Origin of the sequence: Aestuariimicrobium sp. Y1814 (assembly GCF_050113895.1) — a bacterium.
Classification (GTDB): Bacteria; Actinomycetota; Actinomycetes; order Propionibacteriales; family Propionibacteriaceae; genus Aestuariimicrobium.
On sequence record NZ_JBNJRW010000015.1, the window covers coordinates 1 to 53,717 of the forward strand.

Below are 53,717 nucleotides of genomic sequence, written 5' to 3' on the forward strand. Positions count from 1 at the left end.
ACCTAGGTATCGATGCCCGCCGCCCGCTCACCGCGACCCAGATCGCCACGACCGCGGCGTGGCGCACCCGCGACGAAGAGCTCGCCACGGCCACCGCCCGTGGTGAAGCGATCCGGCTCGCCAAACGCGTCGCCGTCCTCGACGGCGAGCTCAAGGAGATCACCACGCGGATCACGGACCTGGTCCGGCAGAGCCCCGCCGGTGGCCTGCTCAACCAGCCCGGCATCGGCCCAGTCACCGCCGCCGTCGCGCTGACCGCGTGGTCACACCTGGGCCGCATTCGATCCGAGTCCGCGTTCGCCAGCCTCGCTGGAACCAGCCCCATCCCCGCGTCATCGGGCAACACCGTCCGGCACCGGATCAACCGGGGTGGCGACCGGCGCCTCAACCGAGCACTCCACATGGCCGTCGTCACCCGCATGCGAATGGACCCGCGAACCCGCGCCTACGTCGAGCGCCGTACCGCCGAAGGGCGCACCCTCCGGGAGATCCGTCGCTGCCTCAAGCGCTACCTCGCCCGCGACATCTACCGCCGCCTCAACACCGCCGCTCAGAATGAGCTCACCGGGGCTTGACAGACATAGGAGATTCAACGGATTGATGGAACACCTCCGCGGCACCGCCAGAGGCTTCCGCAACCTCACCAACTACATCGCCCGCTGCCTACTCGACGCCGGCGGCTTCAGACCCCTCATCCACTCTCTTCTGTGAAGAGCCACTTAAGGGTGGTCGCCCGGCGCCTGGTCCTTCCCTCACGGGTGCACGACTGGGCAATTGCTCGGGAATAACCCTGAAACAACCATGGTTGAGTCAGGTGTACTCAACTTTGACTTGAGCCTGATCCGCGCAGGCACTACGGTTGAGTCCGTCAGACGCAAGCAGGCCGGGTGGGAGATCCTGGTCGCGCATCCCAAACCATCTGGAGGAACACCATGGCACGTGCAGTCGGCATTGACCTCGGCACCACCAACTCTGTTGTCGCCGTCCTCGAGGGCGGCGAACCCACTGTCATCCCCAACGCCGAGGGCGCCCGCACCACGCCGTCGGTCGTCGCTTTTGCCAAGGGTGGCGAAGTCCTGGTCGGCGAGGTCGCCAAGCGCCAGGCCGTCACCAACGTTGACCGCACCGTCCGCTCGGTCAAGCGCCACATGGGCACCGACTGGTCGATCTCGATCGACGAGAAGGACTACAAGCCCCAGCAGATCAGCGCCTTCGTCCTGCAGAAGCTGAAGCGCGACGCCGAGGCATACCTGGGTGAGTCGGTCACCAACGCCGTGATCACCGTCCCGGCCTACTTCTCCGACGCCGAGCGCCAGGCCACCAAGGAGGCCGGTGAGATCGCCGGCCTGACCGTCGACCGCATCATCAACGAGCCGACCGCTGCTGCCCTGGCCTACGGCCTCGACAAGGAGACCGAGCAGACCATCCTCGTCTTCGACCTCGGTGGTGGCACCTTCGACGTGTCGCTGCTCGAGATCAGCGACGGCGTCTTCGAGGTGAAGGCCACCAAGGGTGACAACCGCCTCGGTGGTGACGACTGGGACGCCAAGGTCGTCGACTGGCTGGTGACCCAGTTCAAGAACAAGAACGGTGTCGACCTGTCCAAGGACAAGATGGCCAGCCAGCGTCTGCGCGACGCTGCCGAGGCCGCCAAGATCGAGCTGTCCAGCGCCCAGAAGACCACGATCAACATCCCCTACATCACCGCTTCGGCCGAGGGCCCGCTGCACCTCAACGAGGACCTGACCCGCGCCGACTTCCAGCGCATGACCCAGGACCTGCTCGACCGCTGCCGCGCCCCGTTCAACTCGGTGCTCGACGACGCCAAGACCTCGGTCGACAAGGTCGACCAGGTGATCATGGTCGGTGGTTCGACCCGTATGCCCGCCGTCACCGACCTGGTGAAGGAGCTGTCGGGCAAGGAGCCCCACAAGGGCGTCAACCCGGACGAGGTCGTCGCGCTGGGCGCCTCGCTGCAGGCCGGCGTGCTGAAGGGTGAGGTCAAGGACGTCCTGCTGCTGGACGTGACCCCGCTGAGCCTCGGCATCGAGACCAAGGGTGGCGTGATGACCAAGATCATCGAGCGCAACACCACCATCCCGACCAAGCGTTCCGAGGTGTTCACCACCGCTGAGGACAACCAGCCCGCGGTGATGATCCAGGTCTACCAGGGTGAGCGTGACTTCGCCCGCGACAACAAGTCGCTCGGCAACTTCGAGCTCACCGGTCTGATGCCGGCCCCCCGCGGCCTGCCCCAGATCGAGGTCACCTTCGACATCGACGCCAACGGCATCGTCCACGTCTCGGCGAAGGACATGGCCACCGGCAAGGAGCAGTCGATGACCGTCACCGGTGGTTCGGCCCTGAACAAGGACGACATCGAGCGCATGGTCAAGGAGGCCGAGTCGCACGCCGAGGAGGACCGCAAGCGTCGCGAGGCCGTCGAGATGCGCAACGATGCCGACGCCCTGGCGTTCCGCACCGAGAAGCTGCTCACCGAGAACGCCGATTCGATCCCGGCCGACGTCAAGACCCCGGTCGACGAGGCCCTCGCCGCGCTGAAGGAGGCCCTGAAGGGCACCGACAACGACGACGAGGTCAAGGCCGCCATGGACGACCTGAACACCAAGGCCTCGGCCATGGGCCAGGCCATCTACGCCGCCCAGGCTGCCCAGCAGCAGACCTCCGGCTCGGACGACTCCGAGGCCGGCGCTGCCGAGGGGGAGGCCACCTCGACCGAGTCGTCCGACGATGACGTGGTTGACGCCGAGATCGTCGACGAGGACAAGCAGGACTGATCGAACCCGGGCCGATGGCCCGCGGCACCAGTTCAATGGGGGCCAGCCATCCAGCGGAGGCTGGCCCCCCCGTCCACGCCCCATCTGATCGAAGGAGCCCCATGAGCAACCAGACTTTCCCCGAGGGCCAGGCCCCCGACAACCCGACCGACAACCCGGCCCCCGAGAACCTCACCCCCGACGCCGACGTGTCGACCGAGGAACCGGCAGCCGGTCCCGTCATCGACGCGGAAGCCCCCGAGGCCCCGGCCGAGTCGTCCCCCGAGGACCGCATCGCCGAACTCGAGTCGCAACTCGCCGAACGCACCACCGACCTGCAGCGCCTCGGCGCTGAGTACGTGAACTACAAGAAGCGTGTCGACCGTGACCGTGACCAGGCCCGCCAGGCCGGCGTCGAGTCAGTCGTCCAGGACCTGCTGCCGGTGCTCGACAGCATCGCCCTGGCCCGCCAGCACGACGACATCACCCAGGGCTTCCAGATGGTCGCCGACGAACTGTCCCGGGTCACCAGCAAGCACGGGCTGGTCTCGTTCGGTGAGGTCGGCGAGGCGTTCGACCCCAACTTCCACGAGGCCCTGATGCAGGCCCCCCTGGCTGATGGCAGCGAGGTCGACGAAACCACGATTTCGCAGGTCATCCAGACCGGCTACCGTCTCAACGACCGGGTGGTTCGTCCCGCCCGGGTGGCCGTCGCCAACCCGGCCTGAGACATCACCACCACCACTCGTCCGACTGAAGGAGGCGAACCATGAGCACCAAGGATTGGCTTGAGAAGGACTACTACAAGGTGCTGGGCGTCTCCAAGGACGCCAAGCCCGAAGAGATCAAGAAGGCCTTCCGCAAGCTCGCCCGCGAGAACCACCCGGACCAGAACCCCGGGGACAAGGCGGCCGAGAAGCGCTTCAAGGAGATCTCGGAGGCGAACACGATTCTGAGCGACCCGGCCAAGCGCAAGGAGTACGACCAGCAGCGCACCCTGTTCGGGGGCGGCGGCGGATTCCGCTTCCCCGGGGCCGGTGGCACCGGGGCGTCCGGGTCGACCAGCGTGAACGACCTGTTCCGTCACGCTGCCTCGTCCGGCGAGGGCAACTTCGGCGACATCTTCGGCAACCTGTTCAACACCGGGCCCGCCCCTCGACGCAGCGGTCGCAGCCCCCGCCGCGGCTCCGACGTCGAGGGTGAGGTCACGATCGATTTCACCGAGGCGATCGAGGGTGTCACCGTCGGTGTGCAGATGGTTTCTGACGAGGCCTGTGCCGCCTGCCGGGGTACCGGCGCCAAGGCCGGGACGATGCCGAAGGTCTGCACCACCTGCCAGGGTTCCGGCATGCAGGCCTCCCAGGCCGGTGGGGTGTTCTCGGTCACCGAGCCCTGCAAGGACTGCAAGGGTCGCGGCATGATCGTCGAGGACCCCTGCGAGGTTTGCCACGGCTCCGGCCGGGGGCGCTCGTCGAAGACCATGCAGGTGCGCATCCCCGCCGGGGTGACCGATGGGCAGCGCATCCGCGTCAAGGGCAAGGGCGGGCCCGGTGAGAACGGTGGGGCTGCCGGCGACCTCTACGTGCTGGTGAACGTTCGTCCGCACAAGATCTTCGGCCGCAAGGACAACAACCTCACCCTCGAGGTGCCGGTCACCTTCGCCGAGGCATCCCTGGGTGCCACCATCGAGGTGCCCACGCTCAACGGACCGGCCGTGAAGCTGAAGCTGCCCCCCGGCACGCCCAACGGACGAACGCTGCGTGTGCGCGGCAAGGGGGCTCCCAAAGCCAACGGTGCCCGCGGTGACCTGCTGGTCACCGTCCAGGTCGCCGTCCCGGAGAACCTGAGCGACGAGGCCAAGAAGGCGCTGGACGACTACGCCCGCGCGGTCGGTGAGAGCAACCCGCGCGCCGACCTGTTCCGGAGCTGATCATGAGTTCCCAGGTGTCGATCATCGACCAGGACGCCGCCATCTTCACCATTTCGGTGGCGGCGAACCTGGCCGGCATGCACCCCCAGACGCTGCGCACCTACGACCGGCTCGGGCTGGTTGAACCGCGTCGCGCGAAGGGTCGTGGACGACGCTATTCCCGACGTGACGTGGCCAAGCTGCGGCTCATCCAGCGGCTGAGTCAGGACGAGGGCATCAACCTCAACGGCATCCAGCGGATCCTGGACATGGACGCCGAGAACGAACGTCTGCGCCGACAACTGGCGCGGGTCACCGAACAGCGTGACGAGGCGCTGGCGCGGGCCAGCCAGGCGCGGGTGTTCACCGCCGAGACCTCGGGTGCCGTGCACCTGGGCCGGGTGCGCCGCCGCCAACTGGCCCTGCCCGGCCGCAGCTGAGCGGATCCCCCCTGACGGGTGGGAAACCGCCGTGGAACTTCCCCCGCGGCCTGCCCAACGCTGAGATCGCCGGTGAGCTGATCGTCAGCACCGAGACTGTGGGCAGTCCCGGGTCAGTCGGACAAGGCCGTGATGAGGTGCGCCGCTTCGGACATGAGCGATAACAGCGAGCCGTAGTTGGCATTGCCCAGATCTGCCTGTGCTCGATCGATGCTGGCCAGTGCGCGGCGCGCGTCGGCGTCGTCGATCCCAGTCAGGCTGGTCCGGGCCTGCATGAGCCGGTCCTCGTTCACAGTGAGGTTGTCCCGCATGCGCTGCGCCTGCTGCATGATCGCACGGGTGTGCGCCAGCACGGTGGGCACATCAGCACCGCCGCTCACTGCAGTGGCTCCGGGTCGGGCACTTCGACGGTGATGTCCACGCTGTGGGCCTGGGCGAGCGCCTGGGCCATGAATGACTCCGCACGGTTCAGGGCCGCGAGGCACCCCTCCAACTGTCTGGCCAACCGTTGCCCGGCATCGATTCCTCCCGCCACAGCATGCACCTGGTCAAGGAGCTCCTTGCTCTTCTGCGCCAGTGCGTTGCAGTCGGCCATGGCGAATGAGACCCACCCGACAAACTAATTCACCTTGCCCTTGCGGACCTGGCCGTTCATGGTGTTCTGCTTCAGCCTGGCCACGCTGGTCGTGGTCCTGGTGTACCCGATCGAACTCGCCGGGTGGGAGCAGGGACGCCAGTTCATCTGGTCGTTCCTGTTCTGGGTGCCCATGGCCGGGGTGATCCTCAGCTTCTTCCACTGGCCACTGGTGCTGACGCCTGGCTGGTACAAGAACTGGGCCCGCCATCCCGAGCAGCCCCCGTGGTCCAACGAGGAGGTCATCCAGGTGCTGCGTGACAGGGCGCCCGGCAAGAAGCGCGATCGCATCATCAAGGACATGGGGTGGGCCGGCAGTCCCGCTGAGCCGGGCCGACGTTCCAGCGGTGGCAAACCGTTCGAGTACCAACGGTTTGCCGCCGCTGTGTGGTGCTGCAGCGATCAGGCGGGGCGGTGGTACCCGTAGAGGTCGGTCTGCCGCTCGTTGACCCAGATCGGCTCCCCGCCGTCGGGGTCGGCGACCAGCACTGTTCGCCCGTAGGACTCATCGACCAGCGAGGCATCCAGCCTCGCGTCACGCAGGCGGGCATGCAGGTCTTCGGCATCACCGTCGTACTGGAAGCCGAGCACCACCCCGGAGGTCGTCCCGCCGTGGGCGGCGAGCAGGCCGCCGTTCTTCGCGGTGAACTGGTGCCAGCCGCCCTGGTCGGCGGAAATGTCGGGGCGGGCCCCGATGTGGCGCAGGGTGGCGGCCACCTCGTCGGTCTGCGGCGAGTACCACAGCCCGAGCACGTGCAGCAGGGGGTCAGCGCCCTCGGTCAGGGGCGGACGAGTGGCTGCGGTCGCGGTGAGCGTGACCCCGTCCGGTCCGGTGATCGTGGCGGTCGGCCCGTGGCCCTCCTGGGTGATGACCGTTTCGGTGCCGGCCTCGCGGGTGCGGCGGGCGAACTCGTCGAGGTCACCCACTTCGACGCAGAGCCGGGTCGTCCCCGCGGGGCGTTCGTGGTCAGGGGAGTGCAGGCGGAGGCCGCCGGAATGGGAGTCGAACTCCCACCAGCCGTCCTCGGTGACCGCCTTGGTCATGCCGAGGTGCGAGAGCAGTCGCTCCCAGGCCTCGAAGTTGTCGGTGAATCGGATCGGGGTGGTGCGCAGCATCATCGCTCCTGGGAGTTGAGGTAGTCGGTCAGGATCGTGGCGACGAAGGCCGACAGCGAGGTGTCGGCATCGACGGCGGCGTGCTTGACCTCGCGGACGAGGCTGGCCGGCAGGTAGACGTTGAACTGGACCTTGCGGTCCGGGTCGGGGGCGGAGGTCTCGGGTTCCCGGTCTGCTGTCATGCACGCATGCTAGCAGGCTAGGACAAGGGTTTGTGTGCAACAGGAACAACGCAGACAAACGGGTGCGGGGTGCCCATCATGGGGCGGTGGGTGCCCCCCATGGGGGAGCCTGGCACCCCGCTGGGGGCGCCGCCCGGGGAACTCAGCGAGTGACGTCGGCGCCGGCGGACTGCTCCCGGGCCAGCAGTTCGGCGCGGAAGGGCAGGCCCTCCCAGTCGCCGGAATGGCGCACGGCCGCGCCGCCCATCAGGTTGCCGCGTCGCAGCCGGTCGGCCGGCTCAAGGCCGTCGAGCAGCCCCGACACGTAGCCAGCGGTGAAGGCGTCCCCGGCGCCGACGGGGTCGACCACCGCCAGGGGTTCGGTCAGTCCGTCCACGACCCGCCCGGGCAGGTGGGTGCGGGCACCGTGGGCGCCGAGCTTCACCACGACCTCGCCGACCCCGCGGGCGAGCAGGCCGTCGATGCTGAGGCCGAGCAGGTCGACCTCGTCCGGTGAACCCACCAGCACGTCGACGTGGTCGAGCACCTCGGTCAGGCACTGCCGGGCCTGTTCGGCCGACCACAACTTCGACCGGTGGTTCACGTCCAGCACAACCAGGGCGCCCAGTTCACGGGCTCGGCGGGCGCAGGCCAGGGTGGCGGCTGCGGGCCGGGGGCCCAGGGCGGGGGTGATGCCCGAGAGCACCGCCACCTCGGGAGTGGTGGCCTCCAGCGCGGCGACCATCGACTCGTCCATCACCGAGGCTGCCGAACCGGCCCGGTGGTAGTCCACTGCGGCTCCGAAGGCGCCGGGGGCCAGCAACATGAACCCGGTCGGGTGGTCGGGGTCGACCGCCACCCCTGACACGTCGACTCCCTCGCCGCGCACCTGCCGCACGACCAGTCGTCCGTAGTCATCGTCACCGACCCGGCTGGCCCACGCCACGCTGTGGCCCAGGCGCGCCAACCCGATGGCGACATTGGACTCGGCGCCGGCGACATGGGTGGTCCAGGTGGTCGTCGGGCCGAGGGCCGATGATGCCCTCAGGCTCATCATCGGCTCGCCCATCGTCCAGACCTGGGCGCCGGTTGCAGTGCTCATGCCCGACAGGCCTCCACGAACTGACGGGCCCGCACGGCCAACTCGTCGAGCGAGCCGCCGCGGGCGGCGTCGCCGACCAGCGGCCCGCCGATGCCGAAGCCGACGGCCCCGACCTCACGGAAGGCGGGGATCTCGGCCAGGCCGACCCCGCCGACCGCCGTCAGGGGCACATGCGGCAGGGGGTCACGCAGGGCCTTGAAGTGGCTCACCCCGCCCGAGCTGGCCGGGAAGATCTTCACGGCGGTGGCGCCGTCGGCGACCGCGGCGATGACCTCCGAGGCGGTCCAGGCGCCGGCCAGGGTGGGGAGGCCGGCCGCGCTCGCCTCGGCGACCGCGGGGCAGACGCCGGGGGTGACCGCGAACCTGGCCCCGGCCCCCCGGGCCCGCTCCACGTCGTCAGCGGTGATGACGGTGCCCGCCCCGACCCAGATGCCCTCGGGGGCCTCGGCTGACAGGGTGGTGATGGCCTCCAGGGCGTCCGGGGTAGTCAGGGTGACCTCCAGCAGTCGCACCCCGTTGGCGACCAGGGTGCGCCCGATCGGCAGCGCGAGGCCGGCGTCCTTGCAGCGGATGATCGCCACCAGCCCGGTCTCGAACAGGGTGTCGCGGAACTGGTCAGGGGTGTGGTCGTTCATGATCACCATTCTGCGAAGGAGCCGTCGGGGTGCGACCAGATGGGCCCCCGCCACTCGTGCGGGGTCTCGGCTGCCTTGCGGATCGCGGCTTCGTCCAGCTCGATGCCGAGCCCCGGTGCGTCCCACTTGGCGATGTGGCCCTCGGACGAGGTCAACGGTGCCTGGTCGAGCAGCAGGTCGAGCAGGTCGCCGGTCTGGTTGTAGTGGATGCCCAGGCTCTGCTCCTGGATGACGTGGTTGCTGGTGGCGAAGGCCACCTGCAGGCAGGCGGCCAGCGCGATCGGCCCGAGCGGGCAGTGCGGGGCCAGCAGCGCACCGTGGGCCTCGGCCAGGGAGGCGATCTTGCGGGTCTCGGTGATGCCGCCGGCGTGGGACAGGTCGGGCTGCACCACGGCGACGCCGGATGCGAGCACCGGCAGGAACTCCTGGCGGCTGTAGAGCCGCTCACCGGTGGCGATCGGCAGGTGGGTGTGGGCGACCAGGTCGGCGTACAGGTGGCTGTTCTCCGGGACGACCGGCTCCTCGATGAACATCGGGTTGACGTCCTCGAGGCGCTTGATCAACTGCCGGGCGGCCGGCAGCGAGACGCGGCCGTGGAAGTCCAGCGCGACGCCCCCGTCCGGACCCATCACCTCACGGGCCGCCTCGGCGCGGGCCACGGCGGCGTCCAGTTCAGCGACACTGGCGAGCTTGCCCAGCGCGGGGGTGGCGTTCATCTTGACCGCGGTCAGCCCCGACTCCGTGGCCGCGGTGGCGGCCTCGGTGACACCGCCGGGTTCGTCCCCGCCGATCCAGCCGTAGACCCGCACCCGGTCGCGCACCGCCCCGCCGAGCAGCTGGTGCACTGGGGCGCCGAGGCGCTTGCCGAGGATGTCCCACAGGGCCTGGTCGATGCCCGAGACCGCGCTGGCCAGGATCGGCCCGCCCCGGTAGAACGAGGCGTTGGTCATCAGCTGCCACAGGTGTTCGATGCGGCCCGGGTCCTGCCCGCTCGCGATCTCGGCCAGCTGGCCGACCGCGGTCTGCACGGTCTCCGATCGTCCCTCGCAGGTCGCCTCGCCCCAGCCGACCAGCCCGTCGCTGGTTTCGACGCGGACGAACAGCCAGCGCGGCGCGACGAGGAAGGTTTCCACGCGCGAAATGGTGTCGGTCACGGGATCAACCCTTCGTGGCGCCGGCGGTCAGGCCGCTGACGATGTACTTCTGGACGAACAGCGAGCCGATCATGATCGGCAGGGTGACCACGGTGGTGGCCGCCATCAGGCCGCCCCAGTCGATGCTGGCGTACCCGATGAAGTCGAAGATGGCCACCGGCAGGGTCTTGGTGTTGGTGTCGGACAGCACCAGCGCGAACATGAAGTTGTTCCAGCTGAAGATGAACGCCAGGATCGCGGCCGTGGCCATGCCGGGGCTGGACAGCGGCAGGGTGAGGTGCCAGAAGGCGCCGATCGGGGTCAGCCCGTCGACCTCACCGGACTCCTCGATCTCGGTCGGCAGGCCGTCGAAGAAGCCCATCATGATGTAGACGATCAGCGGCAGCGAGACGAACATGTGCGACAGGATCAGCACCGAGTAGCCGCCGACCAGGCCGATCAGGCTGAACACGTAGTACCAGGGCACCAGCAGCGAGACGCCGGGGATGATGCGGGCCATCAGCACCACGATCGACGACTTGTTCATGGTGAACCGGCTCATCGAGTAGGCGGCGGGCACACCGATCAGCAGCGACAGCGCCGTCGAGGCGAAGGCGATGATGAAGCTGTTCCAGATGAAGTCGCCGTAGTTCGCCTGCTCGAAGACGTTGCGGTAATTGTCGAGGGTGGGGGAGAACGCGAAGATGTTCTCGGTGTCGAAGATCTGGACGGTGGTCTTGAACGAGGCGATCACCATCCAGACCAGTGGGGCCAGCAGGAAGAAGATGATGGCGATCAGCGCGATGACGCGGAAGACTTTGTAGCCGGTCGACGTCATGTCAGGCCCCCTTCTTGTTGCCGCGGGTCAGCGCGAACATCAGGATCACGATCAGCAGGAAGAAGAAGATCAACACCGCCGAGGCCAGGCCGTACTCGTTGTAGTCGAAGCTCAGGCCGTAGGCGTAGACGTTCAGGGTCTCGACCTCGTTGAACGAACCACCGCCGCGTCCCTTGGTGGCGTACAGGATGTCGAAGGTCTTCAGGGCGTCGATGCCGCGCAGCAGGATGGCGACGATCACCGTCGAGCGCATCAGCGGCAGCGTGATGAACCAGAAGCGCTTCCAGGTGCTCGCACCGTCGATCTGGGCGGCTTCGTCGGGTTCGTCCGACAGGGACGACAGGCCGGCCAGCAGGATCAGGGCGACCATCGGGGTCCACTGCCAGATGTCGATGAACATGGTGGTCCACAGCGCGGTGGACTCACCGGCCAGCCAGGGCTGGGGTGGGATGCCGACCCAGCCGAGCATGGTATTGACCACGCCGATGTTGGGGTCGAAGATCAGTCGCCACATCATGCCGACGGCGACGGGGGTGGCGACCAGGGGCAGCAGCACCGCGACACGCACCCAGCGTTCTCCGCGGAAGGGTCGGCGCAGCAGCAGCGCGATGATCATGCCGAGGATGACCTCGACGACCAGCACCACGGTGGTGAACAGGACGGTGCGCCCGACGGCCGGCCAGAACCGGTCGGTGTCGGTGAGCATGTCGGTGTAGTTCTCGATGCCGATGAAGTTGCGGTCGGCCTGCACCGAGCCCTTGGCGTCGGTGAAGCTCAGGTAGCCGGTCCACACCAGCGGGAAGATGATCATCATGGCCACGAACAGCATCGCGGGGGCCGCGAAGACCCACTTGCGGTGGTCGTTGACCCATTGCGCCCACTTGGAGGTGGTGCGCACCGAGTAGGTGTGTTCGCGTGTGGCGAGGTCATTCGACATTGGGTGCCTCGGTATTCGGGTGGGATCCGTGGGGCGGGGCGGGGGATACCCAGCAATCTAGCGATGGGGGGACAGGGCCGGGCCACGGAGCAGAAGTTGCCCCGTGGCCACGCCCTGTATGCAGGGGGTTATCCCCCGCAGACAACTCAGTTCTCGTCGTCGAGGAAGGCCTGCAGGTCGGTCTGGGCCTTCTCGATCGAGGCAGCCTGGTCCTTGCCGGTGATGCCGTCGACGATGGGCTGGCCGACGATCTCGCGGGCCTTGGCGACCTGGATGACCAGCGGGCGGTCGTGGCCGACACCCTCCTTGGCGTTCTCGTTGATCGAGGCAGCCAGGTCCTCCGGGAAGCCCGAGGTGCCCTCGGCGTCCTCCCAGGCAGAGTTGCGGGCCGACATCAGGCCGCCCTTCTGCATCTCGAGGGTCTTGGCCTTCGAGGTGGCCCAGGCGATGAACTTCCAGGCGTTGTCCTGGTTGCCCGACTTGGCATTGATGGCCAGGCCCCACGACGGGATGTTGAAGGGGCGCCGGCCCGCCGGGCCCGACGGGAAGGGTGCGAAGCCGACGGTGTCGGCGACCTTCGACTTCGAGGCGTCGGTGGCGTTGGTGTAGAGCACGTCGGCCTCGGTGTAGAAGGCGGCGTTGCCCTGCGTGAAGATGGCCATCGCCTCGGGCCAGCTCATGTCGGTCGACACGTTCGAGGGGCCGGTCTCGCGGATCAGCTTGGCGTACATGTCGTAGGCCTGCTTGGCCTCGGGGGTGTTCACCGTGGCGGTGGTGCCCTCCTCGTTGTGGAAGTCGCCACCGTAGCTGTACAGGTAGCTCGAGAACTGGGTCACCGCGGCGCTGCGGCCGGTGCGGGCGACGAAGCCGGCCTGGCCGGTGGCCTGCTTGGCCTTCTGGGCCATCTCGAACAGCTCGTCGATGGTGTCCGGCGGGGCCGAGGCGCCGATCTGCTCAAGGATGTCCTTGCGGTAGTAGAGGCACTCGCGCTCGGTGGTCAGCGGCACGCCGACGACCTTGTCCTCGTAGGAGGAGGCGCTGACCGGGCCCGGCTGGTAGTCATCCCAGCCGTACTCGGAGTCCTCGCTGACCTTGCTGGTCAGGTCCATCAGCCAGCCGTTGCGGGCGAACAGCTTGCCCTCCTGCAGGGGGCGGTACATCAGGACGTCGAGGTCGCTGCTGCCGGAGTTGAGCTTCACGTTGTACTGGTCGGAGAGCTGGTCCTCGCCGAGCTGGGTGAGCTTGACGGTCAGGCCGGACTCGGACTCGAACTCGGGGATCAGTGCCTTGATGGCTTCGGTCCAGGGGTGGTTGGCGAGGGTGACCTGGAGTTCGGTGGAGCTGGCGCCCGAGTCGGACCCGCAGGCAGCGAGCCCGGCGACTGCAGCAGCGCCGGCGGGGATGGTCAGGACAGTTCTACGCTTCACAGAAAAATTCCTCCGTGTGGCCCTGCGCTGCAGGGGTTGGGCATCGTTGCCTCAGGGATAGACTCTCGATTAAGTCAGACTTATTCAAGACCTTTCAGGGGGTGAGATGCAGAATCGTGACCTTCCCGCCGGTGGCACCGCGGCCCCGGAGGTGGTCCGGATGCCGCACGACCACCCGTTGCGCCGGTTCATCCCGGAGCCCGAGGCCACCAGCACGTTCAAGAACGACGTGGTCGACGTGCTGGGCCAGGGCATCTGCAGCGGCGAGATGCCGCCCGGCCACGTCCTCAACATGGACGAACTCGCCACGCGGTTCGGGGTCTCGCGCCCCGTCGTCCGGGAAGCCTGTGGGGTGCTCAGCAGCCTCGGCCTGGTCGTCTCACGGCGCCGCGCAGGCACCGTCGTCCAGCCCCAGGACCAGTGGGAGCTGTTCAACAGCGAGGTGATCCGCTGGCGGCTCAACTCCCCGGGCCGGGCGAGCCAGATCCGGGAACTGTCGGAACTGCGCTCGTCCGTGGAACCGGACGCGGCCGTCCTGGCCGCCGAGCGCGCCACGCTCGGGGAGCGCGCCGAGATCACCACCCTGATAAACGAACTGCTCGCCGCCGGTGCCGCCCGCGACATCCCCGCCTTCCACAGCGCCGACAAGCGCTTCCATGCCGCGGTGATGACCTCGGGGCACAACGCCATGTTCGCCCACCTGCACCACTTCGTCGAAGGCACCCTCGAGAGCCGTTACCGGCAGGGGCTGATGCCGGACGAGATCGACCCGCTGGCGCTGGTCTGGCACCGTGAGCTCGGCGAGGCGGTCGTCGCCGGTGACGCGCAGGCTGCCCGGGCGGCGGCGCTCAACATCGTCACCCGCTCGGCCGAGGAGATGATTGAGCTGTCCCAGCTGCCCGTCACCCGGCCCATCCCTCGGCGCACCCGTGGAGCGGTCCCGGCACAGGGCTAGGGTGGGCCCGGTGAGTGCCCCCCAGCGATCGGTGGGCCGCGAGATCCTGGCCCTGGCGATTCCGGCGTTCGCGACGCTGGTCAGCGAGCCGTTGATGCTGCTGGCCGACTCGGCCATCATCGGCCACCTGGCCACCACGAGCCTGGCTGGGCTCGGCATCGCCGGCAACATCATTGGCGTCACCATCGGCCTGTGCGTCTTCCTCGCCTACGGGACGACCTCGTCGGTGGCCCGTCGGTTGGGCGCCGGCCAACGACGTGAGGCGCTCACCGAGGGTTTCGACGGCATGGTGCTCGGGTTCGGCCTGGGCGTGGTGCTGGCCATCGCCATGCAGTTCGTCGGCCCCTGGCTGATCGGTCTCTACCAGCCCAGCCCCGAGGTCGCCGCCGAGGCGACCAGCTACCTGCGGGTCACCGCGCTCGGCTTCCCGGCGCTGCTGCTGATGCTCTCCTCGACCGGGGTGCTGCGCGGGCTGCAGGACACCCGGACCCCGCTCTACGTGGCAATCGGGGTGAACCTGTCCAACATCGGGTTGAACTTCCTGCTGGTCTACGGCTTCGGCTGGGGCATCACGGGTGCAGCCATCGGCACGGTGGTCAGCCAGTGCGCGGCGGCCGGCATCCTCGCCGGGGTGGTGCTGCGCGGCGCCCGGCGTGAGCAGGCGCCGCTCGCGTTTCGTCCGGCTGGGGTGTTGAAGGCTGCCCGCAGCGGGGTGTGGCTGGTGCTGCGGACGCTGAGCCTGCAGTCGTCGATCACCGCCACCACCATCGTCGCGACCCATCTCGGGGCGGTGGGCCTGGCCGCCCACCAGATCGCGAACTCCTGGTGGAGCTTCCTGGCCTTCGCCCTGGATGCGCTGGCGATTGCCTGCCAGGCCATCATCGGACGACACCTCGGTGCCGGTGACGTGGCCCGCACCCGGGCGGTGATGCGCACGGCCCTGGGCTGGGGTGTGCTCGGCGGGGCGGTGCTGGGGGCGGTCATCATTGCCGCGCGCGGGCTGCTGATGCCGATCTTCACCCCCGACCCGGCGGTGCAGGCCCAGCTGGCCGCAGCGCTGCTGGTGATCGGGCTGCTGCAGCCCCTGGCCGGGGTCGTGTTCGTGCTCGACGGGGTGCTGATCGGCGCCGGGGACGCCCGCTACCTGGCGATCGGCGGGCTGCTGGTCGCGCTGGTGCACGTGCCGCTGGTGGTCGCGCTCGACTTCACCGGGCCGGTGCTGTGGCAGTTGTGGGTCGTCTACGGGGTGTTCATGCTGGGCCGCGCGGTGGTGCTGGGGCTGCGGGTGCGCACCGACACCTGGATGCGCGTCGGGGGCTGAGGCGGCGGGTGGTCCGCCATGCCCGCTGTGGGTGGCCTCGATCACCGACGTGTCGGTGGTGCTCGATAGACTCAGTGGCATGAACACAATGCTGTGTCTGGGTGAAGCCCTCATCGACGTTGTCCACTCACCCGACGGTTCGGTGGTCGAACATGTCGGCGGCAGCCCCTTGAACGTGGCTGGTGGACTGACCCGCCTCGACCACCCCACCACCCTGGCCTGCTGGATCGCCGAGGACGACCACGGCGACCTGATCCGGCAGTGGCTGGCCGACCATGTGGTGGCGCTGGCGCCCGGCTCGGAGGCCGCGCCGCGCACCTCGGTCGCGCAGGCCACCGTGGACGAGCAGGGCCAGGCCACCTACGAGTTCGACCTGGTCTGGGACCTGCCGCCGGTCGACGTCGCCGGCGCCACCCACGTGCACACGGGCAGCATCGCGGCCGTCCTGGCGCCGGGCGCCGACAAGGTCTTCGAGGTGCTGCAGCGGGCCGCCGCGCTGGGGGCCACCATCAGCTACGACCCCAACATGCGACCTGCCCTCATGGGATCACCTGCGCTGGTGCGTGACCGGGTCGAAGCGATCATTGCGATCAGTGACCTGGTCAAGGCCTCCGACCAGGACGTGGCGTGGCTCTACCCGGACGAACCCCTCGGCCAGGTGCTGCTGCGCTGGAAGGCGCTGGGGGCCGGCCTGGTGGTGATGACCCAGGGCGTGAAGGGGGCGGTCTTCGTGCACGGTGACGACATCGTCCCGGTGCCGCCGCTGCGGGTCGAGGTGGCCGACACCGTCGGCGCCGGGGACTCGTTCATGGCGGGCCTGGTCTCGGGGCTGCTCGATGTCGGGCTGCTGGGTGCCGGACGCGGGCGGCTGGCCGTCGACGGGCAGCACCAGGGCATTCCCGAGGCGCTGGTGCGGGCGGTGGCGACAGCCTCGATCACGGTGGCGCGCCCGGGGGCCTACGCCCCGACCCGCGACGAGATCGGTGCCGATCCCCGCTGAGGGTCGCCGTCCGGTCGGCCGTGGCCGCCGTCAGGCGAAGGGGTCGAACTCCTCGCCGACGACCGCGGTGCGGGTGGACCCGTCGGGCATGACGACGCTGATGCGCATGCCGTCGGCGAGTTGGCGGCCGCGGCGGGTCTCAACCTCGCCGTCGACGCTGACCAGCCCGCCCTGGATCCACTCGCGGGCCTCACCGCCGGTGTCGGCCAGGCCGGTGTACTTCAGGAACTGGCCGAGCCGGATGGGGTCGTCGCTCATGGTTTCTCCCTCTGGTGGGCGGGTGGGCTGGTGGCTGCGGGGCACGGGGTCAGTGGCTCAGTGAGAACTTCTGGGCCACCCAGCGCAGTCCGGGCGGTGACCACCAGTTCCACTTGCCGAGCAGGCGCATGGTGGCAGGTACCAGCAGGGCGCGCACCACGGTGGCGTCCAGCACGATGGCGACCAGCATGCCGACCCCGATCATCTTCATGAAGAACAGCGGGCTGACCGCGAAGCCCATGACCACCACGCACAACAGCAGGGCGGCGCTGGTGATCAGGCGACCGGTGTTCTCCATGCCGACGGCGACGGCCTTCGTGTTGTCGCCGTGCTTGTCGTACTCCTCCTTGACCCGGCTCAGCAGGAAGACCTCGTAGTCCATCGACAAGCCGAACAACACCGCGAACATCAGCAGCGGTTCGGTCGGGTCGAGGTAGCCCGGGGAGGTGAACCCCAGCAGGCCCTCGAGGTGCCCGTCGGCGAAGATCCAGGTGGTCACACCGAAGGCGGCGCCCAGGCTGAGGACGTTCATCAGCAGCGCCTTGATCGGCAGCACCACCGACCCGAAGGCCAGGAACAGCAGCACGAACATGGTCACCGCGATCCAGCCGAACATCAGCGGCAGGCGTTCACCGACCGAGTCGAGCAGGTCGACGGTGGCGGCGGTGGCGCCGCCGACCAGGACCGGCTCGGGGGCCTCGACGGCACGCAGTTCGCGGACCAGTTGCTGGGAGTCGTCGGACTGCGGCAGTCCCTCCCAGGTCACTTGCAGCAGGGTGGCCGGCTCCTCCCCGGGCTGGGTCTGGTCCATCACGGCCACCGTCTGCACGCCGTCGACGGCCTGCAGGTCGGCGATGTACTCGGTGAGGGTGGCCTGGTCGGTGGCTTGCGGGCCGCGCAGCAGCACGTCTGCCGAGGCGCCGCGGGTGCCGAACCATTCCTCCTGCTTCTCGACGGCGATCACGGCCGCCGACGAGCGGGGCAGCATCGCCTCGTCGATCGAGCCCCACTTCACGCCGAAGAAGGGGATCGTCAGGATGACCAGGGCGATGACGATCGGCACCAGGAAGGCGAAGGGTCGCTTCATCACGGCGGTGGCCAGCCGGTGCCAGGCACCCTCGCCGGCCGGCTTGGGCGGACGGTTCAGGAAGGGCAGTCGTCCGAGGTCGATGTTGCCGCCCAGCAGCACCAGCACCGCCGGCAGCAGGGTGAGGGTCGAGACCATGGCGACCAGCACCGCGGCCATGCCACCGACACCCATCGACTTCAGGAACTCCTGCGGGAAGAACATCAGTGAGGCCATCGAGACGGCCACGGTCAGGCCCGAGAAGAGCACCGTTCGTCCGGCGGTCTTCATGGCGATGACCACGGCCTTCATCGCGTTCTCACGGCTGGTGTCGGGCAGTGCGGCCAGTTCCTCACGGAACCGGGTGACCACGAACAGCGCGTAGTCGATCGCCAGGCCCATGCCCAGGATGGTCACCACGTTCACGGCGAAGACGTTCACGTGCAACACGTAACCCATCGTCCGCAGCAGCGCGAACGAGCCGATGATGGCGGCGATGCCGATCATCGTGGGCATCAGCGCCGCGACCAGGGATCCGAAGATGACGATGGACAGCAGGAACACGATCGGCAGGGCAACGATCTCGGTCTGGACGATCGAGGTGGTCGCCAGGTCGTTGATGTCGTCGTACATCGGGTAGATGCCGGCGATGTGGGTCTCCAACCCGTCGACCGCCACGGCCTCGCGGACCTTGTCGAAGGACTCGAGGCGTTCGTCCTCATTGGTGCCGTCAAGGTAGATCAGTACCATCCCGGAGCGTTGGTCCTCGGAGACCAGGGTGCCCGAGGGGTCGGCGAACCACGGGATGGCCTGCTGCACGCCCTGGTCGTCCAGTTCGGCCAGCTTGTCGGTGACCCGGGTGACCACCTCGGGGTCGGTGACCGTGCCGTCCTCGGCGTGGTACAGCAGGACGAGGTCGGCCCCGGTGTTGCCGAACAGCTCCTGGCGGGCGTCCAGGATCTGCGAGGACTGGGAGTTCGGGTCCTCGAAGCCACCGTTGGTGAGCCGGTCGAACAGGCCAAGGCCCCACATCAGCGCGGCGACGCCGATGAGCAGGCAGGCGATGAGGACCTTCAGCGGGTTGCGGGAGAGGAAACCTGCCCAGAGTGACACCGTGGTGAGCCTTCCGACATCTGGATGCGCCCCGTTCGTGGGCGCGTTCGGGGTCAGTTTATGGCGGCCAGGGGGTGGGGCCGAACCCGTCGCGGCGGTGGTCGTCCGGTCGCCCCCGCCCGGTGGTCCGGCCCCCTGCCCTTCGTCCGGCCTGCCTCCTACCCGCGGATGCGCAGGTTTCGTCTTGGTTCCATCCCTGCCAGTGAGGATTCCGTGCAGGAACCTGCGCATCCGCGGGGTTTGGGGGGCCGGGTGGGGTCAGGGGCCTTGGACGAGGACGCTGGACAGTTCGCCGACGTGGAGGGGTGTGCTGGCTGTGCGGGTGATGGGGATGCTGCCGGTGAAGCCGAGGGCGTCCCAGTGGATGGTCCAGGTGGTGGTGGCGGTGATGGTGTAGTCGGCCTTGTCCTGGTAGGTGTGGCCGCAGTCGGGTGAGGGTGGGGGTGGGGTGATGATCGGGGCTCGTGGGGTCATGGTGTGGCAGGTGATGGTGGTGCCGTCGCCGAAGGTGATGGTGGTGGGGCCCTGGGTGGCGGTCATGGTGATGGTGATGCCCTGCTGGGTGGTGGTGGCGTGGAGGGATTTGGGTTCGGTGGTCCAGATCCAGAGGGGGAAGCCGATGGGGATCATGTTCCACTTGTTGCGGGCTGGGTCGGGGCCGATCTGGATGGCGGGTTCGGGGATGTGGAGGCTGAGGGCTGCGCTGCGGGCGGTGGCGGGGACGTCGATGGGGGTGCCGCTGGCGTCGGTGGGGATGCAGGCGGTGGGGTTGTCGAAGGGTGTCAGGCAGCTGTAGGGCGGTGGTGGCTGGTCGGGTTGTCCCGGTTGTGAGGGGAACGTCGGCGTGGTGATTACGGGAGGGGGAGGGACCACCTTCCACTGCTTGCAGACCAGTGTGTAGCTCCCATCCGTATTGGGGATGCGGACGTACCCGATGCACGTCCGAGTCTCCGCCGTCGCTTGGCTGGGGAGGGGCAAGATGACACAGAGCATCAGGACGGTCAGGACTAGCTTGCGCATGTCTCAACTTCCGTCGCTGCGTTGGTGAACATGCGGAGCCTTCCGTCCGGACCGCGTTCAAACTCCGCAAGGTTTATGATGCGGAACTGCAAGGGCGTGCGCTTGCCTGATTCATCAACGTGGACGATCCCGCTCTGGTCGTCGCAGAATTGAATGCCGATGAGTGCTGAGTCAGCCAAGTTCGTGTGGACGACCGCCACGCGGGTGATGATCGTCCGTCCCTCGAAGTGGCCTGGCTGCTCGTGGCTTGCCTTGAGGACAGCTTCAAGGGTGCTGGCGTATTCTCCGCTGACGAATGCTTTGAGCGGTTCCGGGAGCTCCGCCGCTCCGCCTTGGGACTCGTACTCGTCAATGAGCCGTTGCTGTTCCCGGTAGACCCATTCGGCTTCGGCGGTGAGGGCGGCGGTTTCCTCGGGGGTGGTGGGTCGTGCGGTCACCACCAGGGTCGAGGTCGGGCTGGGGTTGTCCGTCGGGCTCGGGCTCGGTGTGGGCGTCGTGCTCGTGGTGGTCGCCGTGGTGGTGGAAGGGACCGCTGTCGGCAGGATCGGCGAGATCGACGGTGGGGGAGTCGTGGCCCCACTGCCGGGTTGGCAGGCCGCCAGCAGGACGAGTGCGGTCAGCGCGGACACGACGCCGATCAGTCGATGGCGTGGTCGACCAGTGAGGGGAGGTGGGCTGGACACAAGTCCCATCCTCATCGACTCGAGGGCCACATCCCAGCCAGTTCCAGAAATCTGTGGATAACTCCTGGGCGCCGTTCGTCCGGTGACCTTCGTCCGGTGACCCTGGCGGCAGCGGCCCTGATCGTCCAGCCCCTCGTCGGGCCCACTCCCTACCGCGGATGCGCAGGTTTCTGCATGGAATCCGCACTGGCAGGGATGGATCCGTGGCGGAACCTGCGCATCCGCGGGATTGGGGGGGCGGGTCGCTCCGGGGACGAACTCGGGCCGACCACAGGTTCGGGGGCTCAGGCCTCCACCCGGACGAGGAGCGCGCCCTGGTCCATGCGGGTGCGCATCCGGCGGACGGGGCCCATGGGGTCACCGTCGATCTGGCCCTCCACCTCGGTGCTGAAGACGGCATCGGCCTCATGGGTCGTCCAGTGCCGCGTCTGGCGGTGGCCGCGGCGGTGCCGGGTGACGATGTCGGCGACCACGGCGAGCCAGCCCAGGGCCCCGCGGGGGGAGAGCACCAGGGTGTCGAGGTGGCCGTCGTCGGGTTCGGCCTCGGGCACCAGCACCACCCCGCCGGTGAGGATGCCGCAGTTGCACACCATGTACGAGCGCGCGCGGTGCGCACGCCGGTCAGGGCCGGGCAGGTCGTTCTCGACGCGCACCCGGAACCCCCGGTTCAACAGCGCCTTCGCGCCCGACTCGACATAGGCCCACCAGCCGACCAGCTTCTTGAGGTTCTCCTTGGTGTTGGCCATCGTGTCGGCGTCCACGCCCACACCGGCGATCACCAGCAAGACCTCCTCCTCGCGTTCGTCGAAGCGGACGAGCCCGACATCGATCGCCCGGTCAGTCCCGCTCAGGGCCACCGCGAACGACTTGGCGAAGTTGTTCAGCGGCAGGTCGAGGTTGCGGGCGAGCAGGTTGCCGGTGCCCTCGGGAATGATCCCCAGCGGCACGCCGGTGCCGCGCAGGGCGGTGGCGACATGGCGCACCGTGCCGTCACCACCCATCGCGCAGACCAGGTCAGCGCCCGACTCGACGGCTGCCCGGCCCATCCCGATGCCGGGGTCCTCAACGGTCGTCTCGACCCAGTCGGGTTCGCGGTAGCCGGTCTCCTTGCACAGTTCGGCAGCGATGGTGCGACGCTGCTCGAGGTCGTCGATCTTGGTCGGGTTGTAGACGATCGTGACGGTCTTCACGCAGCGACTCTAACCCTGCAAGGCAACCGGGACACCCCAGCCATCAGTTCGGCAGGATGACCGTGCCCGCGTTCGAGGTCACCGCCTCGGTGATGTTGTCCAGGGCGGTGATCACCGAACGGGGCCCACCGTTGCGGATGAAGCGCAGCGCGGCCTCCACCTTGGGGCCCATCGACCCGCTGGCGAAGTGGCCCTCGGCGGCGATCTGCTCCATCTCGTCGAGCCGGACGGTACCCACCTCGCGGGCCTCGGGGGTGCCCCAGCCGATGATGGCATGCGCCACATCAGTGGCGATCACCAGCACGTCGGCGCGCACCTGCTGGGCGAGCAGCGCGGCCGTCAGGTCCTTGTCGATGACCGCCTCGACGCCCTGCACCGAGCCGTCGTCCTTGCGGGCCACGGGGATGCCGCCGCCACCGGAGGCAACCACGATGAAACCGCTGGCCAGCAGGGACAGCATCGCCGGGGCGTCCAGCACCTCCTGCGGGTTGGGCGAGGCCACCACCCGGCGCCAGCCCTTCTCGCCTCGGTCCTCCCACTGCTGGCCGAACGCGATCATCGCCTCGGCCTCGGCCTGCGGCAGGTAGCGCCCGACCGGCTTGGTCGGGGTGGTGAAGGCCGGGTCCTCCCGGTCGATCAGGGTGCGCGAGACCAGTGCCGCGACATGGCGGCTGATGCCGCGCCGCGCCAGGGCGGCCTCGAGGGCGTTGATGATGGTGAAACCGATGGTGCCCTGGGTCTGGGCGCCGCACCAGTCCAGCGGCACCGGCGGCACGACACCGGCGGCCAGCTCGTTCTTGACCAGCAGGTTGCCGACCTGGGGGCCGTTGCCGTGGGTGATGACGACCTCGTGGTCGGCCTCGATGAGCCCGGCGACTGACTCCATCGCGGCTTCGATGGCGCGCCTCTGGTCGTCGGGACGGGCGGCGCCGTCGGGAGCGGTCATGGCGTTGCCGCCCAGTGCCAGCAGAACTCTCATCTCGGGTCCTTTCGCGGGGGAGTGTCTAGCGGGGGTGTCGCCCTCGGACGGGGCTGGTGGTCTCGGCCAGGTCGGTCACGGCCTGCTGCCAGGTGGTGGGTCGCCGGCCCAGCAGCTGGGTCAGCGCCCGGGGTGAGCCCACGAAACCGTGGGCGTCGTAGTGGGCGAACATGGCCAGCAGTTCTGCGCTGGCCCGCAGGTCACCGGCGATCGTCGGCGGTTCGCTGCGTTCGGCGCGCACGTCGATGCCCAGGACCTCACCGGCCTGCGCGGCCATGGTGTGCGCGTCGAGTTCCTCGGGGCCGGCCAACTCGTAGGTGGCGTGCACATGCCCATCATGGACGAGCACCTCGGCGCTGGCCTGCGCCACGTCGCGCAGGTCCACATTGCTGAAGGTGCGGTCCAGTGAGTAGGGCCAGGCCAGTCTGCCCTCCGGCAGGCCGCCCAGCAGGTTCTGGTGGTAGGCGGCCGGCTGCAGGATCGTCCAGTCGAGCCCGCTGGTGCGCAGCAGGTGCTCGGCCTGGGCCTTGCGCAGGTGGTGCGGCATGTTCGGCGCGTAGGGGTGCATCACCGAGTGGAACACCACCCGGCTCACCCCGGCCCGCCGCGCAGCCGCCACCGTGCGTTCCAGCATGCCGACCTCGTCGGCGAACAGGTTCGGGGCACTGTGGTGGATCGCCCGCACCCCGGCGAGGGCTTCGTCAAGCCCGGCACCGGTGACCGGGTCGAGGTCGACGACCTCGACACCGGCGGGCACCCGGTCGAGGGCCGCGGCCCCCGAGCGGGAGGTGCCGCGCACCGGAACGCCGAGGGCCAGGAGGGCATGGGCCACCGCTGCACCGGTCTTCCCGGTCACGCCCAGCACCAGTACCGGCGCCGTTGCTGCTGCGGTGCTCACCTGCTCCTCCTGGCCCTCGGTCTCAGCCGGTCACAGCCAGTCGACGACCGGGGCGCCTCGGCCCTCGGAGTCGAGCTGGGCGAAGCCCGGGCCGCGGTCGAAGAACGGCTCCTCACCGGTGCGGGCGTCGCGCAGTTCAGCGCGCAGCTGCTCGGTGGCGGCCTCGTCGATCACCGGGTTGTCCTTGTCACCCGAGGCGACCACGCCGTAGTCGGCGCGGGCTCCCGCGAAGGAGACCTTGCCCCACGACAGGTCGCGGCGCACCTCGTCGATCGGACGCTCCAGCGGGTCACCCCAGCCGCCACCACCGGTGGTGCGGATGCGGATCACCTCACCGGCCTTGACCGGTTCGGTGTCGACCAGTGCCTCGAGCTCACGCTCGTTGGGGCCACCCGGGTCGATGGTGACCTGGAACGGCTTGCCGGCCTTGCCGCCCTTCACACCCCAGCAGGCCAGGATCGAGCGGTCGGCGATCGACATGAAGTGGGCGTCCTTGAGCATGCGGATGTGCTTCTCGTAGCCCAGGCCACCGCGGTAGCGACCGGCGCCACCGGAGTCGACGGCCAGGCCCAGGCGCTCGACCAGGAACGGGAAGCGGCTCTCGGTGAACTCGGTGGGCAGGTTGCGCGAGTCGGGCACCACGTGGATGGTGTCTTCACCGTCGGAGTAGAACCGCCCACCCGAGCCGCCGCCGAGCACCTCACGCATGAGGTAGTCGTTGCCGTCGCGGTCCTTGCCGTAGACACCGGTGTAGCGGATGGTCTCCTGGTCGGCCGGCATGCGCCCGTCGACGGCCTTGGCGACCACACCGGCGAGCACACCGAGCAGGCGCAGGATGACGAAGGTGCGCGCGTTGGTGGGGCCGGGGTAGATCGGGGTGAGCAGGGTGCCCTTTTCGGGGAAGCGCATCTCGATCAGGGGGACGATGCCCTCGTTGACGTCGAGCTCACCCATCCGCTCGGGGGTGTCGGCCAGGTTGCGCAGGATCGGTGCCAGCCACTTCTTGAGGAAGTTGCCGCCGACGTAGTCACCGCAGTGGTTGATCGGGCCGGCCGCCTGGGCGGCGGTGCCGGTGAAGTCGATGATCAGCCGCGGGCCGTCACCGGGGCCGCCGGTGGCGGTCTTGGTGAGGGTGATGCGCTGGGTGTGCAGCATCGGCTCGGCGACGCCGTCGTGCTCGGCGTAGTCCTCCCACACGTACTGGCCGTCGGGGATCTTCGCCAGGATTTCGCGGCGGTAGATCTCGGTGGTGTTGTCCAGGATGGTGTCGAAGGCGGTCTCGACGGTGTCCCGGCCGTAGCGGGCGAACAGCTCACTGAGTCGTCCGGCGCCCATCAGGCACGCCGAGCATTCGGCGTCGAGGTCGGCGGCCAGCGAGTCGGGCATGCGCGAGTTGCGGGTCATGATCCGCAGCGCGGCCTTGTTCGGCACGCCGGCGTCCCACAGCTTGATCGGGGGCACCGACAGGCCCTCTTCGTGGACGCTGGTCGCCCCCGAGGGCATCGAGCCGGGGCGCGCCCCACCGATGTCGTCGTGGTGGCCGAAGGCCTGCACGAAGCAGACCACCTCACCCTCGTGGAAGACCGGCACGGTGACGCACAGGTCGGGCAGGTGGCCGATGCCACCCTCGGACTCGTAGACGTCGTTGTGGAAGAAGACGTCGCCCTCGCGCATCGTCTCGAGCGGGAAGTCACGCACGATCGGGTGCACCAGCGCCGAGTAGGAACGCCCGGTCAGCTTGCGCAGCTGGCGGTCGTGGATGCCGGCGCGGAAGTCGTGGGCGTCGCGGATCATCGGCGAGCGGGAGGTGCGCGCGATGGCGGTCTCGACCTCCATCTCGACGCTGGCCAGGGTGCCCTGGACGATCTCGACCACGATCGGGTCGACCGGGGTGCCCTCGGGCTGCAGCCGGTTGCCGTGCTCGTAGCTGGTGGGCAGGCCCGCCGGGTTGATCGGCTCGGCGGCGATGTAGGCCTCCAGCGCCTCGCCGGTCAGCGGGGTCAGGCCCAGCATCGAGCCCGAATCGGTGCGGGTGGGTTCAGTGGTGGCGGTCATCGTGCGGCCTCCTTGGTGATGATCAGGTTGGCGTGTTCGTCGACGCGGACGTGGAAGCCGGGGTGGACAGGAATGGTGGAGCCGAACTCCTCGATGATCGCCGGGCCGGTGATCTGGTCGCCGGCCAGCAGCTCCGGACGCCAGTAGACCCCGGTCGACACGCGACCCTGGTCAGCGTCGAAGACGACCTCACGGGTGCTGCGGCGGGCACGGGACTCGACATCGGCGGCACCCTCGTTCGAGGCGATGGTGACCACCTCGGGACGCTTGATCGGCCCGATGCCCGAGACACGCAGGTTCACCCACTCGACTTGCTGGGAGTCGTCGCCGCGGAAGTTGTAGTTGTACAGCGCCTGGTGGGCGTCGTGGAAGGCTTCGGTGACCTGGTCGGCCCATTCGCGGGTGATCTCACCGGCGGGGGCATCGACGCGCACCTCGAAGGCCTGGCCGAAGTAGCGCAGGTCGACGCTGCGGGCGAAGACGTGGTCCTCGGCGGCGAAGCCCTCCTGGGACAGGGCCTCGGCGGCACGCTCGTGCAGCTCGTCCAAGGTCTTGGCGATGGCCTCGAGGTCGAGGTTGCGGTCCTTGGCGACCTGGGTCTGCACGTAGTCGTTCTTGACGTCGACAGTCAGCAGGCCGAAGGCGGAGACGTTGCCCGGGTTGAGCGGGACGACCACACCGGCCAGGTCGAGGATGTCGACCAGGCTGCAGGCGAGCAGCGAGCCGGACCCACCGAAGGTGGCCAGCATGAAGTCACGCACGTCGAGGCCACGCTTGACCGAGATCTGGCGCAGCGCGTTGGCCTGGTTCCAGGCCGAGATCTCGAGGATGCCGGTGGCAGCCTTCTCGGGGCTCAGGCCCAGGCGAGCGGCGAGCTCGGCGATGCCGTTGGCGGCAGCCGCCTCGTCCAGCGGGATCTCACCGCCCAGCAGGTGCGGGGGGATGCGGCCCAGGAAGACGTGGGCGTCGGTGATCGTGGGCTCGGTGCCGCCCTTGGCGTAGCACAGCGGGCCCGGGTCGGCGCCGGCCGAGTGGGGGCCGACCTTGAGCTGGCCCTCGGGGGTGGTCCAGGCGATCGAGCCGCCGCCCGCACCCACGGTGACCACGTCGATCATCGGGATCTTGGACGGGAACGCGCCCACCGAACCCTCGGTGGTCAGGGCCGGTTCGCCGTCGATGACCACGGTCACGTCGGTGGAGGTACCGCCACCGTCACAGGTGAGCACCTTGTCGAAGCCGGCGCGCCGCGCGATCAGCCCGGCACCCAGCGCACCGGCGGCGGGACCGGACAGCACGGTGGTGATGGGCTGGTGGACGACCTCGGTGGCCGAGAGCACGCCGCCGTTGGACTTCATGATGTAGAAGGGGATGCGCTCGCGGCCGGCGTCGTTTGCGCCGGTGAACTGGTCGAGCCGGTCGTGGATGTTGGTGACGTAGCGCGAGACCTTCGGCTTGACGGCGGCATCGACCAGGGTGGTCATCGAGCGCTCGTACTCGCGGTACTCACGCAGCACCTCGCTGCTGAGCGAGACGATCGCCTCGGGGTGCTCCTCACGCAGGATCTCGCGCATGCGCAGCTCGTGGCTGGGGTTGGCGTAGGCGTGCAGGAAGTTCACGCCCAGGGTGTTGATGCCCTTGTCGCGGAACCAGCGGGCGGTGGCGCGGGCACCCTCCTCGTCGAAGGGGCGCACCTCGTTGCCCTCGAAGTCCATCCGGCCCTCGACGGTCTTGACCAGGTCGGCCGGCACGATGCGCTCGGGCTTGACCCAGAAGTAGGAGTTGCCGTAGCCGTCGGGCACGGCCTGGCGGGCGATCTCGAGGACGAACTCGTAGCCGGTGGTGGTGATGAAGCCGAGGGTGTCGACCTTGCCCTCGAGCAGCTGGTTGGTGGCCACCGTGGTGCCGTGCGAGACGGCGGTGATGTCGTCGCCGGTCGCTCCGAGCAGGTCGAGCACCTTCTGGACACCGTTGATGAACCCGTCGGCGGGGTTCGATGGCGTCGAGGGGGTCTTGGTGGTGGTCAGGGTGCCGGCATCCTCGTCGAAGGCCACCACGTCGGTGAAGGTGCCTCCGGTGTCGATGCCGATGCGAATGCGTCGCGCTTCCTGCGTCATGTGCGTCCTTCCATCGGCTGTTGCTTGGGGAAGATTCAACTTGCCGGGTGGGGGGTGAATCGTCGTCAACATCTGCCAAAGCAGGGACGATTCAGTGGGCAGTTTGGTGAGTATGTGTGACAAAGCTGGGCATGAAGCGCCAAAGAAGCGCCCGAAGGCCGTGCCGTGGGTCGCCAGTCGCAGGAAACAAGTAACCAGCGGCCCGATTTCGGCGTTTTGGCCACCGATGGAGGCCGCTGGCTACTTGTTTGCTGCGCTGGGCAGCGTCGCCGGGCTGGTGGGTGGCCCGGGTGGACGGACGCCGCCGACCCCGGGGTGGGGTCGACGGCGTCGTCCGGTGTTGACCTGCTCAGTACAGGGGACCTGGCCCCCCGGGCTCAGCCCTGGTACTGGTAGCCGGTGGGCTGCTCACCGAGGTCGATGATGGCGGCGACGGGGCCACCACCCTCGGGGCCCTGGTGGGCGGCCGAGACCGACACGAAGACGGCCGGGTCGCCGGTGACCGAGGCGGTCACGCCGCCGACGCACGACTTGATCTGGCGGTGCCAGTGCACGTCGGAGTCGTCGAGCATGGCGTTGCGGCGCCCGCGGACGGTGCCGTCCTGGCTGGCCTCGCACTTGAGGAAGACGTTGACCAGTCGTCCCTGCAGGTCGCTGGAGTGCGGCCGGTCGGGCAGCTCGAGGCCGGCGTCCTTGATGGCGTTCCAGATGCCGTCGGCGTCGAGGGCGTCGTTCATCACGGAGTGGCCGATCTTGTAGCGCCCGCCGATGCCCTTGGCGTTGCCGACCACGACCACCTGGGCCTGGTCGAGTTCGACACCGGACGAGCACGAGGCGACCGAGGAGTACTTGTCACGGGAGTGCATGACGTCCTCGTCGGCGATGTCGGTGACCTCACCCAGCGCCTTGGCGATGCCGAGCGCGGTGCAGCCGTTGGAGAGGTCCATCGACTCGTGGGTGTGCTCGGTCCAGACCTGCTTGCCGCGGGCCTTGGCGTCGCGGATGGTGTGGATGGTCAGCAGCGGGGTCTTGGTCTGCACGTAGTGCACGTCGGCGGGGTCGGTGATGCCGGCGCGCTCCATGGCGACCTTGACGGCCTCGGCGACCTTGTCGACCATGCCGACGTAGCCGATCTCTTCGGGGGCGATGGGCTCGCTCATGGCGAAGCCGACGGTCAGGCGCGGCTCGTCGGACGGCTCGACCTTCTCTGGGGCGACGGTGGCGAAGATGGTGGCGTGGGGGCTGATCACGCCGTCGGTGCCGCCCGACCAGACGATCGGGACGCCCTTGACCTTCTCGGGGTCGGCGCCCTTGGAGGTGAGCATCTCGCGGAAGGCGCGGTCGGCGATGATGCGGGTGTAGTCGTTCACACCGCCGTTGCCCTCGGTCTTGCCGATGATGGCGATGACTCGGTCGGCCTCGAAGACGCCCTCGTCGATGAGCTTGCCGAGCTCGGAGGCGTCCGAGACGGAGTGCAGAGGAACCTTGCGGACCTCAATGGCTTCTGGCATGGGTGCTTCCTTTCATGGGGTGAATCTGTGTGGATTGTGTCGGATGTCTGTGGGTGTGCAGGGGGTCGCGCCCCGCAGGGTGTGGCGTGGGGGTGCAGGGGGTCATCCCCCGCAAGCAAATCAGTGCCTTGCTTCGCGGTCGTGGTTCTTGCCGAGGTAGGCCGGCTGGCGGACCCAGCGCAGGGCAAAGACCATCACCAACAGTGTGGCGACGAACGGCAGCATCGAGATGAACTGGTGCGGAATCCCCAGGCCACCGACCTGGGCGCGCAGGGCGAGCACCTCCAGCCCGGCGAAGAAGGCCGCACCGCCCATGATCAGGGTCGGGCGCCAGCCACCGAAGAACGCCAGGGCGATCACGAGCCAGCCGCGTCCGCCGACGATGCCCTCGGTGTAGGTGCCGGTGAAGGCCATCGGCAGGTAGGCGCCGGCCATGCAGATCAGGGCCGAGCCGAGCGCGGTGCAGACCAGACGCACGCGGGTGACGTTGACGCCCAGCGAGTCGGACGCCTTCGGGTTCTCACCGACCGAGCGCACCTTCAGGCCGAGGTTGGTCTTGTAGAGCACCCACCAGATCACCAGGCCGATGAACAGCGCGAACCAGACCATTGCATCCTGGGTGATGACCGGCCCCAGGAAGGGGATGTCGGACAGCAGCGGGATGTGGATACGTTCCAGGGTGTTGATCAGCGGCGGGGTCAGGGTGACACCGACCGAGACCTTGTAGACCAGGGTGGCCAGGCCCATCGACAGGAACAGCAGCGCCAGGCCGACCACAAACTGGTCGAGCTTGTAGCGGGTGGTCATGACCCCCATCACCAGGCCCAGGACGATACCGATCAGGCCGGCGGCGATGATGCCGACGAAGTTCGAGCCCGTGGCCCAGCCGACCACGAAGCCCAGGGAGGCGCCCAGGGTCATGTAGCCCTCCTGGGAGACGATGAACACGCCCGACCGTCCGGCCAGGGCGGTGCCCTGCGCGGCGAGCACGAAGACCGCCATGGAGGTGAGCATGAGTTGCAGGAAGGAAACTACTTCAGCCATTGTTCCGTCCCTTCAGACGTGCGGCCACGATGTCGGAGAACAGCAGGAACAGCAGGATGAGGGCCTCGACGATCAGCACCATTTCCGCCGGCACGCCGGCGCTGCGCTGCATGGCGCTGGCGCCGACCTCGAGCACGGCGATGCCGAAGGCCACGAACGGGACGACGGCGACCTTGCCCCGTGAGATCAGGCCGATGATGATGCCCAGCAGCAGGTAGTTGGCCTGCATGCCCTCGATGAGTTTGCCGTGGACGCCGGCCACCTCGATGGCACCGGCCAGGCCGCCGATGGCGCCACCGACGACCATGGCGCCGAAGGCGACGCGCGAGTTGCGCACGCCGTGCACCTGCGCGGCCCGGGGGTTGGCGCCGACGGCGCGCAGCTCGTAGCCGGGCAGGGAGCGCATGACCCCATGGACGCAGAAGAACAGCACGATCACGGCCAGCAGGACACCGGTGTGCATCCCGCCGATGGAGGGCAGCAGGCCGCCCTCACCGATCGGCCAGGTGGTCGGGTGGCCGGCGGCCGGGTCACTGTAGACCTCAGCAGCGATGTAGTCGACGATGTAGAACGAGACGAAGTTCAGCAGCACCGTCGAGAGGATCTCGTTGACGCCGAAGCGTTCACGCAGCCAGGCGGCGATCGAGATGTAGAGCGCACCGGCGATGACACCGGCGAGCAGCACTACCGGCAGCAGCACGAAGCTGGGGGCCGACTTCAACCAGATGCCGACCACGGCGCTGGCGGTGGCACCGATCAGCAGCTGGCCCTCACCACCCATGTTGTTGCGGCCGGCGGCCAGCGGGATGACGAAGCCCATGGCAATCAGCACCAGGGGGACCCACTTGTGCAGGGTTTCGACCAGGCCCCAGCGTGACTGGAACGAGGTGGTCAACACCGACTCGAAGGCGAGGAACGGGTTGTGGCCCATGATGGCGATGATGATGCCGGCCACCAGGAAGGCACCGAGGATCGAGATGATGTAGGGCACCACGCGGGCGGCGATGCCATTGCCGCGCGGGGCGGCCAGTGCAACGGCTGTCATGCTGACACCTCCAGACCAGCCATCAGGCGGCCGAGTTCGTATGGGTCGTAGTTTCCGCGGGAGCGTTCCCCGACCAGGGCCCCGTCGAAGAGGACGTTGATGCGGTCGGCGAGCACGGTCAGCTCGTCCAGGTCTTCGGAGATCAGCAGCACCGAGGTGCCGGCGGCGGTGGCGGCCCGCACCTGGTCGTAGACGAACTGGGTCGAGGCGATGTCGAGCCCGCGGGTGGGGTTGTGCAGGATCAGCAGCCGGGGGTCGTGGCCGAAGGCCCGGGCCAGGATCACGCGCTGGATGTTGCCACCGGACAGGGTGGCCGCCGGCGCGCTGGGCCCCGACGCCTTCACCTTGTACTTGGTGATGATCTCCTGGGTCTCCTGCTCGGCCAGCGACCAGTCGACCAGCCCGTGCTTGCGGAACTTCTTGCGGCGCTGGTGGCCGAGCAGCACGTTCTCGGTGAGGGAGCGGCTGGGCAGGATGCCGTCGCGGTGACGGTCCTCGGCGACGTAGGCCACGCCGCCGGCGAGCCAGTCACGGGTCGGACGACCGGTCAGGTCGTCGCTGTCGACGGTGATGACCCCGGAGGTGAGCGGGCGGACCCCGGCGATGGCCTCGGCCAGTTCGACCTGGCCGTTGCCGGCCACACCGGCGATGCCGACGACCTCACCCTTGCCGATGTCGAGGGTGACGTCATTGATGGCGCCGACCCCGGCATCGTTGGTGGTGCTCACCCCCTTGATCGTGACCCGCGGCTCGAACTGCTTGACCTCGAACTCGCTGAGCGCGAACTCGCGGGTGACCATCCCCTCCTGCACGACGGCCGCGACCCGGTCGGTCTCGGTGTCGCCGACCATCATGGCCGCCAGTTCGGTGGGGTCGGTGTCGGCCCGGTTGACGGTGCCGATGCGGCGGCCCTCACGCATGACCGTGAGCCGGTCGCAGACCGCCATCGTCTCCTTGATCTTGTGGGTGATGAACACCACCGACATGTCCTCGTCGACGATCTTGCGCAGCGAGGCGAACAAGTCGTCGACCTCCTGCGGGGTGAGGTTGGTGGTGGGCTCGTCCAGCGCCAAGATCTTCGCGCCCCGGTAGAGGGCCTTGAGGATCTCGACGCGCTGGCGGATGCCGACCGGCAGGTCACCGACGACGGCGCGTGGCTTGACCGCCAGGCCGAACTGCTGGGAGAGCCGTTCGACCTCCTTCTCGGCCTCGCGCAGGTCGAGCTTCGGGAACGTCGGCTGGTCGGTGCCCAGCACGATGTTCTCGAGCACCGTGTAGGTGTCGACCTGCAGGAAGTTCTGGTGCACCATGCCGATGCCGTGCTTGATGGCGTCCTTCGGGCCGGTCAGGGTGAGGCGTTCACCGTCGACGGTCACGGTGCCCTCGTCGGGCTTGTAGAGGCCGTAGAGGATGTTCATCAGGGTGGTCTTGCCTGCCCCGTTGCCGCCGAGCAGGCCGTGCACCTCCCGCGCGTTGAGCGTGAGGTCGATGTCGTCCAGGGCCAGCACGTCGCCGAATCGCTTGGTGATGTCGGACATCACCAGCCGGGCTGCTTGTGCCTGCGGGGTCGTTTTTGTCTGCGTGGTCATGGGTCCTGCCCTCACTTGACGGGGGTGGTGTCCTTGACCACCACGATCTTGCCGGAAATGATGTCGGCCACGGCCTGGTCGACCTTGGCCCGCACCTCGGCGGGCACCCGGTCGGGCATGACGATCTCCACACCGGTGTCGAAGCCCAGCGGCAGGTAGCCGGTGCGCTGCCCGGCCAGGATGTCGCCGACGATGTCGTCCAGCGGCCCGACGAAGTCGTAGACCACCGACGCGCCGGCGTCCTCGGGGCTGAACTGGGACTTGTCGGTGTACTTGCCGACGATCCACTGCTCCCGGTCGTCCTGCTTGGCGGCCTGGAAGACCCCGACCATGCCCATGTTCATCGAGCCGATGATCACGTCATTGCCCTGGTCGGACATCTGCCGGGTGATCTGCTGCGCCTTGGTGGGGTCGTTGAAGTTGCCGGTCCACACCGAGGTGAGCTGGGCGGACGAGCCGGTGTCGGTCAGCGCCTGCTGCACCGCGTGCACCTCGGAGTAGGAGAACGGCAGTGACAGGCCGCCCACGTAGCCGATCTTGCCCTGCTTGGTGAGGGCGCCGGCGAGCACCCCGATGGGGTAGAAGGCGTTGTGGAAGTTGCGGTCGATCACCCACAGGTTGTCGGGCAGGTCTTCCGGCTCGGCGTCGAACTCACCGATGAACGAGACTTCGGGGAACTCGAGGGCCAGCTTGAGGGTCTGCTGGTAGTACTGGCTGCCGTGCGACCACACGATGGTGTAGCCGTCGGCGACGTACTCGCGCATGACGCGTTCGACGTCGGGCACTTCGACGTTCTCACTGAACGAGGTGTGGGCGTCGTACTTCTTGGCCGCCTCGTCGAGCGCGACCCAGCCCAGGGCGTTGTAGTCGGCGTCGGTCACCGCACCGGAGAAGACTCCTGCGATGCGGATGGGCGAGTCCGGGTTCCCGGACGGTGCTGTGGCCGAGCAGGCCTGCAGCAGGAGGAGGGCGAATACAGCGGCGAACACCCGTAGGCGCACACCAAACAGTCGCGGAACTTTCATCGTTGACCTCATCTGGGTGTGGTGGGGTAGGGGGTCGGCCCGGATGGCCGATCCCTTGCGGGTAGAACTGTGGGGTTGTGGCGGGGTCGGGGGCGCTAGCAGCTGGGCACGGCGTTGCGGCTGTGGGGGAAGGCGGTCCTTGCTTCGCCCTCGAGCTCGGCCCGGTGGGTGCGGATCAGTTCGAGGTTGCGGTCACGCAGGTGGTCGAAGCCCTGGCCGATGTTGCTGCCCTGGGTGAGGCTGCCGAGCGCCTGCTCGGGGTCGAGGCGGGCTGCCACCCAGCCCTCGTGGGAGGCGGCGCGGGCGATGATGTTGGCCGTGGGGGTGACGATGTGGCTGTTGCCGAAGTAGATCACCCCGGACGGGTCGATGCCGGTGGCATTCGCGCCGACGACGAAGACGTGGTTGTCGTAGGCCCGGGCCCGGGAGGTGAGTTCCCACAGGTCGGCGCTGCGCAGCAGCGCCGAGGGGCGCAGGATCACCTCGGCCCCCTTCACCGCCTGGATGCGGGACAGTTCGGGGTAGTCACCGTCGAAGCAGATGATCATGCCGATGGTGCCCAGCTCGGTCTCGACCACGCACACGTCGTTGCCGGCGGTCACCCACCCGCCGCGTTCGGCTGACTCGGAGAAGAACGGGTGGGTCTTGTCGTAGGTGCCGAGCACCGACCCGTCCGGCCCGACCAGCGCCGCGGAGTTGTAGACGACGCCGCGCTGTTCGCCGCGGCGGTAGGTGCCGACGCACAGGTGGACGCCCAACTCGGCGGCGACCTCCTGGTAGGGGGTCAGGATGGGTCCGGGCACCTCGGTGACCAGGTCCCACAGTTCCTCGACGCTGACCCCGGGGGTGAACCCGGTGGTCACCGATTCGGGCAGCACGAGCAGTTCGGCGCGGGTGACCGCCACGCACTCACGGATCATCGCGACCGCACGCTCGGCATTGACCTGGATCGACTCGGTGGTCAGCGGCCCGGGGGCGGGGTTCAGCTGCAGGGCGGCAGCGTTGAAGGCTCGCATCGTTCAGCGCCTCCCTGCCAGGATCCCGACCAGGACTCCCACCAGGGCGATCAGCGCCCCGACGACGGCAGCCCCGAGCAGGGTGGTGGACGACGCCGCAGCCGCGGCGGCGGGGGCCTGGTGCACGGCGCGAGCCGGCTGGGGACCGGGGGCGGCTGCACCCGCCGCGGGGGCGGCAGCAGGACTGGCGGCAGGACCAGCGGCATCGTCCGCGGTCCCGGCCTCGAGCGGGGCAGCCTCGGTCGCGGCAGCGCCACCGTTGGCGATGTCGGCGTCGATGGCGGCGAAGAACTGGGTGGCCATCTTGCGGGCCACTCCCTGCAGCATCCGCTGGCCGACCCCGCCGATGGCCCCGCCGACCGACGCGTCAGCGGTCCAGTTGATGTCGGTGCCACCGTCGGCGGCCGGCGCCAGGTGGACCCGCACATCGGCGGAGATGGTGCCCGGCCCCCCCTGGCCGGCGGCCTTGAGCAGGAAGGATTCGTGCTCGACGTGTTCGGTGAGCGCGACGTTGCCCGAGTAGGTGCCCTTGATGGAGGCGACGCCGGCCTTGATGGTGGCCTTGTAGGCGTCCTTGCCGGTCTCCTCCAGCGACTGCAGGCCGGGGATCGTCCGGGTCAGCACGCCGGGGTCGTGGAAGGCGGCCCAGGCGACGGGGCCGGGGGCGTTCATGTGGGCGGTACCGGTGATCTGCATGGGTGATCAGCCCTTCTGGTCGGGAACGGTGGTTGGTGCAGGGTCAGTCTGCGAGTGGGGGTGGCGCAGCGAGGGCCATTCGCCGGCCTCGTGCGCGCGCCGCAGCTCCCACAGGTCGTGGGGCGAGATCGGCATCTTGGTGATCGGGAAGCCCTCGGCGTCCTCGATGGCGCTGGCGAGCACCGCCGAGGCGGGGATGGTGCCGGCCTCACCGGCGCCCTTGATGCCCAGTGGGTTCAGCGGGGTCGGGGTCTCGAGGTGGTCGGTCTCGATGTGCGGCACCTCGCTGGCGAAGGGCATCAGGAAGTCCATGAACGAGGCGTTCAGCAGCTGCCCGGAATCGTCGTATGCCATCCTCTCGTAGAGCGCGCCACCGACTCCCTGGGCGACACCGCCGTGCACCTGCCCCTCGACGATCATCGGGTTGATCATGTTGCCGCAGTCGTGGATGACGCAGTAGCGCAGGATCTTGATGTCAGCGGTCTCGGGGTCGGTCTCGACGACGGCGGCGTGCATGCCGTTGGCGAAGGTCGCGCCCTTGGGGGAGTAGAAGTCCTTGCCCTCCAGGCCGGGTTCCTCACCGGGTGAGATCGGCGGCTTCGACAGGTCGACCGAGGTCGAGAACTGGGTGGCCGCCTTGGCGGTCTCGTCGAAGGCGTAGCGCAGCGGGTTCGACAGCACCGAGACCATGCCCAGGCTCATCTGGTTCTCGGGGTCACCCTTGATGCGGATGAAGCCGTCGACGATTTCCAGGTCTTCGGGGTCGGCCTCCAGCGCGTTGCCGGCGATCGCGAGCGCCTTCTCTTTGACCTGCTTGGCGGCCAGGTGCACCGCCGACCCGCTGGTCACCGCGGCGCGGGAGGCGAAGGTGCCCACCGAGTAGCCGAAGCGGCGGGTGTCGCCGGTGGTGACGTGCACGTCCTCGAGGGGGACACCGAGTTCCTCGGCCACGATCTGCGCGAACGAGGTGGCGTGCCCCTGGCCCTGGGTGGTGACGCCGGTGGCGACGTTGACCCGTCCGTTGGTCTCGACCTGGATGTGGCCGCCCTCGTAGGGGCCGATGCCGGTGCCCTCGACGTAGCAGCCGATGCCAAGCCCGACCTTGCGGCCCTCGGCGGCGGCCTGGGCGCGGTACTCGGCGAAGTCGTCCCAGCCGACGAGGTCCTTCAGCTTCTGCAGGGAGGCGGGGAAGTCGCCGGAGTCGTAGACGGTGGGTCGGCCGTCCTGGAACATCAGGCCGACCTCCCAGGGCATCTGGTCGGGCAGGATGAAGTTGCGCAGCCGCACCTCGGCCCGGTCGAGCCCCAGGTAGTCGGCGATCGCGTCCATGGTGCGTTCCATGATGAAGACGCCCTGGGGGCGCCCGGCGCCGCGGTAGGGGGTCACGATCACGGTGTTGGTGTACAGCGAGGTGTACTCCACCCGGTAGTTCGGCAGCCGGTAGGGCCCGACCAGTTGCACCGAGGTGTTCAGCGGGACGATCACGCCGTAGGGCAGGTAGGCACCGTGGTCGTGCCAGAAGGTGACATCGAGGCCCAGCACGACGCCCTGGTCGTCGAAACCGACCCGCGCCTGCTGCAGCTGGCCGCGTTCGTGGGCCGAGGAGATGAAGTGCTCGCGGCGGTCCTCGGTCCACTTCACCTGGGTCTGCAGCCGCTTGGCGGCCGAGGCGACGCACACCTCTTCGGGCCAGGGGTGGTTGATCTTCACCCCGAAGCCGCCACCGACGTCGGGGACGATGACGTGCAGCTTGGCCAGCGGCATCTCGAGCTTGGCGGCCAGCGCGGCGCGCAGGCCGGTGGAGGTCTGGGTGGAGGACTGGACGACCAGTTCTTCGGCGGTGGGGTTCCAGGTGGCCTGGACGGCCTTGCCCTCCATCGGGATGCAGGCGCTGCGTTCGAAGTCGAAGTCGAGTTCCAGCACGTGGGGGGCGGCCTCGATGGCGGCTGGCGCGTCGCCGACGTTCTGCACGTAGTGGGCGCCGACGTTGCCGGGGGCCTGCTCGTGGACGAGGTGCTTGCCGTCGCGGGCGTTGGCGATCCCGACCACCGGGGGCAGCACGTCGTAGGTGATGACGACCTTCTGGCAGGCGTCCTCGGCGATGTAGCGGTTGGTGGCCACCACCATCACGATCGCCTCACCGACGTGGTTGACCTGCTCCTTGGCCAGGGCGTAGCCGGTGACCGGGTGCTGGATGCTGGGGTGGGGCAGCAGCATCGGCAGGGGTTCACCGGCGGCACCCTCGAGGTCCTCATGGGTCCACACCGCGATGACACCCTCGACCTCGACGGCCTCGTCGACGTCGATGTCGATGATGCGGGCGTGCGCGTGGGGTGAACGGACGAAGGCGGCCTCGAGGGCGGTGTGGCTGAGGTCGTCGGTGTACTTGCCGTAGCCGCTGACCAGGCGCGGGTCCTCCTTGCGCTGGACGGCTGCGCCCATCATCTTGCCGCTCATGCCTGCACCTCACTGCTGCGCTGGGGGGCGCGTTCGCGCTTGATCTCGGCGGCGCGACACACGCTCTTGACGATGTTCTGGTAGCCGGTGCAGCGGCACAGGTTGCCGGAGATGGCCTCGCGCGCCTCTTCCTCGGTGGGGTCGGGGTTCTCGTCCAGGAAGGCGGTGACGGTGGTCACGAAGCCGGGGGTGCAGAAGCCGCACTGCAGGCCGTGGCACTCGACGAAGGCCTGCTGCACCGGGCCGAGGTCGTCGGGGCCGTTGCCGCAGCCCTCGACGGTGGTCAGGTCCATGCCCTCGGCGCTGGCGGCGAAGATCAGGCAGGAGCGGATCGGCAGGCCGTCGGCCAGCACGGTGCAGGCGCCGCACACGCCGTGCTCACAGCCGACGTGGGTGCCGGTCAGGCCGATGTCGTGGCGCAGGGCGTCCGAGAGCAGGCGGCGGGCGGGCACGGTGATGGTGTGACTGTCGCCGTTGACGGTCAGGGTCACCTGCTGCAGGGTCTCGGATTCCGAGGCCTCGAAGAGGGCGCTCCGGGTGGGGGTCGTGGCGTTGCTGATCGGGCTCTGGGTCATCGCTGCACCTCCGCAGTGGGCTGGGGTTCGGGCTGCAATTGTGTGCCCCGGGCGGGTGGGGACTGCAGTTCTGCCAGCAGTCCGCTGACCACGCGGCGGCACAGCGTGCCGCTGAGGTGGCGGCGGTAGTCCGCGCTGGCGTGGATGTCGTCGACCGGTTCGACGTGGTCGCGGGCGGCCTGCGCCACGGCGGCCAGCTCCTCGGCGCCGACCTCGTCCGGGGTGCAGCCGGCCAGGACGCCACCCAGGTCGAGGACGTCGGGGCGGTCGGTGACCGAGACGAACGAGGCCTTGGCGGCGGTGACGCGGCCGGCCTCGGTGGTCAGTGCGACCGCCACCCCGGACAGGGCGTAGTCGCCGCTGCGCCGGGCAAGTTCGTGGTAGCCGGTGATGGTGCCGGCCGGGAATCGCCCGAAGTCGACCCCGAGCACGAGTTCGTCGGGTTCGAGCACTGATTCCATGGGGCCGACGAAGAACTCCTCGGCGCTGATCGTGCGCTCACCGCGGGTCGACCGGGCCCGGACGGTGCCGTCGGTGATGGCGAGCACGGCGGGCATCTCACCGGACGGGTCGGCGTGCGCGATGGAGCCGACGGTGGTGCCGCGGTTGCGGATGGCGGGGTGGGCCACCCAGGCCAGGGCCTGCCGCAGCAGCGGCAGGGCCTGGTGGGCGGCGTCGTGGTGTTCCAGTTCCGAGTGGCGCACGGTGGCGCCGACCCGCACCCGGTCCGCCAGCACCTCGACGCTCGACAGCTCACTGATCCGGTTGATGTCGACCAGGTGGGCCGGCGTGGCCAGGCGCATGTTGAGCACGGGCACCAGGCTCTGGCCGCCGGCCAGCACCTTCGCGTCGTCAAGCTCGGCGAGCAGTGCGACGGCCTCGTCGATGGTGGTGGGGGAGTGGAGGGTGAACGGAGCGGGCTTCACGGTCCTGCTTTCGTCGGGCCGGCCGGGCACCAACCCGGCCGGCATTCGGCTGACTTACTGGGTCGGGTCGTCCTGGGCGGCACGACGTCGGGCTGCAGCTCCATGGTCGTCCTCGAGGCCGAGGTTCTCAAGGGCCTGGTGGCCGGTCGGGTCGGCGATCAGGACGTTGTCCTCGACCGTCAGCTCGGAATCGGCGCGGTCCTTCAGGTGCTGCGGGGCAACCAGGCGGGCCAGGTGGTACATGCCGACCGTGACGATGGTGCCCAGCGAGATGCCGGAGAGCACGAAGTCGTCGGTGAAGCGCAGGGACACGTCACCGATGGCGATGATGATGCCCGCCGAGATCGGCACCAGGTTCAGCGGGTTGGCGAAGTCGACCTTGTTCTCCTTCCAGATCTTCGCGCCGAGCAGGCCGATCATGCCGTAGAGCACCACGGTGATGCCGCCGAGGACACCGCCCGGGGTCGCCGAGATGACCGCGCCGAACTTGGGCGAGAAGCCGAACAGGATCGCCACCAGTGCTGCCACGGTGTACGCCGCGGTGGAGTAGACGCGGGTGGAGGCCATCACGCCGATGTTCTCGGCGTAGGTGGTGGTCGGCGAGCCGCCGAAGAAGGTGGCCACGGCCGAGCCGACGCCGTCCGCGGCAACCGCGGCGCCCATCTTGTTGTCGAGGTTCTCACCGGTCATCTCGGCCACAGCCTTGACGTGACCGACGTTCTCGGCGACCAGGGCGATGACGGCCGGCAGCACCAGCAGGGTGAAGTTGAACGAGAACTCGGGCAGGTGCCAACCGACGATGCCGGCCGCGTTGTCGGTGGCCGGCGGCAGGCCGAACCAGTCGGCGGTCATCACACCGCTCCAGTCGACACGCCAGTGGGTGTCGACCTCACCGGTGCCGGCGTTGTAGCTGGTGATCTGACCCATGGTCAGGTCGAGCACCCACGACAGCACGTAACCGAAGATCAGGCCGATGAAGATCGAGATGCGACCCAGGAAGCCACGAAGGCCGACACTGAGCAAAATCACCACGAACATGACGGCGAAGCCGACCCACTGGTCCTGCGGCCAGTAGACCGAGGCGACCACGGGGGCCAGGTTGAAACCGATGAGCATGACCACTGCGCCGGTGACGACCGGCGGCAGCACCTTGGTGAGCACCGCGGCGCCGACGAAGTGGATGAACACACCGACCAGGGTCAGCACCAGGGCGGAGACGAAGATCGCGCCCGTGACCTGCTGCGGGGTGCCGCCGCCGGCGTAGATGGCGACCACGCCACCCACGAAGGCGGCCGAGGTGCCGAGGTAGGACGGGACCTTGCCGCGCACGATCAGCAGGAACAGGATGGTGGCGACACCGCTCATCATGATCGCGAGCTGCGGGTTCAGCCCCATGATGATCGGGAAGACGAAGGTGGCGCCGAACATGGCAACCACGTGCTGGGCACCGAGCCCGATGGTGCGGCCCCAGCTCAGGCGCTCATGCGGCGGAACCACATCATCGGGGCCTGCGATTTTGCCATCCCCGTGCAGTTTCCAAATTGCCATGTGAAGTCCTCCTTGGACCTCGTTGCGTGTGACGCGCAACGGATGATTTTTGTGAACCCTAGATTGCCTGCCCGGGCCTGTGTACCGGCAAGTATGGCCGAGGAGACCGGGTTTTCGTTGGCACTAGTTGACAGTTTCGCGCTGAACCTGCCCCTGACTAGGTCAGTTGCGCCGAAAGCTGTGCTGACAAGGGGTGTTTCGGCCGTGTAACGCTTTGTTACAGGCCGCGCATCTGGATCACGTGCAGCGCCAGGGCCAGAGAGAAGCGCCGGTGCGGGTCGGTGGTGAAGGGGCCCAGCAACTGCTCGAGCTTGGTGATCCGGTAGCGCAGGGTGTTGTAGTGGAAATGCAGTGCGCGCGAGGTCTCGGCCACGTTCAGGTTGTTGTCCAGCAGCACCGACAGGGTCATCCGCAGGTCCTCGGCGTCGGGCAGTTCCGAGGTCGCCAGTGGCCCCAGGGTTTCCATCGCGAAGGTGCGCAGCTCGTCCGGGTCGACCTGGGACAGCAGGCGGAACACGCCCAGCGAGCCGAAAGGGGTGACCGACCCGTTGCCGTGCAGGCGCCGGCCCACCACCACCGACTCGGTGGCTTCCGCATAGGCCCGCGGCAGGTCGGCGATGTCGGTGATCGGGCGCGAGACCCCGGTGGTGAACGAACGCCGCCCACCGCCACCGTCGCCGCGCACGCTGCGGGCGAAGCGGGCGACGGCCCGCTCCAGGGCCTCGGTGGAGGTGTCCCGGGCCACCCCGATGACCGCGACCACCTCCTGGGCGTAGCCCGCGACCGGCGCCTCCGGGTCGGACTCGTGCACCGCCTGCGCCCAGGCGCGCGAGAAGCGCTCCTGCAGTGAGCGTTCGTCCTGCGCCTCGAGCGGGGTCGCGGTGGGGTCGACGTCGGCGACCACCACGACCACCGGACGATCAAGCTGCCAGCCCAGCGAGTGGGCATGGCCGACGACGCGTTCCGGTGGCCCGGCCCGCCCGACCAGGGCGTCGCGCAGGAAGTCGGCCCGGTACTTGTTCTCGACGGCGGCGACGGCCTGCTGCTTGGTCATCACCAGCGCTGCCGCCGCGGCGGCCCACTCGACCATGGGGGCCTGGGCGGTGGCGATGGTGGTGTGGCTGAGCACCAGCAGGCGGCCCTCGTGGCGGCCACGCACCATCACCGGCACCAGCAGCCGGCTGCGGCCCTGGTCGTCATCGGTCACCACCCCGGTGGGTTCGGTCTCCACCCGCAGGCGGCCGGTGCGGTCGAAGGCGGCCAGGCCCAGCACGTCGTCGAGGTCGACCCCCTCGGCCACCGCCGAGGCCAGCACCCGACCGTCCATCGTGGTGACCACCGCCGCGTCGGCCATGGCGGTGACCAACCCGGCGCAGACGGTGGTCAGGTCGCCGCCGGAGATGACGATGTCGACCAGGTCGCCGACCACCTGCTCGTTGCGGGCCAGGTCACCGGCGCGCCGGTTCAGCACCAGCGACAGCACCTGGTTGATGATCTCGTCGAAGCCGATGTTGTCGGGCAGGGTGAGCAGCGGGAAGTCGAGCGCGTCGGCGGTGGCCAGCGCCTGCTCGGGCAGCTCGTCGAGGTAGCGGTTCAGCTTGATGCCGAGTGCGGCCAGGCCCCGCTCGGCCAGGCTGGTGATGAACTCCGAGAGGTCGCCGGCCTGCTGCAACGGGTAGCCGGTGGTGAGCAGCAGCTGGTCGGGATTGGTCCACGGCAGCACGTCGGGGACTTCCATCACATTGACCCTGGTGACCCGGCGGTCGAGGCCCTGGTGCCCGGCGACCACCTCGGTGCCGGCCAGCGCGGCCACCTCGAGCACCTCGCTGACGCTCAGCCCGGCCGCCGGTGTCTGGGTGGGCCAGGGCCCCTGCCCCTGGTCGACGCGCGACAGCGTTGGCATCACTTGCCGGATATCGCCGTTGTTGTTGTCACCTTTGGCCATGAACGAAGGGTAGCGGGACGACTTAGCCTTTCGAAATGAGCTCCCTCGCGCCGACCACCGCCCTGCGCCTGCAGGGCTCGGTGTCTGCCGAGAGCGCGGCCGACCTCGTGCACGGGGTTCCGGGGCACGGGGTTCCGGCGCACGGGAGTTCAGGGCAGGGGAGCTCGGCCCGCGTGCTCGCCGCCTTCCCGGACGCCGCCTACCTGCTGTTCGACCACAGCCACGACGCCGTGGTGGCGCTGCTGCGCCGCCAGGCCCTGCAACTGCCCAATGGCGTCCGGCTCATGGGTGCCGACACCCCCGACCTGCGTACCGTGCTGGATGTCGGCGACCAGGTCCGGGTCGCCGCCGACGAACTGGGCGTGCGGCTGCTGCGGGTCGGTGCGCTCAGGATCTCCCTGATCGGCAGCCACCAGCCCACCCGCGTGCGGGTGCAACCCGACCACCACCTCGACGCCGACGACCTCGACGCCCTGGGGGCCGCGCCCTCGCTGCGCTCCCGGGCCGCCCGACTGGCCGCCGGGCTGGAGGCCGACGACCCCGCCCAGCTCGCCGACCTCATCGGTTGGGGTCGGGGGCTGACCCCCACCGGGGACGACCTGACCTGCGGGGTGCTGCTCGCGCTGGTCGCCACCGAACACCTCGAACCGGCCCACGCCCTCGACCTGCTCGGTGGTCACGGCCTGCGCACCACCAGCCTGTCGGCCCGCCTGCTCGGCTGCGCGGCCCGCGGCCTGGCCGTACCGCAGGTGGTCGACCTGGTCGACACCCTGCTCGCTCCGGGGCGCCGGGTGACCACCGCCCAGGTGAGGGCCGTCCACGCCATCGGGCACAGCTCGGGCCGCGACCTGTGCGCCGGCCTGGCCGGGGCCCTTGACCACGTCCTGGGCGCCGACCCGGCACCCCCCACGAATCCCCATGTGACACCCCACTTCACCGAAGGGAAGACAGCATGACCACAGCCCACGTCGAGGTGCGAACCGGCACCTATTACGACTCGGTCACCCTGATGCAGATCTCGCAGAAGGTGAAACTGACCGAGGGCGTCGAAGACGCCCAGATCGGCATGGCCACCGAACTCAACGTCGGCCTGCTGGAACAGTCGGGCTACCAGATTCCCGACTCGGTCACCCCGAACGACGTCGTGGTGGCGCTGCGCGCCGACTCGCAGGAGGCCGTCGAGCGGGGCCTGGCCAGCCTGGACACCCACCTGGCCGCGCTGCGTGACAGCGCCCGCAATGCCGGCACGGGCACCGACGACGTGGCTTCGCGCACCTCGGCCAGCGCCGCCCAGCGCGAAAGCCAAGCGGCGATCAGCGTCATCTCCGTGCCCGGTGCGCACGCCTTCACCGAGGCCATGGACGCGGTCAACTCCGGGCTGTCGGTGATGCTGTTCAGCGACAACGTGCCGGTCGCCGAAGAGATCGTCCTCAAGGACGCCGCCGCCCGCCAGGGCGTCCTGGTGATGGGCCCTGACTGCGGCACTGCCGTGGTCAACGGCATCGCCCTGGGCTTCGCCAACGTGGTGCGCCGCGGCCCGATCGGCATGATCGCCGCCTCCGGCACCGGCGCCCAGCAGGTGATGTGCCTGCTCGACCAGGCCGGTGCCGGCATCACCCATTGCCTCGGCCTGGGTGGGCGTGACCTGGGTGCTGCCGTCGGTGGGCGTTCGGCCCGCCAGGCGCTGGCGGCCCTGGGTGCCGACGCCGAGACCCAGCAGATCGTGCTGGTCTCCAAGCCGGCCGCCCCTGAGGTGGTCGCCGACCTCGAGCAGCAGGCCGCCGGCCTCGGCAAGCAGATCACCTGGGCCACCCTCGGCCCCGGCCTGCCCGACCTCACCGCCGGTGTCGAGGCCGCCCTGGCCGCCGGCGGGCACCCCGTGCCGACCTGGCGTTCCTGGCCCGGGGCTGACCCCGCAGCGCCGGTCGCCGGTTCCCTGCGCGGCCTGTTCTGCGGCGGCACGCTGGCCGACGAGGCCATGTTCATCGCCGAGGAGTCCCTGGGTGCCATCCGCTCCAACCTCACCGATGACCCCGAGCTCAGCATCGCCCCCGACGCCAGGGCCGAGGGCCACGTGATCCTCGACTTCGGTGCCGACGAGATGACCCAGGGTCGTCCGCACCCGATGATCGACCCGTCGCTGCGGCTCGACCGCATCCGCGCCGAGGGCCGCGACCCCGGCTGCGGGGTGCTGCTGCTCGACCTGCTGATCGGTTACGGCGCCCACGCCGACCCGGCCAGCGACCACGCCCAGGCCATCAAGGACGCCCGGGCTGCGGCCGAGGCCGACGGACGAGAACTGCCGGTGGTGGTCTCGCTGATCGGTACCGAGTCCGACCCGCAGGGGCTGGTCGGCATCGCCGAGACCCTCAGCGCCGCCGGCGCCTCGGTCTTCGTGTCCAACGCCCAGGCCACCCGCCACGCCATCGCCCAGCTCTCCGAAGGGACCCACGCATGAGTGACCAGACCCTGACCACGCTCCTGAACGCCCCCGCCGCAGCCGTCACCGCCGGCGCCGGGCTGTTCGCCGACTCCCTGCGCGACCAGGGCGTCTCCGTGCGCGAGGTGGACTGGCGCCCGCCGATGGATGGCGTCAACCCCGAGGCCCTGGCCAAGGTGATGGCCGACCCGCGCCGCGTCGAGGCCAATGCCACCGCGATCAGCCGGATGCAGTCGGCCGGCGCCGAACTGGTGGCGCTGCGCCCCGCCAGTGAGGTCTTCGGCCTCGAGAAGGGCCAGTTCCTGCACGCCGGCCCCCCGCTGGAATGGGAACGGGCCTCGGGCCCCATGAAGGGCGCCCTGATCGGCGCGATGATCTTCGAGGGCCTGGCCGAAACCCCCGAGCAGGCCGAGGCGGCGCTGGCCGCCGGCCAGGCCAGCTTCGAGCCCTGTCACCACCACGATGCGGTCGGCCCGATGGCCGGGGTGGTCTCCCCGTCGATGTGGATGTTCGAACTGCGTGACCCGGTGCACGGCAACACCGCCTACTGCTCCCTCAACGAGGGCCTCGGCAAGGTGCTGCGCTACGGCGCCTACGGGCAGGAGGTGCAGGACCGCCTGCAGTGGATGGCCCGGGTGCTCGGCCCGTCGCTGGCGAAGGCGGTGGAGCGCCACGGCCCCATTGACACCCTGGCCATGGTCGCCCAGATGCTGCAGATGGGCGACGAGGGCCACAACCGCAACCGGTCGGGCACGCTGATGTTCCTGCGCGACCTGCTGCCCGACCTGGCCAACTGCGGCCTCGACCCGCAGGACGTCGCGGACGTGGCGAAGTTTGTCGGCGCCAACGACCACTTCGCCCTGAACCTGGTCATGCCCACCTGCAAGCTGGCGATGGCCGCCGGGAAGAACGTGCCCGGATCGACCATCGTGGTCACCATGGCCCGCAACGGCACCGACTTCGGCATCCAGACCGCCGGCACCGGCGACGAGTGGTTCACCGGGCCGGCGAACAAGCCCGTGGGGCTGTTCCTGGGCTCCTACACCGAAGAGGACGCCAACCCCGACATCGGTGACTCGGCCATCACCGAGACCGCCGGCATCGGTGGCTTCGCGATGGCCGCGGCGCCGGCGATCGTCAAGCTCGTCGGCGGTGACGTGCCCTTCGCACTGACCGCCAGCCGCACCATGTACGAGATCACCTCCTCGGAGCACCCGATGTGGCAGCTGCCGATCCTGGAGTTCCGTGGGGTGCCGCACGGCATCGACGTCACCCGGGTGGCCCGCACCGGCATCCTGCCGCAGATCAACACCGGCATGGCCGGGGCGGTGGCCGGCACCGGCCAGGTCGGCGCCGGGCTGGTGACCCCGCCGGCGCAGTGCTTCAGCCAGGCGATCGAGGCACTCGCCGAGCGCGCGGTGTCCGCCTAGGCACACCTCGCCATAGGGTCCATGCCATGCGAAGCCACGCACTGCTGCTGGCGGCCGGGGCCGGCCGCCGGATGGGCACCCCGAAGGCGCTGGTCACCGGCGCCGACGGGCAACCCTGGGTGGTGCGTGCGATCAGCGCCCTGGACGGGGGCGGCTGTGATCGTGTGAGCGTGGTGGTGGGCGCCGGGGCCGACCGGGTGGAACCCCTGGTCAGCGGCTCCGGCGCCCGTCCTGTACTGGCCGAGGACTGGGCGCAGGGCATGGGGGCCTCCCTGTCGGCGGGACTGGCGGCGGTCAGCGCCGACGACCCCCACGCCGAGTTGCTCGTCCTGATGCTGGTCGACCTGCCCGATGTCGGTGCCGAGGTGATCGCGCGGGTGCTCGCCGAGGCCCGCTCCCGAGGCGCTGCAGCCCTTGTCAGGGCGGCGTATGGTGGCAATCCAGGGCACCCGGTGGTGATCGGGCGGGACCACTGGGCCGACCTGGCTGCCGGGCTGGGGGGTGACCGGGGGGCAGGTGACTGGCTCGCCGGGCGCCCCGTCGACCTGGTGGAATGCTCTGATCTTGCCGGGGGCGAGGATGTCGACGACCCCGCCACCCTGGCCGACCGCAACGCGAGGGGGAAGCACGACGATGGACCGCGCTGAACTGGCCCGACGGCTCGAGGCCCACGGGTACCTGGCCGATGACCACCTGGCCACCTCGGCGTGGCTGGCGCTGCAGATGCAGCGCCCCCTGTTCTGCGAAGGGGTGCCCGGGGTCGGCAAGACGGCCCTGGCCGCAGCCATGGCAGGTGCCCTGGGCGGGCAGTTGTTCCGGCTGCAGTGCTACGACGGCATCGAACCCGAACAGGCCCTCTACGAATGGGACTTCCCCCGCCAACTGCTGCACGCCCGCAGCCAGGCAGTCGACGGCACCGACGAGGCCGACTCCGGCCTGTGGGACGAGAAGTACCTGCTCGAGCGCCCCGTGCTGGCCGCCCTGCGTTCCTCGACGCCGGAGCACCGGGCCGTGCTGCTCATCGACGAGGTTGACCGGGCCGACGACGAGTTCGACGCGCTGCTGCTCGAGGTGCTGTCGGACTGGGCGATCAGCATCCCTGAACTGGGCCGGGTCGTGGCCGAGGCGCCGCCGTTCGTGGTGGTCACCTCGAACCGCACCCGCGACGTGCACGATGCGCTCAAGCGGCGCTGCCTGTACCACTGGATCGACCTGCCCGACCGTGACCGTGAACTGGCCATCGTGCGCCACCACGTGCCCGAGGCCCGCGACGGCATGCTCGACCAGGTGCTGGGGGCGGTGACCCGGCTGCGGGCCCTCGGCCTGGTCAAGCCCCCCGGCCTGGCCGAGACCATCGACTGGGTCAGGGCCCTGACCCTGCTCGGGGTGGACGACCTGGCCGACCCGCTGGCCGAGCTGACCCTGCCGGCGGTGGTCAAGCACGCCGAGGACCTCGACCGGGCGGTGTTGGCCGACCTGGTCGGCTCGGGGGTCGCGCCGTGACCACGGCGTCCGGTGGGCCCGCGGTGACCGCGGCGTCCCGTGGGCACGTCGGCCTGGTGCAGGTGATGCTCGGGTTCGTCGAGCACCTGCGCGGGCACGGCGTGGTGCTGCCGCCCGACCGGGTGGCCACCATGCTGCAGGCGGTGGGGCTGGTCGACCTGCTCGACCGCGCCGAGGTGGCCGCCGCCACCCGCACCACCCTGTGCAGCAGCCCCGATGAGGTGGCCGTGCATGACGCCCAGTTCGGCCAGTACTTCAGCTGGTACCGGCTGCCGATCGAGCAGACCAACCCCCTCGAGATCCCGCTGCCCGGCCAGGACCCCGGCGCTGACGGGCTGGGTGAACCCGGCCCGCCGCAGGAGTCGCCGCACCCCACCGAACGGCTGCGCTCGCGTCCCCTGCGGGGTCTGGCCCCCGAGGAACGCGAGGAGGCGCTGCGGCTGCTCGCGTCCCTGCAGGTTGAACGCCCGCTGCGCCGGGTGCGTCGGCGCACCAAGGGCGGCCACCGGCTCGACCCGGCCGCCACCACCCGCGCACTGGTGCGCACCGGTGGCCACCTGCCCACCCTGCGCTACCGCGAGCATGCGCTGCGGCCCCGCCGGGTGGTGCTGCTGGTTGACGTGTCCGGGTCAATGCGGGCCTGGGCCGAGCCCAACCTGCGCTTCGCCCACGCCCTGCGCCACAGCCACGGCGCCGAGGTGTTCACCCTGGCCACCCGGCTGACCCGGGTCAGCGAGCAACTGTCGAACCGCGACGTCGAGGCAGCGGTGCTGGCCGCCGGGCGCACCGTCCCCGACTGGACCGGCGGCACCCGACTGGCCGACGGGCTGAACCACCTGGTCGACGACTGGGGTCGCCGCGGGCCGCTGCGAGGGGCGGTGCTGGTGCTGATGTCGGACGGGCTCGACACCGGCGACCCCGAGGACTTCGCCGCCGCGATGGGGCGGCTGGCGCGGCTGGTGCACAAGATCGTGTGGATCCACCCGCGGGCCGGGGCCGAGGGCTGGCAGCCGGCCACCCGCGCCCTGGTCGCGGCGCTGCCGGTGGTCGACGGACTGGTGGCCGGTGACAGTGTTGACGCGCTGACCGAGGCCGGACGAGCGATCGCCCGCCCGGCCGGCGGTGGCCCGGCCTGGTCCGTGGGAGGAGCCCGGGTCGGGGACGAGGGTGCCGGGGCGGGGCCCCGGGTGGACGAACAGGAGTGCGCGAATGCGTGAGATTGCCGAGGAACTGAGGCTGCTGCTGGACGGCGAGGAACCCTTCGCGCTGGCCATCATCGCCCGGACGTGGCGCTCCTCACCGCGCCCGGCCGGCACCTTCATGGCCGTCACCGGCGCCGGGGCGGCCATCGGCAGCCTGTCGGGTGGCTGCATCGAGGGCGCGGTCTACGAGACCGCGACCCAGGTGATCGCCGAGGGCCGCGCCGTGGCGACCCACTACGGCGTCACCGGCCAGGACGCGCTGCGGGTCGGGTTGACCTGCGGCGGAGAGATCGACGTGACCATCAGCCGGGTCGACCCGCGCGACCGGGCCCAGGCCGAGCCGCTGCGCGTGGTCGAGCGCACCCTGGCCGAGCACGGCGCGGCGGTGTTCATCCAGCGCGTCGAGACCCGCCCGGGGGAGTCGGGGGGTGAGGGGCTGGGGCGCTTTGTCGGCTACACCGGCGGGGACGCACTGGTCGGCTCGCTCGGGTCGTCCGAACTGGACGCGCGGGCGCTGGAGGTGGCCGGCCGCAGCCTCGGCACCACCGGCCAGTGGGTCGACGACTCGGCGCCCGAGGCGGAACTGCTGGTCTGTGCGTGGGCCCCGCCGCCCAGGCTGGTCGTCTTCGGGGCGATCGACTTCGCCCGCGCCGTAGTGCGGCTGGGCAAGTTCCTGGGCTACCGGTTGACCGTGGTCGACGCCCGGCCGGTCTTCGCCACCCGGGAACGGTTCCCCGAGACCGACGAACTGGTGGTCAAGTGGCCGCACCGCTGGCTGGCTGCCGAGGTCGAGGCCGGCCGGATCACCCCGACGACGGTCATCCTGGTGCTCACCCACGACCCGAAGTTCGACGTGCCCGCCCTGCAGGTCGCCCTGCGTGCCGGTGCGGCCTTCGTCGGTGCGCTGGGCTCACGCAAGGCCACCCGCGACCGGGCCGCCGCGCTGCGCGAGGCGGGCATGACCGAGGACGAACTGGCCCGGCTGCACGCCCCCGTCGGGCTCGACATCAGCGCCGAGACCCCCGAGGAGACGGCCGTTTCGATCATGGCCCAGGTGATCGCTGCCCGCAGTGGTGCCCCGGGCGGGTCGCTGGTGGGCGGTGAGGAATCCATCCACCGCCAGGTCGGCAGCCACGCCCCCGAGGAATGTGAACCCGACAACGCAGCCCCAGTGCAGGTGCCGAACGTGCAGGTGGCGAAGGCGCAGGTGGCGAAGGTGGAGAACGAGAAGGTGGCGAGCCCGGCACCGTAGTGGTGGGACAACTGCGTCGGTGCCGGGCCCGCCATGGGCAGGGGTCGGCTCAGAAGAAGCCGAGCTTGTTCTCCGAGTAGCTGACCAGCAGGTTCTTGGTCTGCTGGTAGTGGTTGAGCATCATCAGGTGGTTCTCACGCCCGATGCCCGAGGACTTGTAGCCACCGAAGGCGGCATGCGCGGGGTAGGCGTGGTAGTTGTTCACCCACACCCGGCCGGCCTGGATGTCGCGACCGGCGCGGTAGGCGACGTTGCCGTTGCGGCTCCACAGGCCCGCCCCCAACCCGTAGAGGGTGTCGTTGGCCTGGGCGATGGCATCGGCGTAGTCGCTGAAGGTCGTGGTCGCGACCACGGGGCCGAAGATCTCCTCCTGGAAGATGCGCATCTTGTTGTTCCCGCGGAAGATGGTCGGCTGGATGTAGAAGCCACCGGCCAGGTCACCGTCGAGCTCGGCCTTCTGGCCGCCGATCAGCACCTCGGCACCCTCCTGGCGACCGATGTCGAGGTAGCTGAGGATCTTCTCGAACTGGTCGTTGGAGGCCTGGGCACCCACCTGGGTCTCGGTGTCGAGCGGGTTGCCCTGCTTGATCTTGGCGGTGCGGGCGATCACGGCCTCGTAGAACTCGTCGGCGATCGACTCCTGCACCAGCGCCCGCGAGGGGCAGGTGCAGACCTCGCCCTGGTTGAACGCGAACAGGGTGAAGCCCTCCTGGGCCTTGTCCCAGTAGGCGTCGTCGGCGGCCAGCACGTCCTCGAAGAAGATGTTGGGGCTCTTGCCGCCCAGCTCCAGGGTCACCGGGATCAGGTTCTCGGAGGCGTACTGGGCGATCAGTCGTCCGGTGGTGGTCTCGCCGGTGAAGGCGATCTTGCGGATCCGCTTGTTCGAGGCCAGCGGCTTGCCCGCCTCGAGCCCGAAGCCGTTGACGATGTTCAGCACACCGGGCGGCAGCAGGTCGGCGATCAGTTCGGCCAGCACCAGGATCGAGGCGGGGGTCTGCTCGGCTGGCTTCAGCACGACGGCGTTGCCAGCCGCCAGCGCGGGGGCAAGCTTCCAGGTAGCCATCAGGATCGGGAAGTTCCAGGGGATGATCTGCCCGACCACCCCCAGCGGCTCGTGGAAGTGGTAGGCCACGGTGTCGTCGTCCAGCTGCGACAGGGAGCCCTCCTGGGCGCGAATGACCCCGGCGAAGTAGCGGAAGTGGTCGATGGCCAGCGGGATGTCGGCGGCCAGGGTCTCGCGGATCGGCTTGCCGTTGTCCCAGGAGTCGGCCAGCGCGATCATCTCGAGGTTCTCCTCGATGCGGGCGGCGATCTTGTTCAGGATCACTGCGCGCTCGGCGACCGAGGTCTTGCCCCAGGCCGGTGCCGCGGCGTGGGCGGCATCCAGGGCCAGCTCGATGTCCTCAGCGGTGCCGCGGGCGACCTCGGTGAAGACCTGGCCGGTGACCGGGGTGGGGTTCTCGAAGTACTGGCCCTTGACCGGCGGCACCCACTCGCCCCCGATCCAGTTCTCGTAGCGGGGCTTGAAGGTGACCTTCGAGCCGGGTTCCCCGGGGCGGGCGTAGACAGTCATGGGCAACTCCTTCGTTGCGGACGAGCCGCGTCAGCGCCGTGGGGGCAGCACGCCCCGACGGCAGTGTCGGATGACCCGCAGCCTAGGTGTTGGTGGCAGGGACGTTCATGACAGTTGTGCGGTTGACGTGAAGGGAGGACCCCCGCTGGGCTGTGGCTTGTCGAAGGTCACATCTCAACAACGGAGGTCCTCATGTCCCACCCTAAGGCCCGGTTGAACGTCAACGGGCGACTGTTGCTGGTCCAGCGTGTGCGCGTGCAGGGTTGGCCTGTCGCTCACGCCGCGAAAGCGATGGGCATCTCACGCCAATGCGCCCACCACTGGCTCAAGCGCTACGACCAGTACGGCGAGTCAGGTCTTCACGACCGTTCCAGCCGGCCCCACACCATGCCACGGCGCACCAGCCCAGCCGTCGAGGCCCGGGTCCTGGCCCACCGCGCACAGTATCGCCGAGGCCCTGCCCGGATCGCTGCTGCCACCAACGTTCCCGCCCGGACCGTGACCGCGATCCTGCGCCGCCACCACATGCCGCCCCTGGCGCACCTTGACCCGATCACCGGCGCGGTGATCCGCGGCAGTCAGGCCAGCAGGCGCCGCTACGAACGCCAACGCCCCGGTGAGCTCATCCACATCGATGTGAAGAAGATCGGCAAGATCCCCGACGGCGGGGGCTGGCGCCTGCACGGACGTGCCGCCACCAGCGCCGCCAAGAACAAGCGGGAACGGATCGGCTATGACTATGTCCACGCCGCCGTCGACGACTGTTCCCGGCTGGCCTATGTCGAGATCCACGACGACGAGAAGGGCACGACCTGCGCAGGCTTCCTCACCCGCGCCGCAGCGTTCTTCGCCAGCCAGGGCATCACCCGCATCGAGCGCATCATCACCGACAACGCGTTCGCCTACCGCAACAGCCGTGACTTCAAAGCAGCAGTCAAGGCCATGGACGCGAAGCAGAAGTTCATCAAGCCCCACTGCCCCTGGCAGAACGGCAAGGTAGAGCGCCTCAACCGGACCCTCGCGCTCGAGTGGGCCTACCGGCAGCCCTTCACCAGCAACCAGGCCCGCCGCGATGCCCTTGCCGACTGGCTCACCTTCTACAACACTGAACGAGGCCACAGCGCCCTCAACGGGAAACCTCCCATCACCCGAGTGTCATGAACCTGTCCGCCACCAACA

The 53,717-nt window shown here is 69.3% G+C and carries 49 protein-coding genes; 17 read left to right on the plus strand and 32 right to left on the minus strand.

Annotated elements, in window-relative coordinates; translation table 11 throughout:
• The 5 genes from ACQE3C_RS13855 to ACQE3C_RS13875 form a co-directional block, all read left to right on the plus strand.
• Positions 1-575: transposase (locus ACQE3C_RS13855; RefSeq protein ID WP_434539652.1), on the plus strand; the 575-nt coding region annotated here is incomplete at its 5' end.
• A 357-nt stretch (positions 576-932) separates the two neighbouring features.
• Positions 933-2,798: a molecular chaperone DnaK gene (gene dnaK / locus ACQE3C_RS13860; RefSeq protein WP_434539737.1), complete on the plus strand. Its 1,866-nt coding sequence runs from the start codon at positions 933-935 to the stop codon at positions 2,796-2,798.
• 101 nt (positions 2,799-2,899) lie between these two features.
• Positions 2,900-3,505 (plus strand): nucleotide exchange factor GrpE, encoded by a 606-nt coding sequence (locus ACQE3C_RS13865; RefSeq protein WP_434539738.1) that lies wholly within the window; start codon positions 2,900-2,902, stop codon positions 3,503-3,505.
• 41 nt (positions 3,506-3,546) lie between these two features.
• Positions 3,547-4,707 carry a molecular chaperone DnaJ gene (gene dnaJ, locus ACQE3C_RS13870; protein ID WP_434539739.1) on the plus strand — a complete coding sequence of 387 codons (1,161 nt, stop codon included), beginning with the start codon at positions 3,547-3,549 and terminating at the stop codon, positions 4,705-4,707.
• 2 nt (positions 4,708-4,709) lie between these two features.
• Positions 4,710-5,126: a heat shock protein transcriptional repressor HspR gene (locus ACQE3C_RS13875; RefSeq protein WP_434539740.1), complete on the plus strand. Its 417-nt coding sequence runs from the start codon at positions 4,710-4,712 to the stop codon at positions 5,124-5,126.
• A gap of 113 nt (positions 5,127-5,239) precedes the next feature.
• On the opposite strand, the gene ACQE3C_RS13880 is transcribed toward ACQE3C_RS13875, so the two are convergent.
• Positions 5,240-5,506 (minus strand): hypothetical protein, encoded by a 267-nt coding sequence (locus ACQE3C_RS13880; protein WP_434539741.1) that lies wholly within the window; start codon positions 5,504-5,506, stop codon positions 5,240-5,242.
• Complete coding sequence (locus tag ACQE3C_RS13885; protein ID WP_434539742.1) at positions 5,503-5,721, minus strand: hypothetical protein; 219 nt, start codon at positions 5,719-5,721, stop codon at positions 5,503-5,505. Before ACQE3C_RS13885 ends, ACQE3C_RS13880 begins: the two co-directional genes overlap by 4 nt.
• A 34-nt stretch (positions 5,722-5,755) precedes the next feature.
• Here ACQE3C_RS13885 and ACQE3C_RS13890 point away from each other — a divergent pair, with 34 nt between their 5' ends.
• Complete coding sequence (locus ACQE3C_RS13890; protein ID WP_434539743.1) at positions 5,756-6,187, plus strand: hypothetical protein; 432 nt, start codon at positions 5,756-5,758, stop codon at positions 6,185-6,187.
• On the opposite strand, the gene ACQE3C_RS13895 is transcribed toward ACQE3C_RS13890, so the two are convergent.
• The 8 genes from ACQE3C_RS13895 to ACQE3C_RS13930 all read right to left on the minus strand — a co-directional run bounded on the left by ACQE3C_RS13895 (position 6,163) and on the right by ACQE3C_RS13930 (position 13,109).
• Positions 6,163-6,879 carry a VOC family protein gene (locus ACQE3C_RS13895; RefSeq protein WP_434539744.1) on the minus strand — a complete coding sequence of 239 codons (717 nt, stop codon included), beginning with the start codon at positions 6,877-6,879 and terminating at the stop codon, positions 6,163-6,165. The two genes, ACQE3C_RS13890 and ACQE3C_RS13895, sit on opposite strands and share 25 nt — an antisense overlap.
• Positions 6,876-7,058: a CopG family transcriptional regulator gene (locus ACQE3C_RS13900; protein WP_434539745.1), complete on the minus strand. Its 183-nt coding sequence runs from the start codon at positions 7,056-7,058 to the stop codon at positions 6,876-6,878. Before ACQE3C_RS13900 ends, ACQE3C_RS13895 begins: the two co-directional genes overlap by 4 nt.
• A gap of 142 nt (positions 7,059-7,200) precedes the next feature.
• On the minus strand, positions 7,201-8,139 hold the full coding sequence (locus ACQE3C_RS13905) for a sugar kinase (protein WP_434539746.1): 939 nt from the start codon (positions 8,137-8,139) through the stop codon (positions 7,201-7,203).
• A complete protein-coding gene (locus ACQE3C_RS13910; protein WP_434539747.1) occupies positions 8,136-8,774 on the minus strand; it encodes a bifunctional 4-hydroxy-2-oxoglutarate aldolase/2-dehydro-3-deoxy-phosphogluconate aldolase in 639 nt (212 codons plus the stop codon). The genes ACQE3C_RS13905 and ACQE3C_RS13910 overlap by 4 nt, the downstream gene beginning before the upstream one ends.
• 2 nt (positions 8,775-8,776) lie before the next feature.
• Positions 8,777-9,928, minus strand: coding sequence for a galactonate dehydratase (gene dgoD, locus ACQE3C_RS13915; RefSeq protein WP_434539748.1), 1,152 nt, complete (start codon positions 9,926-9,928; stop codon positions 8,777-8,779).
• A 4-nt stretch (positions 9,929-9,932) separates the two neighbouring features.
• Positions 9,933-10,745: a carbohydrate ABC transporter permease gene (locus ACQE3C_RS13920; RefSeq protein WP_434539749.1), complete on the minus strand. Its 813-nt coding sequence runs from the start codon at positions 10,743-10,745 to the stop codon at positions 9,933-9,935.
• 1 nt (position 10,746) lies between these two features.
• Positions 10,747-11,682 (minus strand): carbohydrate ABC transporter permease, encoded by a 936-nt coding sequence (locus ACQE3C_RS13925; protein WP_434539750.1) that lies wholly within the window; start codon positions 11,680-11,682, stop codon positions 10,747-10,749.
• Between the two features lie 146 nt (positions 11,683-11,828).
• Positions 11,829-13,109 (minus strand): ABC transporter substrate-binding protein, encoded by a 1,281-nt coding sequence (locus ACQE3C_RS13930; protein WP_434539751.1) that lies wholly within the window; start codon positions 13,107-13,109, stop codon positions 11,829-11,831.
• A 106-nt stretch (positions 13,110-13,215) separates the two neighbouring features.
• Between ACQE3C_RS13930 and ACQE3C_RS13935 the strand changes: the two genes are divergently transcribed.
• From ACQE3C_RS13935 to ACQE3C_RS13945, 3 genes are all read left to right on the plus strand, one after another.
• The gene (locus ACQE3C_RS13935) at positions 13,216-14,064 is read left to right on the plus strand and encodes a FadR/GntR family transcriptional regulator (RefSeq protein ID WP_434539752.1); all 849 of its coding nucleotides are present in this window, start codon (positions 13,216-13,218) and stop codon (positions 14,062-14,064) included.
• A 10-nt stretch (positions 14,065-14,074) separates the two neighbouring features.
• Positions 14,075-15,385 (plus strand): MATE family efflux transporter, encoded by a 1,311-nt coding sequence (locus ACQE3C_RS13940; protein ID WP_434539753.1) that lies wholly within the window; start codon positions 14,075-14,077, stop codon positions 15,383-15,385.
• Between the two features lie 79 nt (positions 15,386-15,464).
• Positions 15,465-16,385, plus strand: coding sequence for a carbohydrate kinase family protein (locus tag ACQE3C_RS13945; protein WP_434539754.1), 921 nt, complete (start codon positions 15,465-15,467; stop codon positions 16,383-16,385).
• A 30-nt stretch (positions 16,386-16,415) separates the two neighbouring features.
• Here the strand turns inward: ACQE3C_RS13945 and ACQE3C_RS13950 are convergent, their stop codons facing one another.
• The 21 genes from ACQE3C_RS13950 to ACQE3C_RS14050 form a co-directional block, all read right to left on the minus strand.
• Entirely contained in the window at positions 16,416-16,643 is a 228-nt protein-coding gene (locus tag ACQE3C_RS13950; RefSeq protein ID WP_434539755.1) for an RNA-binding S4 domain-containing protein, read from the minus strand.
• A 49-nt stretch (positions 16,644-16,692) separates the two neighbouring features.
• Positions 16,693-18,822 carry an MMPL family transporter gene (locus ACQE3C_RS13955; protein WP_434539756.1) on the minus strand — a complete coding sequence of 710 codons (2,130 nt, stop codon included), beginning with the start codon at positions 18,820-18,822 and terminating at the stop codon, positions 16,693-16,695.
• 258 nt (positions 18,823-19,080) lie between these two features.
• Entirely contained in the window at positions 19,081-19,695 is a 615-nt protein-coding gene (locus tag ACQE3C_RS13960; protein WP_434539757.1) for a hypothetical protein, read from the minus strand.
• 134 nt (positions 19,696-19,829) lie between these two features.
• Positions 19,830-20,471: a hypothetical protein gene (locus ACQE3C_RS13965; RefSeq protein WP_434539758.1), complete on the minus strand. Its 642-nt coding sequence runs from the start codon at positions 20,469-20,471 to the stop codon at positions 19,830-19,832.
• A 338-nt stretch (positions 20,472-20,809) separates the two neighbouring features.
• Positions 20,810-21,715: a diacylglycerol/lipid kinase family protein gene (locus ACQE3C_RS13970; protein ID WP_434539759.1), complete on the minus strand. Its 906-nt coding sequence runs from the start codon at positions 21,713-21,715 to the stop codon at positions 20,810-20,812.
• Between the two features lie 43 nt (positions 21,716-21,758).
• Positions 21,759-22,694: a carbamate kinase gene (locus ACQE3C_RS13975; RefSeq protein ID WP_434539760.1), complete on the minus strand. Its 936-nt coding sequence runs from the start codon at positions 22,692-22,694 to the stop codon at positions 21,759-21,761.
• Between the two features lie 25 nt (positions 22,695-22,719).
• Positions 22,720-23,592 (minus strand): SDR family oxidoreductase, encoded by an 873-nt coding sequence (locus tag ACQE3C_RS13980; RefSeq protein WP_434539761.1) that lies wholly within the window; start codon positions 23,590-23,592, stop codon positions 22,720-22,722.
• Positions 23,593-23,622: 30 nt separating this feature from the next.
• On the minus strand, positions 23,623-25,647 hold the full coding sequence (locus tag ACQE3C_RS13985) for a hydantoinase B/oxoprolinase family protein (protein ID WP_434539762.1): 2,025 nt from the start codon (positions 25,645-25,647) through the stop codon (positions 23,623-23,625).
• Positions 25,644-27,761, minus strand: a complete 2,118-nt coding sequence (locus tag ACQE3C_RS13990) for a hydantoinase/oxoprolinase family protein (RefSeq protein WP_434539763.1) — start codon at positions 27,759-27,761, stop codon at positions 25,644-25,646. Before ACQE3C_RS13990 ends, ACQE3C_RS13985 begins: the two co-directional genes overlap by 4 nt.
• Before the next feature lie 377 nt (positions 27,762-28,138).
• On the minus strand, positions 28,139-29,272 hold the full coding sequence (locus ACQE3C_RS13995) for a ring-opening amidohydrolase (RefSeq protein WP_434539764.1): 1,134 nt from the start codon (positions 29,270-29,272) through the stop codon (positions 28,139-28,141).
• Between the two features lie 120 nt (positions 29,273-29,392).
• Complete coding sequence (locus tag ACQE3C_RS14000; protein ID WP_434539765.1) at positions 29,393-30,316, minus strand: ABC transporter permease; 924 nt, start codon at positions 30,314-30,316, stop codon at positions 29,393-29,395.
• Positions 30,309-31,361, minus strand: a complete 1,053-nt coding sequence (locus tag ACQE3C_RS14005) for an ABC transporter permease (protein ID WP_434539766.1) — start codon at positions 31,359-31,361, stop codon at positions 30,309-30,311. The genes ACQE3C_RS14000 and ACQE3C_RS14005 overlap by 8 nt, the downstream gene beginning before the upstream one ends.
• A complete protein-coding gene (locus ACQE3C_RS14010) occupies positions 31,358-32,950 on the minus strand; it encodes an ABC transporter ATP-binding protein (RefSeq protein WP_434539767.1) in 1,593 nt (530 codons plus the stop codon). The genes ACQE3C_RS14005 and ACQE3C_RS14010 overlap by 4 nt, the downstream gene beginning before the upstream one ends.
• A gap of 11 nt (positions 32,951-32,961) precedes the next feature.
• Entirely contained in the window at positions 32,962-33,975 is a 1,014-nt protein-coding gene (locus tag ACQE3C_RS14015; protein WP_434539768.1) for a BMP family protein, read from the minus strand.
• A gap of 95 nt (positions 33,976-34,070) precedes the next feature.
• A complete protein-coding gene (locus tag ACQE3C_RS14020; RefSeq protein ID WP_434539769.1) occupies positions 34,071-34,991 on the minus strand; it encodes a carbon-nitrogen hydrolase family protein in 921 nt (306 codons plus the stop codon).
• Between the two features lie 3 nt (positions 34,992-34,994).
• The gene (locus ACQE3C_RS14025) at positions 34,995-35,687 is read right to left on the minus strand and encodes an SRPBCC family protein (protein WP_434539770.1); all 693 of its coding nucleotides are present in this window, start codon (positions 35,685-35,687) and stop codon (positions 34,995-34,997) included.
• 6 nt (positions 35,688-35,693) lie between these two features.
• On the minus strand, positions 35,694-38,144 hold the full coding sequence (gene cutA, locus ACQE3C_RS14030) for an aerobic carbon-monoxide dehydrogenase large subunit (protein WP_434539771.1): 2,451 nt from the start codon (positions 38,142-38,144) through the stop codon (positions 35,694-35,696).
• Positions 38,141-38,719, minus strand: a complete 579-nt coding sequence (locus ACQE3C_RS14035) for a (2Fe-2S)-binding protein (RefSeq protein WP_434539772.1) — start codon at positions 38,717-38,719, stop codon at positions 38,141-38,143. The genes cutA and ACQE3C_RS14035 overlap by 4 nt, the downstream gene beginning before the upstream one ends.
• The gene (locus ACQE3C_RS14040; protein WP_434539773.1) at positions 38,716-39,645 is read right to left on the minus strand and encodes an FAD binding domain-containing protein; all 930 of its coding nucleotides are present in this window, start codon (positions 39,643-39,645) and stop codon (positions 38,716-38,718) included. Before ACQE3C_RS14040 ends, ACQE3C_RS14035 begins: the two co-directional genes overlap by 4 nt.
• Before the next feature lie 54 nt (positions 39,646-39,699).
• Positions 39,700-41,193 carry a uracil-xanthine permease family protein gene (locus ACQE3C_RS14045; RefSeq protein WP_434539774.1) on the minus strand — a complete coding sequence of 498 codons (1,494 nt, stop codon included), beginning with the start codon at positions 41,191-41,193 and terminating at the stop codon, positions 39,700-39,702.
• Positions 41,194-41,410: 217 nt separating this feature from the next.
• The gene (locus tag ACQE3C_RS14050) at positions 41,411-43,138 is read right to left on the minus strand and encodes a PucR family transcriptional regulator (protein ID WP_434539775.1); all 1,728 of its coding nucleotides are present in this window, start codon (positions 43,136-43,138) and stop codon (positions 41,411-41,413) included.
• A 35-nt stretch (positions 43,139-43,173) separates the two neighbouring features.
• Here ACQE3C_RS14050 and ACQE3C_RS14055 point away from each other — a divergent pair, with 35 nt between their 5' ends.
• The 7 genes from ACQE3C_RS14055 to ACQE3C_RS14085 are packed head-to-tail and all read left to right on the plus strand — an operon-like array spanning position 43,174 to position 50,965.
• Positions 43,174-44,094 (plus strand): oxamate carbamoyltransferase subunit AllH family protein, encoded by a 921-nt coding sequence (locus ACQE3C_RS14055; protein ID WP_434539776.1) that lies wholly within the window; start codon positions 43,174-43,176, stop codon positions 44,092-44,094.
• Positions 44,091-45,596, plus strand: a complete 1,506-nt coding sequence (locus ACQE3C_RS14060) for an FdrA family protein (RefSeq protein WP_434539777.1) — start codon at positions 44,091-44,093, stop codon at positions 45,594-45,596. Before ACQE3C_RS14055 ends, ACQE3C_RS14060 begins: the two co-directional genes overlap by 4 nt.
• Positions 45,593-47,008 (plus strand): DUF1116 domain-containing protein, encoded by a 1,416-nt coding sequence (locus ACQE3C_RS14065; RefSeq protein ID WP_434539778.1) that lies wholly within the window; start codon positions 45,593-45,595, stop codon positions 47,006-47,008. Before ACQE3C_RS14060 ends, ACQE3C_RS14065 begins: the two co-directional genes overlap by 4 nt.
• A 26-nt stretch (positions 47,009-47,034) precedes the next feature.
• Complete coding sequence (locus ACQE3C_RS14070) at positions 47,035-47,655, plus strand: nucleotidyltransferase family protein (protein ID WP_434539779.1); 621 nt, start codon at positions 47,035-47,037, stop codon at positions 47,653-47,655.
• Positions 47,642-48,511, plus strand: coding sequence for an AAA family ATPase (locus tag ACQE3C_RS14075; protein ID WP_434539780.1), 870 nt, complete (start codon positions 47,642-47,644; stop codon positions 48,509-48,511). The genes ACQE3C_RS14070 and ACQE3C_RS14075 overlap by 14 nt, the downstream gene beginning before the upstream one ends.
• Positions 48,508-49,728, plus strand: coding sequence for a vWA domain-containing protein (locus tag ACQE3C_RS14080; RefSeq protein ID WP_434539781.1), 1,221 nt, complete (start codon positions 48,508-48,510; stop codon positions 49,726-49,728). Before ACQE3C_RS14075 ends, ACQE3C_RS14080 begins: the two co-directional genes overlap by 4 nt.
• The gene (locus ACQE3C_RS14085) at positions 49,721-50,965 is read left to right on the plus strand and encodes an XdhC family protein (protein WP_434539782.1); all 1,245 of its coding nucleotides are present in this window, start codon (positions 49,721-49,723) and stop codon (positions 50,963-50,965) included. Before ACQE3C_RS14080 ends, ACQE3C_RS14085 begins: the two co-directional genes overlap by 8 nt.
• Positions 50,966-51,014: 49 nt before the next feature.
• On the opposite strand, the gene adh is transcribed toward ACQE3C_RS14085, so the two are convergent.
• Positions 51,015-52,538, minus strand: a complete 1,524-nt coding sequence (gene adh, locus ACQE3C_RS14090) for an aldehyde dehydrogenase (RefSeq protein WP_434539783.1) — start codon at positions 52,536-52,538, stop codon at positions 51,015-51,017.
• Positions 52,539-52,730: 192 nt separating this feature from the next.
• Between adh and ACQE3C_RS14095 the strand changes: the two genes are divergently transcribed.
• Positions 52,731-53,699 carry an IS481 family transposase gene (locus ACQE3C_RS14095; protein WP_259808974.1) on the plus strand — a complete coding sequence of 323 codons (969 nt, stop codon included), beginning with the start codon at positions 52,731-52,733 and terminating at the stop codon, positions 53,697-53,699.
• Positions 53,700-53,717 lie beyond the last annotated feature (18 nt).

Coding starts and splice junctions, on each gene's coding strand:
- dnaK (WP_434539737.1), top strand. CDS start 933: ATGGCACGTGCAGTCGGCATTGACCTCGGCACCACCAACTCTGTTGTC.
- ACQE3C_RS13865 (WP_434539738.1), top strand. CDS start 2,900: ATGAGCAACCAGACTTTCCCCGAGGGCCAGGCCCCCGACAACCCGACC.
- dnaJ (WP_434539739.1), top strand. CDS start 3,547: ATGAGCACCAAGGATTGGCTTGAGAAGGACTACTACAAGGTGCTGGGC.
- ACQE3C_RS13875 (WP_434539740.1), top strand. CDS start 4,710: ATGAGTTCCCAGGTGTCGATCATCGACCAGGACGCCGCCATCTTCACC.
- ACQE3C_RS13885 (WP_434539742.1), bottom strand. CDS start 5,721: ATGGCCGACTGCAACGCACTGGCGCAGAAGAGCAAGGAGCTCCTTGAC.
- ACQE3C_RS13895 (WP_434539744.1), bottom strand. CDS start 6,879: ATGATGCTGCGCACCACCCCGATCCGATTCACCGACAACTTCGAGGCC.
- ACQE3C_RS13900 (WP_434539745.1), bottom strand. CDS start 7,058: ATGACAGCAGACCGGGAACCCGAGACCTCCGCCCCCGACCCGGACCGC.
- ACQE3C_RS13905 (WP_434539746.1), bottom strand. CDS start 8,139: ATGAGCACTGCAACCGGCGCCCAGGTCTGGACGATGGGCGAGCCGATG.
- ACQE3C_RS13910 (WP_434539747.1), bottom strand. CDS start 8,774: ATGAACGACCACACCCCTGACCAGTTCCGCGACACCCTGTTCGAGACC.
- ACQE3C_RS13920 (WP_434539749.1), bottom strand. CDS start 10,745: ATGACGTCGACCGGCTACAAAGTCTTCCGCGTCATCGCGCTGATCGCC.
- ACQE3C_RS13925 (WP_434539750.1), bottom strand. CDS start 11,682: ATGTCGAATGACCTCGCCACACGCGAACACACCTACTCGGTGCGCACC.
- ACQE3C_RS13935 (WP_434539752.1), top strand. CDS start 13,216: ATGCAGAATCGTGACCTTCCCGCCGGTGGCACCGCGGCCCCGGAGGTG.
- ACQE3C_RS13945 (WP_434539754.1), top strand. CDS start 15,465: ATGAACACAATGCTGTGTCTGGGTGAAGCCCTCATCGACGTTGTCCAC.
- ACQE3C_RS13950 (WP_434539755.1), bottom strand. CDS start 16,643: ATGAGCGACGACCCCATCCGGCTCGGCCAGTTCCTGAAGTACACCGGC.
- ACQE3C_RS13975 (WP_434539760.1), bottom strand. CDS start 22,694: ATGAGAGTTCTGCTGGCACTGGGCGGCAACGCCATGACCGCTCCCGAC.
- ACQE3C_RS13985 (WP_434539762.1), bottom strand. CDS start 25,647: ATGACCGCCACCACTGAACCCACCCGCACCGATTCGGGCTCGATGCTG.
- ACQE3C_RS13990 (WP_434539763.1), bottom strand. CDS start 27,761: ATGACGCAGGAAGCGCGACGCATTCGCATCGGCATCGACACCGGAGGC.
- ACQE3C_RS13995 (WP_434539764.1), bottom strand. CDS start 29,272: ATGCCAGAAGCCATTGAGGTCCGCAAGGTTCCTCTGCACTCCGTCTCG.
- ACQE3C_RS14000 (WP_434539765.1), bottom strand. CDS start 30,316: ATGGCTGAAGTAGTTTCCTTCCTGCAACTCATGCTCACCTCCATGGCG.
- ACQE3C_RS14005 (WP_434539766.1), bottom strand. CDS start 31,361: ATGACAGCCGTTGCACTGGCCGCCCCGCGCGGCAATGGCATCGCCGCC.
- ACQE3C_RS14010 (WP_434539767.1), bottom strand. CDS start 32,950: ATGACCACGCAGACAAAAACGACCCCGCAGGCACAAGCAGCCCGGCTG.
- ACQE3C_RS14015 (WP_434539768.1), bottom strand. CDS start 33,975: ATGAAAGTTCCGCGACTGTTTGGTGTGCGCCTACGGGTGTTCGCCGCT.
- ACQE3C_RS14020 (WP_434539769.1), bottom strand. CDS start 34,991: ATGCGAGCCTTCAACGCTGCCGCCCTGCAGCTGAACCCCGCCCCCGGG.
- ACQE3C_RS14025 (WP_434539770.1), bottom strand. CDS start 35,687: ATGCAGATCACCGGTACCGCCCACATGAACGCCCCCGGCCCCGTCGCC.
- cutA (WP_434539771.1), bottom strand. CDS start 38,144: ATGAGCGGCAAGATGATGGGCGCAGCCGTCCAGCGCAAGGAGGACCCG.
- ACQE3C_RS14035 (WP_434539772.1), bottom strand. CDS start 38,719: ATGACCCAGAGCCCGATCAGCAACGCCACGACCCCCACCCGGAGCGCC.
- ACQE3C_RS14045 (WP_434539774.1), bottom strand. CDS start 41,193: ATGGCAATTTGGAAACTGCACGGGGATGGCAAAATCGCAGGCCCCGAT.
- ACQE3C_RS14050 (WP_434539775.1), bottom strand. CDS start 43,138: ATGGCCAAAGGTGACAACAACAACGGCGATATCCGGCAAGTGATGCCA.
- ACQE3C_RS14055 (WP_434539776.1), top strand. CDS start 43,174: ATGAGCTCCCTCGCGCCGACCACCGCCCTGCGCCTGCAGGGCTCGGTG.
- ACQE3C_RS14060 (WP_434539777.1), top strand. CDS start 44,091: ATGACCACAGCCCACGTCGAGGTGCGAACCGGCACCTATTACGACTCG.
- ACQE3C_RS14065 (WP_434539778.1), top strand. CDS start 45,593: ATGAGTGACCAGACCCTGACCACGCTCCTGAACGCCCCCGCCGCAGCC.
- ACQE3C_RS14070 (WP_434539779.1), top strand. CDS start 47,035: ATGCGAAGCCACGCACTGCTGCTGGCGGCCGGGGCCGGCCGCCGGATG.
- ACQE3C_RS14075 (WP_434539780.1), top strand. CDS start 47,642: ATGGACCGCGCTGAACTGGCCCGACGGCTCGAGGCCCACGGGTACCTG.
- ACQE3C_RS14085 (WP_434539782.1), top strand. CDS start 49,721: ATGCGTGAGATTGCCGAGGAACTGAGGCTGCTGCTGGACGGCGAGGAA.
- adh (WP_434539783.1), bottom strand. CDS start 52,538: ATGACTGTCTACGCCCGCCCCGGGGAACCCGGCTCGAAGGTCACCTTC.
- ACQE3C_RS14095 (WP_259808974.1), top strand. CDS start 52,731: ATGTCCCACCCTAAGGCCCGGTTGAACGTCAACGGGCGACTGTTGCTG.